The sequence below is a fragment of the Flavobacterium sp. FG68 genome (assembly GCF_057808895.1).
Window position 1 is genome coordinate 57,672 of the sequence record NZ_JBMDIY010000019.1, and the last position, 47,887, is coordinate 105,558.

General features: G+C 32.7%; 39 protein-coding genes (1 of these 39 running past the window's edge). 15 read left to right on the forward strand and 24 right to left on the reverse strand.

Annotated elements, in window-relative coordinates:
• On the reverse strand, positions 1-265 hold the 5' end (the start) of the coding sequence (locus tag ACODSB_RS13555; RefSeq protein WP_488937440.1) for a PDZ domain-containing protein. The gene continues 1,061 nt to the left of window position 1, outside the view; the window shows 265 of its 1,326 coding nt (coding positions 1-265); the start codon lies at positions 263-265; the stop codon falls past the left edge of the window.
• 122 nt (positions 266-387) lie between these two features.
• Between ACODSB_RS13555 and ACODSB_RS13560 the strand changes: the two genes are divergently transcribed.
• The 5 genes from ACODSB_RS13560 to lgt all read left to right on the forward strand — a co-directional run bounded on the left by ACODSB_RS13560 (position 388) and on the right by lgt (position 5,331).
• Entirely contained in the window at positions 388-1,584 is a 1,197-nt protein-coding gene (locus ACODSB_RS13560; RefSeq protein WP_488937441.1) for a pyridoxal phosphate-dependent aminotransferase, read from the forward strand.
• 205 nt (positions 1,585-1,789) lie between these two features.
• Entirely contained in the window at positions 1,790-2,461 is a 672-nt protein-coding gene (gene folE / locus ACODSB_RS13565) for a GTP cyclohydrolase I FolE (protein ID WP_091495932.1), read from the forward strand.
• A gap of 130 nt (positions 2,462-2,591) precedes the next feature.
• Positions 2,592-4,070, forward strand: coding sequence for a cysteine--tRNA ligase (gene cysS, locus ACODSB_RS13570; protein WP_488937442.1), 1,479 nt, complete (start codon positions 2,592-2,594; stop codon positions 4,068-4,070).
• A 21-nt stretch (positions 4,071-4,091) separates the two neighbouring features.
• Positions 4,092-4,331 carry a membrane protein insertion efficiency factor YidD gene (yidD, locus tag ACODSB_RS13575; RefSeq protein ID WP_291149357.1) on the forward strand — a complete coding sequence of 80 codons (240 nt, stop codon included), beginning with the start codon at positions 4,092-4,094 and terminating at the stop codon, positions 4,329-4,331.
• Positions 4,332-4,398: 67 nt separating this feature from the next.
• A complete protein-coding gene (lgt, locus tag ACODSB_RS13580; protein WP_232681300.1) occupies positions 4,399-5,331 on the forward strand; it encodes a prolipoprotein diacylglyceryl transferase in 933 nt (310 codons plus the stop codon).
• Positions 5,332-5,391: 60 nt separating this feature from the next.
• On the opposite strand, the gene ACODSB_RS13585 is transcribed toward lgt, so the two are convergent.
• From ACODSB_RS13585 to ACODSB_RS13635, 11 genes are all read right to left on the reverse strand, one after another.
• A complete protein-coding gene (locus ACODSB_RS13585; RefSeq protein WP_488937443.1) occupies positions 5,392-6,012 on the reverse strand; it encodes an acyloxyacyl hydrolase in 621 nt (206 codons plus the stop codon).
• A 125-nt stretch (positions 6,013-6,137) separates the two neighbouring features.
• Positions 6,138-9,128 (reverse strand): protein translocase subunit SecDF, encoded by a 2,991-nt coding sequence (gene secDF, locus ACODSB_RS13590; protein ID WP_488937444.1) that lies wholly within the window; start codon positions 9,126-9,128, stop codon positions 6,138-6,140.
• 227 nt (positions 9,129-9,355) lie between these two features.
• Positions 9,356-10,291, reverse strand: a complete 936-nt coding sequence (gene mdh, locus ACODSB_RS13595) for a malate dehydrogenase (protein ID WP_488937445.1) — start codon at positions 10,289-10,291, stop codon at positions 9,356-9,358.
• A 108-nt stretch (positions 10,292-10,399) separates the two neighbouring features.
• On the reverse strand, positions 10,400-12,340 hold the full coding sequence (gene gyrB / locus ACODSB_RS13600; RefSeq protein WP_053470984.1) for a DNA topoisomerase (ATP-hydrolyzing) subunit B: 1,941 nt from the start codon (positions 12,338-12,340) through the stop codon (positions 10,400-10,402).
• A gap of 295 nt (positions 12,341-12,635) precedes the next feature.
• Positions 12,636-15,371: a M16 family metallopeptidase gene (locus tag ACODSB_RS13605; RefSeq protein WP_488937446.1), complete on the reverse strand. Its 2,736-nt coding sequence runs from the start codon at positions 15,369-15,371 to the stop codon at positions 12,636-12,638.
• Positions 15,372-15,588: 217 nt separating this feature from the next.
• Positions 15,589-17,205 carry an asparagine synthase B gene (asnB, locus tag ACODSB_RS13610; RefSeq protein WP_488937447.1) on the reverse strand — a complete coding sequence of 539 codons (1,617 nt, stop codon included), beginning with the start codon at positions 17,203-17,205 and terminating at the stop codon, positions 15,589-15,591.
• A gap of 312 nt (positions 17,206-17,517) precedes the next feature.
• Complete coding sequence (gene asnB, locus ACODSB_RS13615; RefSeq protein WP_309841610.1) at positions 17,518-19,194, reverse strand: asparagine synthase B; 1,677 nt, start codon at positions 19,192-19,194, stop codon at positions 17,518-17,520.
• Positions 19,195-20,115: 921 nt separating this feature from the next.
• A complete protein-coding gene (locus tag ACODSB_RS13620; protein ID WP_488937448.1) occupies positions 20,116-20,565 on the reverse strand; it encodes a hypothetical protein in 450 nt (149 codons plus the stop codon).
• A 179-nt stretch (positions 20,566-20,744) separates the two neighbouring features.
• Complete coding sequence (locus tag ACODSB_RS13625; protein ID WP_488937449.1) at positions 20,745-22,499, reverse strand: TonB-dependent receptor; 1,755 nt, start codon at positions 22,497-22,499, stop codon at positions 20,745-20,747.
• 139 nt (positions 22,500-22,638) lie between these two features.
• Positions 22,639-23,502, reverse strand: coding sequence for a PhzF family phenazine biosynthesis protein (locus tag ACODSB_RS13630; protein WP_488937450.1), 864 nt, complete (start codon positions 23,500-23,502; stop codon positions 22,639-22,641).
• 107 nt (positions 23,503-23,609) lie between these two features.
• Positions 23,610-26,627: a tetratricopeptide repeat protein gene (locus tag ACODSB_RS13635; RefSeq protein ID WP_488937451.1), complete on the reverse strand. Its 3,018-nt coding sequence runs from the start codon at positions 26,625-26,627 to the stop codon at positions 23,610-23,612.
• A gap of 309 nt (positions 26,628-26,936) precedes the next feature.
• On the opposite strand from ACODSB_RS13635, the gene ACODSB_RS13640 reads away from it, so the two are divergent.
• Positions 26,937-27,620 (forward strand): cell division ATP-binding protein FtsE, encoded by a 684-nt coding sequence (locus ACODSB_RS13640; protein ID WP_053471180.1) that lies wholly within the window; start codon positions 26,937-26,939, stop codon positions 27,618-27,620.
• 3 nt (positions 27,621-27,623) lie between these two features.
• Here the strand turns inward: ACODSB_RS13640 and ACODSB_RS13645 are convergent, their stop codons facing one another.
• A complete protein-coding gene (locus ACODSB_RS13645; RefSeq protein ID WP_488937452.1) occupies positions 27,624-28,460 on the reverse strand; it encodes a class I SAM-dependent methyltransferase in 837 nt (278 codons plus the stop codon).
• A gap of 63 nt (positions 28,461-28,523) precedes the next feature.
• Here ACODSB_RS13645 and ACODSB_RS13650 point away from each other — a divergent pair, with 63 nt between their 5' ends.
• A complete protein-coding gene (locus ACODSB_RS13650; RefSeq protein ID WP_488937453.1) occupies positions 28,524-29,411 on the forward strand; it encodes a glycosyltransferase family 2 protein in 888 nt (295 codons plus the stop codon).
• On the opposite strand, the gene ACODSB_RS13655 is transcribed toward ACODSB_RS13650, so the two are convergent.
• The 3 genes from ACODSB_RS13655 to ACODSB_RS13665 are packed head-to-tail and all read right to left on the reverse strand — an operon-like array spanning position 29,408 to position 31,984.
• Positions 29,408-30,481: a glycosyltransferase family 4 protein gene (locus tag ACODSB_RS13655; RefSeq protein ID WP_488937454.1), complete on the reverse strand. Its 1,074-nt coding sequence runs from the start codon at positions 30,479-30,481 to the stop codon at positions 29,408-29,410. The genes ACODSB_RS13650 and ACODSB_RS13655 overlap by 4 nt on opposite strands.
• Positions 30,478-30,882, reverse strand: coding sequence for a sugar 3,4-ketoisomerase (locus tag ACODSB_RS13660; RefSeq protein WP_488937455.1), 405 nt, complete (start codon positions 30,880-30,882; stop codon positions 30,478-30,480). Before ACODSB_RS13660 ends, ACODSB_RS13655 begins: the two co-directional genes overlap by 4 nt.
• A 4-nt stretch (positions 30,883-30,886) precedes the next feature.
• Positions 30,887-31,984 carry a glycosyltransferase gene (locus ACODSB_RS13665; RefSeq protein WP_488937456.1) on the reverse strand — a complete coding sequence of 366 codons (1,098 nt, stop codon included), beginning with the start codon at positions 31,982-31,984 and terminating at the stop codon, positions 30,887-30,889.
• 216 nt (positions 31,985-32,200) lie between these two features.
• Between ACODSB_RS13665 and ACODSB_RS13670 the strand changes: the two genes are divergently transcribed.
• Complete coding sequence (locus ACODSB_RS13670; RefSeq protein ID WP_488937457.1) at positions 32,201-33,100, forward strand: glycosyltransferase family 2 protein; 900 nt, start codon at positions 32,201-32,203, stop codon at positions 33,098-33,100.
• A 159-nt stretch (positions 33,101-33,259) separates the two neighbouring features.
• Here the strand turns inward: ACODSB_RS13670 and ACODSB_RS13675 are convergent, their stop codons facing one another.
• The 8 genes from ACODSB_RS13675 to ACODSB_RS13710 all read right to left on the reverse strand — a co-directional run bounded on the left by ACODSB_RS13675 (position 33,260) and on the right by ACODSB_RS13710 (position 40,083).
• Complete coding sequence (locus ACODSB_RS13675) at positions 33,260-34,006, reverse strand: acyltransferase (RefSeq protein ID WP_488937458.1); 747 nt, start codon at positions 34,004-34,006, stop codon at positions 33,260-33,262.
• A complete protein-coding gene (locus tag ACODSB_RS13680; RefSeq protein WP_488937459.1) occupies positions 33,993-35,501 on the reverse strand; it encodes an oligosaccharide flippase family protein in 1,509 nt (502 codons plus the stop codon). The genes ACODSB_RS13675 and ACODSB_RS13680 overlap by 14 nt, the downstream gene beginning before the upstream one ends.
• Positions 35,502-35,504: 3 nt before the next feature.
• Positions 35,505-36,644, reverse strand: a complete 1,140-nt coding sequence (locus ACODSB_RS13685; RefSeq protein WP_488937460.1) for a DegT/DnrJ/EryC1/StrS family aminotransferase — start codon at positions 36,642-36,644, stop codon at positions 35,505-35,507.
• Positions 36,641-37,591: a FemAB family protein gene (locus ACODSB_RS13690; protein WP_488937461.1), complete on the reverse strand. Its 951-nt coding sequence runs from the start codon at positions 37,589-37,591 to the stop codon at positions 36,641-36,643. Before ACODSB_RS13690 ends, ACODSB_RS13685 begins: the two co-directional genes overlap by 4 nt.
• A 122-nt stretch (positions 37,592-37,713) precedes the next feature.
• The gene (locus ACODSB_RS13695; RefSeq protein ID WP_053471006.1) at positions 37,714-38,316 is read right to left on the reverse strand and encodes a trimeric intracellular cation channel family protein; all 603 of its coding nucleotides are present in this window, start codon (positions 38,314-38,316) and stop codon (positions 37,714-37,716) included.
• 68 nt (positions 38,317-38,384) lie between these two features.
• Positions 38,385-38,858 (reverse strand): hypothetical protein, encoded by a 474-nt coding sequence (locus ACODSB_RS13700; protein WP_488937462.1) that lies wholly within the window; start codon positions 38,856-38,858, stop codon positions 38,385-38,387.
• Positions 38,859-39,049: 191 nt separating this feature from the next.
• Positions 39,050-39,229 carry a hypothetical protein gene (locus ACODSB_RS13705; protein WP_488937463.1) on the reverse strand — a complete coding sequence of 60 codons (180 nt, stop codon included), beginning with the start codon at positions 39,227-39,229 and terminating at the stop codon, positions 39,050-39,052.
• A 110-nt stretch (positions 39,230-39,339) separates the two neighbouring features.
• The gene (locus ACODSB_RS13710) at positions 39,340-40,083 is read right to left on the reverse strand and encodes an RDD family protein (protein WP_488937464.1); all 744 of its coding nucleotides are present in this window, start codon (positions 40,081-40,083) and stop codon (positions 39,340-39,342) included.
• 20 nt (positions 40,084-40,103) lie between these two features.
• Between ACODSB_RS13710 and ACODSB_RS13715 the strand changes: the two genes are divergently transcribed.
• From ACODSB_RS13715 to ACODSB_RS13745, 7 genes are all read left to right on the forward strand, one after another.
• A complete protein-coding gene (locus tag ACODSB_RS13715) occupies positions 40,104-41,084 on the forward strand; it encodes a stage II sporulation protein M (RefSeq protein WP_488937465.1) in 981 nt (326 codons plus the stop codon).
• A gap of 11 nt (positions 41,085-41,095) precedes the next feature.
• Positions 41,096-41,863: a DUF4129 domain-containing protein gene (locus ACODSB_RS13720; protein ID WP_488937466.1), complete on the forward strand. Its 768-nt coding sequence runs from the start codon at positions 41,096-41,098 to the stop codon at positions 41,861-41,863.
• The gene (locus tag ACODSB_RS13725) at positions 41,863-43,068 is read left to right on the forward strand and encodes a DUF4350 domain-containing protein (RefSeq protein WP_488937467.1); all 1,206 of its coding nucleotides are present in this window, start codon (positions 41,863-41,865) and stop codon (positions 43,066-43,068) included. Before ACODSB_RS13720 ends, ACODSB_RS13725 begins: the two co-directional genes overlap by 1 nt.
• A gap of 124 nt (positions 43,069-43,192) precedes the next feature.
• Positions 43,193-44,206 (forward strand): AAA family ATPase, encoded by a 1,014-nt coding sequence (locus ACODSB_RS13730; protein ID WP_488937468.1) that lies wholly within the window; start codon positions 43,193-43,195, stop codon positions 44,204-44,206.
• Between the two features lie 134 nt (positions 44,207-44,340).
• The gene (locus ACODSB_RS13735) at positions 44,341-45,672 is read left to right on the forward strand and encodes a DUF58 domain-containing protein (RefSeq protein WP_488937469.1); all 1,332 of its coding nucleotides are present in this window, start codon (positions 44,341-44,343) and stop codon (positions 45,670-45,672) included.
• A 104-nt stretch (positions 45,673-45,776) separates the two neighbouring features.
• Entirely contained in the window at positions 45,777-46,862 is a 1,086-nt protein-coding gene (locus ACODSB_RS13740; RefSeq protein ID WP_488937470.1) for a phosphoglyceromutase, read from the forward strand.
• Between the two features lie 187 nt (positions 46,863-47,049).
• Positions 47,050-47,838, forward strand: a complete 789-nt coding sequence (locus ACODSB_RS13745; RefSeq protein WP_053471016.1) for a TrmH family RNA methyltransferase — start codon at positions 47,050-47,052, stop codon at positions 47,836-47,838.
• Positions 47,839-47,887 lie beyond the last annotated feature (49 nt).

Here is a 47,887-nt window from a genome sequence, read left to right on the forward strand (position 1 = left end):
ATCCTCTAAGTCTGATTTTTTCAACGTTATTAAATTTAACCTCCTGCATTTCATCCATACTAAATAAAATAGTTTCTTCGACGCCGGAATCTAATAAGAAATTCAATTCGATTCCGTTTACTTTAATTGGAATAAAAATGAGGTTATTTATCAATTTAAAAGGGATTACAGCCTTTTTTTTATTATTTTGGATAATAAAACTATCCTGAGATTTTACACAAAAAGGTAACAATAACCCAAAAAACAACACAATATATTTTTTCATTGACAATATTTTATTATAAAATTAGTAAATATATTTATTATTGTTAGATTTTTATAAGTCTATGCATTGTTTACGTTAAATTCGAAAAAAAAATGCATTTTTGCACTTCAATAAAAAATCTCATGCCAACAATTTCAAGCAAAGGCAGAAACATGCCCGAATCACCGATACGCAAGCTTGCTCCTTATGCAGATTTAGCAAAGCAAAAAGGACACAAAGTGTATCACTTAAACATTGGTCAACCGGATATCAAGACACCCGAAGTGGCCATCGAGGCGGTAAAAAATATTGATTTAAGTATTATAGAATACAGTCCGTCAGCCGGATATGAAAGCTACAGAAAAAAATTAGCAAAATTTTACCAACGCCAAAATGTAAATGTTAACTCAGAAGACATCATTGTTACAACTGGTGGCTCTGAAGCCCTTTTATTTGCACTGGCCACAATTACAGACCCTGGAGATGAAATCATTATTCCAGAGCCTTTTTATGCTAATTATCACGCGTTTGCCTCTTCTACAAGTGCAACCGTAATTCCTCTTGTTTCGACTATCGAAATGGCATTTGCTTTGCCAAGTATTGAAGAAGTCGAAAAGTTGATTACACCAAAAACAAAAGCAATTTTAATTTGTAATCCGGGTAATCCAACCGGATATTTATATTCAGAAGCTGAAATTAAACAATTAGCAGGTTTAATTAAAAAATACGACTTATACTTAATTGCTGACGAAGTATATCGTGAGTTTTTGTATGATGGAGATGATGTACACTATTCAGTTATGAATTTAGAAGATGTACAACAAAACGTAATCATGGTCGATTCAGTTTCAAAACGCTACAGTATGTGCGGAGCAAGAATTGGATGCTTGATTACTAAAAACAAGGAAGTACTGGCAACAGTAATGAAATTTGCTCAGGCGCGTTTAAGCCCGCCAACAATTGAGCAGATTGCATGTGAAGCTGCAATTGACACGCCTCAAAGTTATTTTGATGAAGTAATTGGAGAATATAAAGAACGTCGAGATACTTTAATTTCAGAATTAAATAAAATTGAAGGTGTAGTTGTAACTAAACCAAAAGGAGCCTTTTACTGTATTGCTGAGTTACCTATTGCAGATTCTGATGATTTTGCTCAATGGCTTTTAGAAAGTTACGACTTAAATGGCGAAACAGTAATGATTGCTCCTGCAAAAGGATTTTATTCAACTCCTGGAATGGGATTGAATCAGGTTCGAATTGCGTATGTTTTAAACAAAAAAGACTTAATTACTGCTGTAAATATCTTAAAAGAAGCACTTTTGGTATACAACAGCAAATAAAAAGCAAACCAAACTTAAACTTTCAAAAGACAATAGCCATTTGTGTTATTGTCTTTTGTCTTTTAAAGAAGTCATACAATTAGACCAATTTTAAATTATATCCAAAAAGGATCAATTAAATAGTAAAAACCATAGAAAAGGTTTCCTATTTATTAATTATCTTTACCGCCTTAAAAAGATATACCCATTATAATAGTAGTTTTTAATGATAAATAACGAAGATTTTTTAGACGAAATAGGTGACAGTCATTTCAGCAGTAATGCAAAAAACCCTCTAAGAGCGGACGCATTTGACATAACTGATGAAGAAAAAATAGAAAAAATTAAAAAAGATGTTGAAAACATTCTGCAAACGCTGGGAATGGATTTGACAGACGACAGCATAAAAGGTACTCCAAACCGAGTAGCCAAAATGTTTGTAAAAGAGATTTTTGGTGGTTTAAACCCTGCAAAACAGCCAAAAGCTTCAACTTTTGACAATAATTACAAATACGGTGAAATGTTAGTAGAAAAAAACATTACTGTTTATTCTACTTGCGAACACCATTTACTGCCAATTATAGGGCGTGCTCACGTTGCTTATATTTCAAGTGGAAGAGTTATTGGTTTATCAAAAATGAACCGTATTGTTGAATATTATGCTAAAAGACCTCAGGTTCAGGAGCGTTTAACAATGCAGATTGTTCAGGAACTTCAAAAAGCTTTAGGAACGGAAGATGTTGCGTGCGTTATTGATGCGAAACACCTTTGTGTGAACTCAAGAGGAATTAAAGATATTGAAAGCAGTACAGTAACTTCTGAATTTGGCGGAAAATTCAAAGATCCTCAAACAAAAAGAGAGTTTCTTGACTATATTAAATTAGATACTCAGTTCTAATTTTTTACGATATTTCTATTATATTTATGGTCTAGCCCTTATGGAAGCGGTATTTTTATGGTCTTGTCATTACGAGATAAAAGATACAGCGGACTGCAGGAATAGCTCCTAAAAAAATCATTAAAAAATTATGCCACTATATAGCAGTCAGCCACTAAAAATATACAATTCACTTTCGGGTGAAAAAGAAAATTTCAAACCAATCCATGAAGGAAATGTTGGAATGTATGTTTGCGGACCAACGGTTTATAGCAATGTGCATTTAGGAAACGTAAGGACTTTTATGTCTTTTGACGTGATTTTCAGGTATTTTTTACATCTGGATTACAAAGTTCGTTATGTTCGTAATATTACCGATGTTGGTCATATTGTAGATGATGTTGATGAAGGTGAGGATAAAATTGCTAAAAAAGCACGTTTAGAACAGTTAGAACCAATGGAAGTTGTTCAGCGATATACTGTTGACTTTCATGATATTCTAAAAGCCTTCAACTTTTTACCTCCAAGTATTGAGCCAACTGCAACCGGACATATTATTGAGCAAATCGAAATCATTAAAAAAATCATTGATACCGGGATTGGTTATGTTGCCAACGGATCTGTTTATTTTGATGTTGTAAAATACAACGAAACTAATAATTACGGAGTTTTAAGCGGCAGAAATATTGAAGATATGCTTGCCAACACCCGTGATCTTGATGGACAGTCGGACAAAAGAAATCCGCAGGATTTCGCACTTTGGAAAAAAGCCGAACCAGAACATATCATGAGATGGCCTTCTCCTTGGAGCGATGGTTTCCCGGGCTGGCACTTAGAATGTACTGCAATGAGCACTAAATATTTAGGAAATCATTTCGACATTCACGGAGGCGGAATGGATTTAAAATTTCCACACCACGAATGTGAAATCGCTCAAAATGAAGCTTGCACAGGACAATCGCCGGTAAATTACTGGATGCACGCCAACATGCTTACGCTTAACGGAAAGAAAATGGCAAAATCTACCGGAAATAATATTTTACCGGGAGAGATTCTAAGCGGGGATAATACTATTTTAAGCAAAGCTTTTTCTGCTTCAGTAACTAGATTTTTTATGCTGCAAGCGCATTACAGAAGTATTTTAGATTTCTCTGATGATGCCATTACAGCAGCTGAAAAAGGATATAAAAGATTAATAGAAGCTCTTGATGCATTGCCAACAATAACAGCCGGTTCTTCAAGTTCTGTTGATTTTTCTGCATGGAAACAAGCTTGTTATGATGCAATGAACGACGATTTTAACACGCCAATTTTAATTGCGCAGTTATTTGAAGGTGTTCGTTACATCAATTTATTAAAAGAAGGAAAAGAAACTATTTCTGCTGAAGATCTAAAATTATTTTCGACAGCTATTAATGCTTTTGTTTTCGATGTTTTAGGCTTAAGCGATGAGAAAGCTGCTGACAGCAATAATGACAAATTAGAAGGTGTTGTAAACATGCTTATCGGAATGAGAAATCAAGCGAGAGCAGATAAAAATTTCGCTCTTTCAGATCAAATTCGTGATCAGTTAATTGCTTTAGGAATTCAGCTAAAAGACGGTAAAGAAGGAACTAGTTTTTCTATATAAAACTGAAAATTCTAATAAATCATGAAAGTCATTACACCATTTGTTTTGTTAGTACGCTTTTACCAAACTGCGATTTCACCTTTTACACCTGCGTCATGCAGGTTTGAACCTACTTGTTCAACGTATATGATTCAGGCATTGCAAATGCACGGATTATTTTACGGAGGATATTTAGGAATGAAACGAATTTTAAGCTGTCATCCTTGGGGAAGAACTGGTTATGATCCCGTTCCTGAGAAGAAATGTTCACATAAACATTAACTTTTTATAAAGACTTGCTCCACATTTAATATTTATTTTTACAACATATAAAAAAACATTACACTATATGACACAGCCTTTAAACATCGTTTGGAATCCTTCAGAAGGAATAGATTTAGGATTTTTTATGATTCGTTATTACAGTTTAATGTTCGTAATCGCTTTTGGTTTAGGATGGTTCCTAATGAAAAAGATTTTCGAACGCGAACATGAATCTTTAGACAAATTAGACTCACTATTTGTCTGGACTGTTTTAGCAACGTTAATAGGAGCTCGTTTAGGACATGTTTTCTTTTATGACTGGGAATATTTCAGAAACCATTTACTGGAAATCTTTTTACCATTCAAATTCGAACCAAAATTTGAATTTACAGGTTTTCAAGGTTTAGCTAGTCATGGCGCAGCTATTGCAATCATTTTTGCAATGTATTATTACAGCAAAATGATTTTAAAACGTCCGTTATTATGGATTTTAGATCGAGTTGTAATTCCAGTTGCAAGCGGTGCCATTTTTGTTCGCTTAGGGAATTTTTTCAATTCTGAGATTATTGGACATGAAACTACATCGGCTTTTGGAATCCGTTTTTTACATGATAAATTCAGCAAGGCAGAAGCAGTAAATGCGACTCAAATCGCAAATCCAAAAGAAGCTTATAATGCAATAGCAACAGATCCTAAATTTGCTGATTTATTAGCACAGGTTCCTGCAAAACATCCAACGCAATTATATGAAGCTTTTTGCTACATTTTTGTATTTGCCATTTTATATTTCTTGTATTGGAAAACTAACGCAAGACTTAAATCAGGATACTTATTCGGATTATTTTTAGTTCTTTTATTTGTAGTTCGATTTATCGTTGAATTTGTAAAAGAAAGCCAGGGAGGTATTGAAGAAGAATTAGGTTTATTCTCAACCGGGCAATGGTTAAGTATTCCTTTTATTATAATTGGTCTTTTCTTTATTATTAGAGCGCAAAGAAATCCTTTAGCGACTTCTTAATAATTAAATAAGAGCCTTAAAATATAAAAAGTCCAGTATTTAGAAATACTGGACTTTTTTTTATAGTGGATATGAAATTCCAAATTCTATATTTTTAGTATTGTAACCCGCATTTGTACTACTCAATCCTGCATTAGAAACGTGCCGTAATTCAGGACGAATATCAAATTGGATCTTCTGTACCCTAAAAGAAAAATCAAGCGCTAAAACATCTGCAAAAGCAAAACCTTTAGACATCCTTTCGGTTTCTGTATCCGTAATCATTGGACCCACACTTCCCAAAACATAAAAGGAGCAATTTTTATTGATTGGTTTCCGAATTAAAAAACCAAAATTCAGTACATACTCACGAACATCTTTTAACTGCGTATATCTATCTCTTTTCTCTTGATAATCCGAAGTTTCAGGCTTCACAAAATAGAAATTCAACAATTGATGTTTGGCAAAATTAATTTCGGGCTGAACCAGTATTTCATATTGAAAATGTTTTCTCTCTTTCAATTTATAATATAACTGCGCTTTATAAAAGTGATTTTCAAAAGTGTAATCTTTATTATTAAATTCACTTCCAAAACCATAATTAAAACCAATAGAGAATCGCGAGTTATCGTTATCTTTTTGCGCAGTAATTCTTGATACGCTAAAAAAAAGCAATAAACATAAAAGTAATTTTCTACCCATAAATCATTTTAAAGTTCATTAAATATAATACAAAAAAAAAGATCCAGCTTTCACCGGATCTTTTTTATATAATTTAAGCAATTAATTATGCTTTATTATGCTTTATTATGCTTTATTATGCTTTATTATGCTTTATTATGCTTGTCTTCGATTGTGTGTTTATCAGCAGAAGAAATCGAGTCAACCAATACTGGTGTAGCGATAAATAATGATGAATAAGTACCCACAATAATACCAATTAACATGGCAAAGATAAATCCTCTGATTGATTCTCCACCGAAGATAAACATCGTTAATAATACGATAATCATCATTAATGAAGTATTCAATGTTCTAGATAATGTAGTGTTAATAGAAGCGTTTACGATATCTTCGAAAGTACCTTTACGATTTCCGATGATAAATTCTCTAATTCTATCAAATACAATTACAGTATCGTTCATAGAGTAACCAATTACGGTAAGAATCGCTGCAATAAAGTGCTGATCCATTTCCATGTGGAATGGCATGAATTTATAACATAAAGAGTAAATTCCTAATACGAAGATTACGTCGTGCGCAACAGCTGCAATTGCACCTAATGAATACTGCCATTTACGGAAAGAGATCATTAAGTATAAGAAAATAACTGCCATTGCTCCAAGAACTGCCCAGTATGAGTTTGTTTTGATATCTTCAGAGATAGAAGCTCCAACTTTAGAAGCTTGTAATACTCCAACTTTTTTACCGTCAAAAGAGTTGATGAATTTATCGTAAGTTGTATTTGGGAAATACTTTTGTAATCCTTTGTATAATTTTTGGTTTACTTCTTCATCGATAGCAACACCGTCTTCTTTAATTTTATATTTAGTTGTGATTTTCAATTGATCATCATCACCTAAAATTTTAGCTTCAACCGGAGTTCCGAATTCAGCAGATAATTCATCTGATACTACAGTTGCATCAATCGGTTTTTCAAATTTAACCTGGAAAGTTCTACCTCCAACAAAATCAACACCTTCATCTAATCCGTTAACGAAGAAGATAGAAATTAAACTTACAACAACTACAATTGAAGAGAAGATATAAGTGAATTTTTTGATTTTAATAAAGTCAAAGTGGAAATTAGTAAACCAGTTTTTAGTAATATTTGTAGAGAAAGTTAAATCCCCTTTTCCAGCAATGTTTCTGTCAATGAAAATTCTAGCAATAAAGATAGAAGTAAACAATGAAGTTACGATACCAATAAGTAATGTTAAAGCAAAACCTTTGATTGGTCCTGTTCCAAAGATAAATAAGATCGCTCCAGTTAAAACGTGAGTAACGTTTGCATCAATAATAGAACGCATTGCACCGTGCCATCCGTAAGATGCAGCTACAGCTTCAGATAATGATTTACCTTCACGTAATTCCTCTTTTGCTCTTTCATATATAATAATGTTGGCATCTACCGCAGTACCTAGTGTTAATACGATACCCGCAATACCTGGTAATGTTAATACAAAACCAAAACTTGCCATAATTCCGAATAAGAAAAGTAAGTTCAATAATAAAGCAAGGTTTGCATACCATCCAGCTTTACCATAATAGAATACCATCCAAACACAAACTAATAAGAATCCTAATACAGATGAAATTGTTCCTGCATCAATTGCAGCCTGACCTAAAGATGGTCCAACAACAGTAGATTGAATAATGTCTGCAGAAGCTGGTAATTTACCTGCATTTAATACGTTAGCTAAATCTTTAGTTTCAGCAACATCAAAAGAACCTGTAATTTCAGATCTTCCTCCAGCAATAGGACCACTTGTAACACCTGGTGCAGAATATACGATGTTATCTAATACAATAGCGATATAACCTTTTTGAGAGAAAGCTCTTCCTGTTAATTCTTCCCAAACTTTAGCTCCCTGGCTGTTCATTTGCATAGAAACAGCTGGTTTACCCATTTGGTCAAAAGTATCTTTTGCATCAGTTACAACACCACCACTCATAGCTGGTACGTTATCTCTGTTACCTTTTAAAGCATATAATTCAACTGCTTCAATATCTTTAGCGCTTGCTAAATCTTTTGCTTTAGGATCTTTTACAGTTGTTGGTTTACTCCATACAAATTTTGCATAATGTTGGTCAGCAGCCAATAAAATTCTGATTTCTGGTCTTTTGAAATAAGCATTGATTGTTGCAGTATCTTTTGTAGCGAAGTATCCTAAAACCGGACCGCCGCCTTGAGTAATCATTTTGTCAAATAAAGGATTGTTTCCTTTTTTAGTATCAACTGAATCTTTAGCATCAGTTAATAAAGCATTCAATGAATCTTTAGCAACTGTTTTAGTTTCTACTTTTTTAACTTCAGTTTTCTTTAAAGCTTCGTTAGCAGCAACTAAGAAGTTACCAACTTCTTCAATTTTATAAGTTTCCCAAAACTCTAATTGAGCTTTTCCACCTAATAATTTTTTAATCCTGTCAACATCTTTGGCACCTGGAAGTTCTACTAAGATTCTTCCAGTTTCTCCTAATTTTTGGATGTTTGGTTGTGTTACACCAAATTTGTCGATACGCTCTCTTAATACTTTGTAAGCACTTTCGATAGACTCATCAACTTTTCTTTTGATTACTTTTTGAGCTTGTGCATCTGTCATTTGGAAATCAATTCCACCTTCACCTTGTAAACTTCTGTTTGCAAAGATGTCTGGCGAAGCTAATTTTGTAGTTCCATTTGAGTTTGCTTCAAAAGCTTCGAAAAATTTATTTAAATAGGTCTTATTTCCTTCTAAATTTGCAGTTGCATCAGCTAATGATTTATTAAAAACCGGGTTTTTAGAATTGTTTGCTAATCCTTTTAAAACGTCTTTAACAGAGATTTGAAGAATTACGTTGATTCCTCCTTCTAAGTCAAGACCTTTATTTAATTGTTTGTTTTTTACTTCATTATAAGTGAAGTCAGTAAAACCAAGATTAAACACTTTTTCTTTACCAATAGAATCTAAATATTTTAGCTCTTTATCAGGATTATCTCCTGCAAAAGCTTTAGCCTCACTTTTGACATTATTTGCCACAAAAGTGAAAGATAGTTGGTAAATACTTACCAATGCAAATAGAATTGCGAAAAATTTAATAAGTCCTTTATTCTGCATTATTACTAAAAATTAATTATGTTTTATGTTTGTTTTTGGTTTTAAATCCCCTAAAAATAAGCCCTGACATGAGTTTTTAAAACTAAAAAATCGAGATCACGAATTACTACATTTTTTTTAAATCGAGCAAATATATAATTAACGAAAACATTAACCAATTTATTTATTAATTAATCTCAAAAAAAAGACTGCAAAAGTGCAGCCTTTTTCTTTTTTTCCTGTTTTTATTATACTAAAATCGATTTTAGAGCATCATTCATGCCACGAACTGCATCTGCACTTTTGGCAAATAAAGCATTTTCCTGGTCGTTTAAATGAATATCTACAATTTCTTCGATACCGTTTTTACCAATTATACACGGCACTCCTATACAAATATCATTTTGTCCATACTCTCCTTCTACGAAAACAGAGCATGCAATCATTTTCTTTTGATCGTTTAGGATACTATCTACTAAATAAGCAACAGAAGCTCCCGGAGCATACCATGCAGATGTTCCTAAAAGTCCTGTAAGGGTTGCACCGCCTACCATTGTATCTGCAGCAACTTTTTGAAGTACTTCTTCTGAAAGGAATTGCGAAACCGGAATTCCGTTATAAGATGCTAAACGTGTTAACGGAATCATAGTGGTATCACCGTGACCTCCAATTACCATCGCCGAAATATCATTAGCAGGCTTATCTAAAGCAAGAGAAAGATACGTTCTAAAACGAGAACTATCTAAAGCTCCTCCCATACCTATAATTCTATTTTTTGGTAATCCTGTAGCTTTCAAAGCTAAATAAGTCATAGTATCCATTGGGTTTGAAACTACAACTATTATAGTGTCAGGAGAATATTTTAGTACATTTTCGGCAACTGTTTTTACAATTCCGGCATTTATACCAATTAATTCTTCCCTTGTCATTCCTGGTTTTCTCGGAATTCCTGATGTAATAACCACTATATCACTTCCGGCAGTTTTAGAATAATCGTTGGTTACACCAGATACTTTAGTATTGAACCCAGTATTTGTGGCGCATTGTGTGATATCCAACGCTTTCCCTTCGGCAAAACCTTCTTTAATATCCAACAACACTACTTCACTGGCAATTCCTCTATAAGAAATAACATCTGCACAAGTAGCTCCAACATTTCCTGCTCCTACAATGGTAACTTTCATATTTTATACTTTATCGGTTATTAATTTATTTGTTTGTTTTATAAATGACAATTCGTTTAATCGTTTAAGTAAATTTAAACAATTAAACGAATTGAAAGTTAATTTTTATTAGGCATCGATATTTGCGTAAACTGCATTTTTCTCGATAAATTCTCTACGTGGCGGAACTTCATCTCCCATTAACATAGAAAATACTCTATCTGCCTCTGCAAGACTATCAATAGTAACCTGGCGTAATGTTCTGAAGTTTGGATCCATTGTAGTTTCCCATAATTGCTCCGCGTTCATCTCTCCAAGACCTTTATAACGCTGGATAGCTGCACTTCCTCCCATTCTGTCATTTGCCTGATCACGCTGAACATCATTCCATGCGTATTCTTTTTTGTTTCCTTTTTTAACTAAGTATAAAGGTGGTGCTGCGATATAAACGTGACCTTCTTCAATTAGTTCTTTCATGAAACGGAAGAAGAACGTTAATATTAAGGTAGAAATGTGACTACCATCGACATCGGCATCACACATGATGATTACTTTATGATATCTTAGTTTTTCAAGATTTAAGGCTTTGCTGTCTTCTGCAGTTCCTACAGTAACTCCTAAAGCTGTAAATATGTTTCTAATCTCTTCGTTTTCAAACACTTTATGATGCATCGCTTTCTCGACATTCAAAATCTTACCACGTAATGGTAAAATCGCCTGAAAGTTACGGTCACGCCCTTGTTTTGCTGTTCCACCAGCCGAATCTCCCTCGACAAGGTAAACCTCACATCTTGCAGGATCCTGTTCAGAACAATCTGAAAGTTTTCCTGGCAATCCACCGCCACCCATAACGGTTTTACGCTGTACCATTTCACGTGCTTTTTTCGCTGCGTGACGTGCCTGAGCTGCTAAAATTACTTTTTGAATAATGATTCGGGCATCATTTGGATTTTCCTCCAAATAATTCTCTAACATTTCTCCAACTGCCTGAGATACCGGAGAAACTACTTCTCTGTTTCCAAGTTTAGTTTTTGTTTGTCCTTCGAATTGAGGCTCAGCAACTTTTACCGAAATAATGGCTGTTAATCCTTCACGGAAATCATCTCCCGCAATTTCGAATTTCAATTTATCTAACATTCCAGATGCATCTGCGTATTTTTTAAGGGTTCTTGTTAAACCACTTCTAAAACCTTGTAAATGCGTTCCTCCTTCGTGTGTATTAATATTATTTACGTAAGAGAAAATATTCTCTGTATAACTTGTATTATAAATTAAGGCAACCTCAACCGGAATTTCACCTTTTTCGTGATCCATGCTGATTACGTGAGAGATAATTGGCTCACGGTTTCCATCTAAATAACGAATGTATTCTTTAAGACCTTCGTCTGAATGAAAAACTTCGCTTTTGAATTCGCCTTTTTCATCAACTTCTCTTTTATCTGTAAACGTAATTGTGATTCCTTTGTTTAAGAAAGAAAGCTCACGCATACGTGCTGATAAGGTATCATAAGAGAACTCTGTAGTTTGTGTAAAGATTGTATTATCAGGATAAAAAGTCTGACGTGTACCTCTTTTATCTGTTTCCCCGATTTGTTTTACCGGATATAATGATTTTCCTCTTTCATATTCCTGCTCATAGATTTTTCCATCTCTAAAAACAGTCGATTTCATGTGAACCGAAAGTGCGTTTACTACAGAAACCCCAACACCGTGAAGTCCTCCGGAAACTTTATAAGAATCTTTATCAAATTTACCTCCGGCACCAATTTTAGTCATTACAACCTCAAGTGCAGAAACTCCTTCTTTTTTATGTAAATCAACTGGAATACCACGTCCGTTATCCTCAACTGTAATAGAACCATCTTCATTAATTGCAACACCAATAGTATCACAATGTCCGCCCATCGCCTCATCAATAGAGTTATCAACAACTTCATAAACCAAATGATGCAGTCCTCGAACTCCCACATCTCCAATATACATGGATGGACGCATTCTTACGTGCTCCATTCCTTCTAATGCCTGAATACTATCTGCTGAATAATTGTTCTTCTTGATCTCTTCGCTCATATAATTTATTCTAAAAAATGTATTTACTGTCTAACACGCAAATATATAAAAACGCAAGGTATATACCCATAAAATTCCGACTTAAAGCACTTAAGTTATTAACACAATTGTCTTAAAAACCAAAAAATAAATCTAAAAGGCAAGTTTAAATTCCAATTTTGATAAATTCCAAATTCCAAACTTTACCAGCTGCATAAAAAAAACCGAAATAACATTATAAAATGTATTTCGGTTTTATGAATTCAAATTCCTTTAAGTTGGAATTTGGATTTTCTCAATTTTGGAATTTCCTTTTTTATTGTTTTTTATTAAAATCTCCAGCGTAAACAGAAGTCATTTTATCTAAAGTCAGGTATTTTTTCAATACTTTATTTACTTCATCCACTTTTAAAGCTTTTACTTTAGTTTCAAGCTGATCATAATCATCAAGAGCTATTCCGTATTGCAAATAAGTATTTACTAACTCCATTAAGGTATTGTCTACCCCTAATCTTGTTTTTCTTTCATTTTGCCAGCTCACTAAATTTGATTTTAATTCTTCGGCTGTAAATCCGTCTTTTAAAGCTTTTGCAATTTCCTCTTTTGTAGCTGTTTCAACAGCATTCTTTTTCGTAGGGTTTAAGAAAGCATAATAAGTCCAGGCTGCCGCATCATTGGTAATTGGCACATCAATAAAAGAGCCCGCACCGTAACTAATACCTTCTTTTTCTCTTAATCTCATTGGGATTCTGGCGCTTAAAAAACCACCGCTTCCTAAAATTTCATTTGCCATAACAAATGCCGGATAATCTGGATTTTTTCTATCCATTTTAAAACTGATTCTGCCTAGCGCCACAGCATTTTCTTTATCTGGCGTAATAATATCTTTATCTAATTTTTGTGTTTCAAAATAAGCCGGCTGAGCAAGTTCGTATTTTGATTTAGAATTCCATTTTCCAAATGTATTTTCTAAAATCTCTCCTGTAGTTTTTGCATCTAAATCTCCTACTACACTTCCTATTCCATTATTTCCGCCTAAAAAATTGGTATAGAAATCAACAATTTCAGCTTGTTTAATCTTTTTAAACGCATCAATTTGTTCCTGAATAGTTGGGGTATAAAAAATACTTCCTTTTGGATATTTAGTAGTTATTCTCGAAATTTCTGTAAAAGCAACAGCCTGCGGATCATTTAAACTAGACTCTAAATACGTATTATATTCGCTGATTGTTTTAGTTAATTCATTTTCAGGGAAAGTCGAATTAGATAGTAAATCTGCTAAAATTCCCATTACCTCTTTAAAGTGCTCTTTATAAGTATTAACGCTAACCGATAATGTTTGTCTAGAAAAATTAAAATTAATTGATGATTTCAATTGATCTAATTTATCCTGAATTTGCTCTTTTGTCTGCGTTTTAGTTCCTGTTTTTAGTAATTGAGCCAAAATTCCGGCAATATCACTTTTACCCGTTAAATCTTTTTCATTACTAACCGGAAACTTGAAACTTGCCTGAACTTTTCCGCCTTTAATCTCTTTTTTGATTAATCCGTATTTGATACCATTTGTCAATTTTCCTTCAACAAAATTTTGTTTTAGATTTTTAATGGATGCTTCAAACGGTGCCGCTTCTTTCTCTAAAGCTTTTCCTTTATAATCTTTAGTAAGTGCTAACAATTGTTCATCAGTATATTCATTTGGCTTAACCCTTACCTCATCTTTAGATGGAATAAATACTCCAACTGTTCTATTATTAGCTCTAAAATATTTCTCAGCAACTCTTTGAATATCTTCTTTTGTTAATTTCTCAACAGCATCTCTGTATAAATAACCAAGTCTGTAATCGCCTGCGCCAATAATTTCGGTTAGGTTAATAGCATACGAAATAGTATTGTTTTTTACTGATTCTATTTGCTTGATAATTTTCGCTTTTGCTCTGCTTACATCCTGATCTGTGTATTTTGTAGTAGTTATTTTATCGAGCTCGCTTCTTACAATATCTTTTGTTGCATATACATCTTTATCATTAGGAACTGCAACTCCAAAATAGATAAAACTTGCGTCTCTTACCGATGGCTGCCAAAAATAAACATTGGATGCTTTTTGTGTTTCGACTAATGCTTTATATAAATAACCTGATGGATCTGCAGTTAAGATTTCTCCTAAAGCATCAATTGCTGCATAATCTTTATCAGCATAAGATACCGTATGATACAAAGCGCCAACATTTTTGCTGTCACCGGCTCTTTTAAGCTCTACATATTTTTCGCCATCCTGAGCTGGCTCTATAGTATAGGTTTTATCTAAAACTCTTTTTGGTCTTGGAATTGCTCCAAAATACTGTCCAACATATTGCAATGCTTTTTGTTCATCAAATTTACCTGCAATTATCAAGGTTGAATTATCTGGCTGATAGTATTTTTCATAAAAAACGCGAAGTGTATTTGCTTTTACCCTTTCAATATCTTCTTTACTACCAATGGTGCTGTTTCCGTAATTATGCCACACGTAAGCCGAAGAAAGAATTCTCTCCTGCAAAACACCGTCAGGATTATTTTCTCCAATTTCAAACTCATTTCTAACTACAGAAAATTCTTTATCCAAATCAGTTTGTAAAATGGTAGAGTTAATCATTCTGTCAGCCTCCATTTCGATACTCCATTTCAGGTTTTCATCGCTTGACGGAAATATTTCATAATAGTTGGTTCTGTCCAACCAAGTGGTTCCATTGGCATTTCCGCCTTTGTCTGAGAGCATCTTTTTAATATCCCCTAAATTCTTAGTACTTTTAAAAAGCATGTGCTCTAATAAATGCGCCATTCCTTTTTCTCCATAACCTTCATTTCTGGAACCAACATTGTAAACAATATTGACTACCATATTACTTTGAGAAGCATCTGGAATTAAAAGAACTTTTAATCCATTATTTAAAGAATATTCTTTGACACCTTCGACATTTGTGATATACTTGGGTGCCTCCGTTTTTTGTGCGTAAACTGAGTCCAATGAAACTAATGAGCAGCATAAAATTCCACTTAGTAATAAGTTCTTCATAAATTGTGTTTAAGGGTTATTTAATTGTTCGTGGTAACCAAATATAGTATTTTTCTGAAATACGTTTTATTCTTATTAACTTACTTTTAGCAATTTACGGGAAACCACAAAAAAAAGCCGAAACTACATCATGAATGCATTTCGGCTTTTTATATTTTAGTTCCAAATTGAAATTCAGAATTTGGAATTTGGATTTTTTTTATTGAAATTTTCTATATTAAACAGCAACTCCAGATTTTACACTTTCAAAATTTCCCTGTAAGTGGGCTGCATTTGCTCTTCCGCTTGGATCAAGGTTTTCCTGCCATTTCGGAATCCATTTACGAACGGTTTGCGCTGCACTAACCTGTGGATAGTATTTGTGAAAAATAGATCTGTAATAATAGGCTTCTTTTGTTGTTGGTGTATTATACGGAAACTCTGCACTTGCACCCGCCAATTGCTCGTCTGTAACCTGCGTAGCACAATATTCGATTAATTCATCAACCCAGTTATATCCAACTCCATCAGAAAATTGTTCTTTTTGTCTCCATAAAACTTCTTTTGGTAAATATGGATCATTTGGAGTATCAAAAGCTTTTCTTAAAATGTATTTTTCAATTCCTTCATACGTTTTAGGCTGTTTTTCTTCGGTTTTAATTCGAATGGTAACATCTAAAAAATCTGTATCTAAAAATGGAATTCTGGCTTCGATTCCGTTTGCCATTGTAGTTTTATCAACACGCAGTAAATCAGCCGTAAATAACTTCTGAACTCTTTCTATAGTTTCATCCTGAAATTCTTCTGCAGAAGGCGCATTTCTAAAATACAAATGGCCGCCGAAAATTTCATCGGCACCTTCGCCCGAAAGAATCACTTTTACTCCTTTATCAATTATTGCTTTTGATAACAAATACATTGGAACTCCGGAACGAACCGAAATAATATCGTACGTTTCAATATGCGAAATCACTTTTTCTAAAATCGCAACACCTTCTTCAACTGTAAAATGTATTTCATGATGATCTGTTCCTAAAAATTCAGCTGCTTTTCTTGCCGAAACATTATCAGGAGCATCAGCATCTAATCCGATAGAAAAAGAGGGCAATTTTTTACCGCTGTCTTTTAATAATCTGGATGCTATTGATGAAATCAAAGAAGTATCTAAACCTCCAGATAATACAACTCCAACCGGAACTTCGCTCATTAATCGTTTGCGGGTTGCTTCGATTAATGATTCACGAATTAAAGCTAAATCAAGTGACTGAGTCGCATTTTTATGATCTTCGTATTCTGGATGATAATATTTTACAAAACCGCTTTTTGCTGTATAATAATGTCCCGGAGGAAAAGTCGAAAATGATTTACATTGATCTGCAATTGATTTCATTTCAGAAGAAAAATAAATTCTTCCTCTTTCATCTAAACCATAATACAACGGTTTTACACCAATTGGGTCTCTTCCTGCAATATATTTATCTCCGTCGATTATTACGAAAGCAAAATCTCCGTCTAGTTTATTACAAAAATCATATCCAAATTCTTCGTACAAATGCACAATTACTTCTGAGTCAGAATTTGTTCTAAAAGTATGATCTTTTAAAACGGTATTTTTTAATTCCTGATAATTATAAATTTCCCCGTCATGAACCATCCAGGCTTTATCTGTTCCCTGAATAGGCTGTTTCCCCGATTTTAAATCGATAATAGAAAGACTTTCATGACAAAGTATACTGCCATTTTCCATAATGTGCAAATCGCTTTCATCAGGACCGCGATGCGACATTCTTTCAGAAAGTGCTTTTACAAGCTGCGGGTCTTTTCCTTTACCAATAACGGCCAATAATCCAGACATACTATTCTATTTTTTATTTTTATTCTTCTGTTTCAAACTTAAAATAAGCCGAACATTAAAAAATCATTAAAATTTCCTGTTGAAAGCAAAACTAAATATTATTTTTTGCTTTCTTACATTTTCAGTATTAAAATCTTAGGTATTTAACTTTTTTGGGGAATGCCAAATATAAAAAAAGTAAGTTAAATAATTGCCGAAATATTTTTATAAAGAACTGAAATATAGAATTTAACAATTTTAGACAAGAAAGACGTTCTTAAAATAAGAACGTCTTTCTGCAATATATATACTAATTCTAATAATTAAACGTGTTTATGCTTTTACATAGGCATCATCGTGAACGCTTGCCACAGCTCTACCAGAAGGATCGTTCATGTTTTTGAATGCTTCATCCCACTCTAAAGCGATTTTTGTACTACAAGCTACACTTGCTTCCTGAGGAACGCATAATGCTGCTGCATCGCTTGGGAAATGTTCTGTAAAGATTGAACGATAGTAATATTCTTCTTTTGAAGTTGGGGTTTGTAACGGGAATTTAAATCTCGCGTTTGCCAATTGTTCGTCTGAAACTTCTCTTCCTACTACTTCTTTCAAAGTATCAATCCAGCTGTATCCTACTCCATCAGAAAATTGTTCTTTTTGTCTCCATGCAACACTTTCAGGAAGCATATCTTCAAAAGCTTTACGAACAACCCATTTTTCCATTGGATGTTCTTTGTTGATCATTTTATCTTGCGGGTTGATGCGCATTGCAACATCCATAAATTCTTTATCTAAGAAAGGAACACGTCCTTCAATTCCCCACGCTGCCAAACTTTTGTTTGCACGTAAACAATCATACATATGAAGTTTACTTAATTTACGAACGTTTTCTTCGTGAAATTCTCTAGCGTTTGGCGCTTTGTGGAAATATAAATATCCTCCAAATAACTCATCTGCACCTTCTCCAGAAAGTACCATTTTGATTCCCATTGATTTGATCACTCTCGCCATTAACCACATTGGAGTTGAAGCTCTTACTGTAGTTACATCATACGTTTCTAAGTTGTAAATTACATCACGAACAGCATCTAAACCTTCTTGGATTGTAAATTTAATTTCGTGGTGAATAGTTCCAATATGATCTGCTACTTTTCTTGCTGCTGCTAAATCAGGCGAACCTTCTAAACCAACTGAGAAAGAGTGCAATTGCGGATACCAGGCATCTGTAGTATCATCTGATTCAATACGTTTTTGCGCAAATTTTTTGGCTACAGCCGAAGTTATAGAAGAATCTAAACCTCCAGAAAGTAAAACTCCGTAAGGAACATCACTCATCAATTGTCTGTGAACTGCAGCTTCAAGCGCTTTTTTGATTTCAGGAATACTAGTTTCGTTGTCTTTAACCGCATCATAATCAACCCAGTCTCTTTTGTACCATTGTACAAATTCGCCGTCTTTGCTTGATAAATAATGTCCCGGAGGGAATAATTCGATTTTTGTACAATATCCTTCTAAAGCTTTTAACTCAGAAGCTACATAGAAAGTTCCGTGTTGATCCCAACCAATGTATAATGGAATAATTCCCATATGGTCACGAGCAACAAAATATTCATCTTTATCAACGTCATAAATTGCAAAACCAAAGATTCCGTTTAATTCATCAACAAAACTTACTCCTTTTTCTCTGTATAATGCTAAGATAACTTCGCAGTCACTTTCTGTTTGAAAGTTATATTTTCCTTCGAATTGTTTACGTAAATCTCTGTGATTGTAAATTTCACCATTTGCAGCCAAAACCAATTTTTTATCTTCTGTAAATAAAGGTTGTTTTCCTGAAGCTGGATCTACAATTGCCAAACGCTCATGAGAAAGAATCGCTTTATCATTGCTGTAAATTCCGCTCCAGTCTGGTCCGCGGTGACGAATGATTTTAGACATTTCTAATACTTGAGGTCTTAACGCTTCGGCTTTTTGCTTTAGATCAAAGGCACATACAATTCCGCACATAATTTTATATTTTTAACTTTTAAATTTTATTTTGATAGGGCAAAGATGCGGTATTGGTTATAATTGAAAAACATAAATATTAATTTTAATTACAATTTAAAACCATAATATAGTTTTTACATATAAAATGTAAAATTTTAGCATTAAAAAAAGACCTAAACTTATAATTTTCAATTTTGAAGGCAAAACGCGAGTAAAATATAAGGTTTCGGAGAAATTATTGAATTAAATTTTGTGATATTTAAATATCCATGAAAGATTCACAAAGAGAACAGAAAAAGCTGTTCAAAAATTATTCTATGTTCAATCTTGTATTAGATATTAACATACTGTTTGTCATTCCGAGGAACGAGGAATCGCACTAGAAACTCCACAAAGATTGGCTTTACGGAGTTACTCGGAATGACAAAAAACATAGCCAATGGTTTCAACCATTGGAACGCAATATTGGCACGTCTCCTATTGTTTCCTGCGGTTGAAACCGCAGGCTATGTTTGAAAATAAAATCTCCAATCTTTGTCGAGTTTCTAGTGCGATTCCTCGTTCCTCGGAATAACATACTATGCGATTTTGCCTTTGTCAAAGTTTTAAACTTTGACAAAGGTATTATTCATATTTAGTCCCTACGGGACAATTTTATTGGGGTTACTTATGTTTCTACCGATATTTAATCTCTACGAGATAAACTTACGAGTTATGCTCCTTTAGGAGCTAAATATCGGTAGAAAATAAAATATTTAAAATGGTAAAATTGTCCTGTAAGGACTAAACCTAAATATTTAAATCTCAAAAAATATCTCGTTGGGACTAACCTCAAAAGAAGAAATCACAAAAAACATATCTCGTAGAGATTAAATATCGGTAGAAAAAAATACACGCAAGATAAAATTGTCCCGTAGGGACTACACCCAAACGAATAAATTACAAAACACTTTCAATAGTATAATGTGTCTTATTAATCTCAAACTGAAACCCAGCCTTATTTCCCATTAAATGATTTCCTAAAGGCGATTGCGGAGAAAGCGCAATAACATTAATTCCGTCAATTGCAATTTTAGGAAGCGCAACACTTACATATAAATAAATTCCATTTGCTTTTACCAAACTGCCGGAAATAATATTTTCTGTATTTTTAGAAGAATCAATCTTATCTAAAATTGTTTTTTGAGCAATAGATTCTTTTAGTTTATTGGTTAGTTTTTCCTGTTCGATATGCATCATTGATAAAGCGGTTTCATGCTTATCGCCCGCCGAACCTTTGGCATCATTTTTAGAATCTTCTGTCAATCCCGAAATCATGTCTTTAAAAACATCTATTCGGTCTTGAACCATTTGTAAATAATGAGAATGTATTTTTTGTTTGAAAGTCATTTTTTTAAAGTCACTGAGGTTCTGAGCTACAAAGGTGCAAAGGTTTTTCTGCTGTCGCAAAAAAATAGCCACGAATTCACGAATTTACTCCAAAAAATTCACGAACTCATGGCTAAAAAAAAGGCACTTTTTATACTTTATATACTCTTTGTCCCTTAATGTCTTTGCATCAAATCTTCTTAAAAATCGAATTTATAATTTCCTCCCACTAAAACCTGAAAGCCCTGAACAGGATAATTCAGCCATCTTTCGTAAGCTTGGTTTCCGATATTATTTAATTTTAAGAAGAAAGTCAAACGCTCATTATATTTATATCCTAAATGCGCATTGGCATCAAAATAACTTTTTAAAGTCGTAATTACAGGATCAGTTCCAAAAGTTAGATTCGTCTGCATGTCTTTACGTTCTCCAACATAAAACACATTTAAACCTGCATACCATTGTTCTGTAATATTTACATCAAGATTTGAGCTTAATTTCATTGAAGGTAAATTCCACGCTTCTAATCCATCTGTTTTATAACTGTTGAAAGTTCCGTTGATTCCAAAAGAAACACTCTTAGAAAAATCAGCTTTTAATTCTCCATAGAAACGGAAAGTTCTAACATCATCATAAATTACACTAAATGAGTTTCCAAAACCATAATTTTGATTCGAAAAATCTTCTGTATAATCATTGCTTTTAAATAACGCTTTATCTTTTTCATTCAAATAAGAACCAGTTACATTATAACTCACATTATTAGCCAGTTTTCCTTTTAAACCTGCAAAAACAGTATATTGATTACTGGTTGGTCTCATATTTAAAGTTGGAGACAAAAACGGATTTTCGGTTACAAAATCAGCATATGAATTTTGATTTAAACTTCCGTTAACTCCGGTATAGAAAATCATTAAATCGCCAACCAATTTGTACGAAGCATTTACTTTTGGATAAATATAAAATTTATTTCCGCTGTTTTCAGAATCCAAAGCATAAAACAAACCAGCTCCTAATTCTAGTGTCCAGTCATTTTCATGAACCACAAAACTTGGTTCAATTCCGAAATTTGTCAAACTGTATTTTAACGGTTCAACATTATCCCAAGCATAATTATGTTCAAAAGAACCGCTAACATGATCTACAATAATATTAGTATTAATTGCCTGATCCATAACATCAACTTTAAAAGTCGGTTTTAGATAAAAACGATTTTCTGAAGAAGAAAAACTATCCGAAAAGTTCGTAAATCTTGTTGAAATTTTGCTAAAAATACCTTCCGTAAATTCGGCATTTCCGCCAACAGAAATCGTGTTATAAGAATGATTCGGATTAATTCCTCTAATTAAATCTTCCTGTGTTCCCGGCGGCAAAGTCATACCAAAATCAGCCGGTAAACCATACCAGTTATATACTTGATTTTGATAACCTAAATCAACGCCCCAAGATACATCACGATCTTTTACACCGTAACCAATATTTAAACCTGTATCGTAAAATTCATCATTAAGGTTTACATCTTTAATTCCGCCCTGAGAAGAATGATGACGAAGCATTCCGGCTAAATAATCATTGTTTCCTAAATCCTGAGTTACGAATAATTCAGCATTTAGCGTTCCGTAATTTCCAACTCCAAGTGTTGCAAAATTATTAAACAATCTCTCTTTTTTAGATTTATCCACAGCTTGTGCATTTCCTTTTGACGGCGTAAAAGTAGAAGCCACAGGAACAGACAAAATACTATATTTAATAGTTTCTTTTGGCTGATTTCCAGCATCGTCCAGCGAAGGCGTTTCTTTCACTTTAAAAGCGTCAGATATTGTTGGCGAATAAGGTTTTACTACGTTTACCGTTTCAGTTCCAATGCTTTCATTCTTCTTAACCTGCGAAAACGAAAGCTGGCAGACCAATAACACTAGTAAAACGATAATTTTATTTCGGCACTTAATTTTCATATTTATTTCTTTTAAGAGTATAGAGAAAAGAGTATAGAAAATAGACTTACACTATTTCTTAATTCTTAACCTCAATCTCTTTGTTCAGTTTCTAAATTCTAAAATCTATATTCTTTGTTCTTTATTCTATTTTCTCGACCTAAGCTTCCCACTTTCCTTTTGCAACAAATTGAGCTTTTCCTCCAATATTAATATCAAACTGATTCTCGTTTAATTTTCCTTTGAAAAAAATCTGAGATGGGCGTCCGATGTAATCTCCCTGATAATTCGTTAATTCAAATTCAGGCTTATGGTATTTTAGCAGAAAAGCCTCCAAACATGTACTTGCACTTCCTGTTGCAGCATCTTCTACCAATTGATTGTGTTCAATACACAACATTCGGCTGAATAGTTTTGAACCTTCCAGATAATAAAAATACAAGCCTCTATGGTCGGTTTTACAATGGTTTTTCATCCATTGATCTGCTTTATCTTTATCTAAAACTAAATTTTCCAACGCTCTTTTACTGCTTAATCCAACCATTACAAACGCGCTTCCGGTTGTAACTTCCTGAATTGGAAATTGATTTTCAAAATCTTCTTTTTTCAGATTACTGAATAATGTAAAATCTTCTTTAGAGAAAATATCCCAAAATTTTGGCTGTGCTGCTTTTAGCCAGATCAAATCTTCAGATTGCTGAATTTGAATAGGTCCAATCGGAACATTCAGTGTTATACTTTCAGGCGAATTATCAAATATTTTATTGATCAAAACCCACGAAGTTCCAATTATCGGATGTCCTGCAAACTGCATTTCATGAGCCGGTGTAAATATTCTTATTTCTGCTTTATTATTTTCTCTGTCCAGTTTGGTTATAAATGTGCTTTCTGCGAAATTAATCTCGCGCGCCATTTGCTGCATTTCTTCTGAACTTAAATTCTCAGCTTCTAAAAAAACTGCCAATTGATTTCCGGCATATTTTTTATCAGCAAAAACATCAACTATGTAAAAAGGTAAACTCATTATTCTTATTTCTTTTTTGAGAAAATAGAAGAAAGAATAAAGAGAATAGACTTCAAATCTTTGCTTTAATCTATTTTCTATGCTCTATATTCTATACTCTTTTATTCTTATTTATTAATCGACGAATTCGTTTTAGACTCTTCTAACTTAATTGTACTCAACTCTTTTTTCGCTTCTTCAACAACATCCGGATAATCTGTAAAGTTGTTGATTACGTTATCTAAAATGTATGTTGCCTGATAGCTGTCTTTTAATCCGTAGAAGTTTTTCGCCATTAAAACCAAACCTTTTGCTCCGTAATATTTGTAAGCAGAATAGCTTTTTGCCAGTTTTTGAACCGCAGTATTCGACGCCTCAAATTTCCCTTCTTTGGTTTTAAAGTAAGCATCATAATATAGTGCTTCTGCCGCCAATTCTCCTTTTGAAGTTGTAGACAATTTTGCATACGCTGCTTTCGCTTTGTCTTCATCTCCGGTTTGAATTGCCGCGCGCGCTACAATAATCTGTGCATCGGCTTTTACGTTGGCATCGGCTTTTGGATTTGCTAAAACTTTATCTGCAGCAATAACCGAATTGTCATAATCTTTTTTGTCATAATAACATTTCATCAGGTTAGCCTGTGCAAAGTTTTTGTTCTGCGGATAATCGGCTTCACTTTCTAAACGAACTAAAACCGGAATCGCTTTATCACAATCTTTCGCTTTTAAATAAATCTGAGCCAGTCGGTTTAACGCTTGTTCTGTAAATTCGTTTCTTGGCTGGTCAATTACATATTGATAATTCTGAGTTGATTTTGTTTCAGAACCTTCCGCATAATATAATTGCGCTAAATTGAAATTAGCTTCTAAAGCATGCAATCCCGAAGGAAATTTGCTCACATAACCTGCAAATCCTGTAATCGCTGCTTTACTGTTGTTTTGACTGTATTGCTTGTTAGCTGCGTCGTAAGTATCGTTATCTAATTCCGCATCTGTAACCGAAACGAAATCTAAAGTTCTAACCCAGGTTGCGTATTCATCCACTTTTCCTGAATCAACATAAATTAATCTTGCTGTCGAAACGGCTTCAAGTGCTTCCGGCGTTTTTGAGAATTCGGCCGCCACTTTTTTGAATTTTGCCAATGCTTGTTCATCACGATCTGAATTGTAATAAATCAAACCTTGTTTCAAAATAGATTTTGAAGTAAAAGACCCGTTTTTGTATTCAGAAATCAACTGATCGTAGGTTTTAATCGCCAAATCATTCTTTTTATCCGCCACATATGTATTTCCTAATTCGAATAAAGCATCATCGCGATATTCTGATTTTTTATACATTTTTAGGAAGTTATTCAGTTCGTTGATTTTCTGATCATTTTTAGACATAAAACCATACGAAAGTGCTTTTTGAAATTGAGCATAATCAGCATCAACGCTTTTTGCATCCATTGCTTTTCCGTAAGCTTCGTTTGCCTGTGCATATTTAGAATTCACAAAACGAGAATCTCCTAAACGTAAATACGAATCATTTAAACGTACTTTATCCGAAGGAGAATTATCGATCTGCGCCTGAAACGAGTTCGCCGCCTGATCGTATTCTTTCAGCTTAAAATAAGTATAACCAATATTATAATTGATGTTTTTATATTCGTCTGTAGATTTTGCGGCAGCAAGTCCGGCAAATTGTTTGTATGTCAATAATGCATTCTGAAAATCATCTGAAACATATTCTGTTTCTGCTTTCCAGAAAGTTGCACGAGCCGTAAATTCAGGTGTTTTTTGTTCGCTTATCGCACTTTTAAACATTTTTCCGGCTTCCGTATAATTCGATTCGTTGAACAATTCAACTCCTCTGTAAAAAAGCACTTTTTGATACGCCGCTTTGTTTTCGGCACTTCTGTTTTTTTCTAATAAAGCCAAAGCCTCTTTATAATTTTTAGTCGAAATATAAGAGTCAACTAAAAGTTTTTCCACTTCTGCCCTGCTTGAATTGTTTGGATATTTTTTTAAGAAATCAAGTAAAATTCCCGGAACGGTTTGATAAGCGTTTCCAATATCATAACTCACTTTTGCATAATTCAATGCTGCATCTTCCTGAATTTGTGCATTGAAATCCATTTCTGAAGCATTTTTAAATGCGTTCAAAGCTTCCTGTTTTTTACCCGTATTTAAATAACTCAAACCTAAATGATAATAAGCATTTTGAGCTACGAAATCTTTTCCTTCAATAATTTTATTGAATTGAGAAATGGCTTTTTCGTAATTTTTCTGTTCATAATACGCATAACCCAATTGGTAGAAATCGGTATTATTCCATTTTCCTTTTTTACCCGCATATTGCTCTAAATACGGAATCGCTTTTTCGTATTGTTTTAAGTTGAAATAACTTTCCCCAATAATTTTGTTCAGTTCCGATTTTTCCATTTCATTTGATTTCGCCATTGCTTTTTGGCCCAAATCAATTGCTTTTTGGAAATTTCCAAGTTTAAAATTCATATCAGCCTGATAATACGAAAGCTTTTCTTTGTATTTTTCTTCGCCCGAAACCTCATCAAAATATTTTGTTGCTTCTTTATAATCGTCGCCTTCATAGGCCATAAATCCTAAATAATATTTGGCTTGCGAACCAAATTCTGGAGAGTTCACGACTTTATTAAAATACGTTGTAGCTTCTTTTTTCTTTTTAGCAGTAAAATAGCTGTATCCTTTCTGGAAATTAAATTTATCCGATTCTGATTTGCTCATGTAACCTTCATCAACTTTGTCAAACCATTGCAAAGCTTTTGGATAATTTCCTTGTTCGAAGAAATATTGTGCCACTTCAATATATGCCTGATTTTGTTTGGTGCTTGTTGGATAATCCTCTACGAATTTTTCCATCAAAGCATCGGCATTGGGCTGATTGGTTCTAATGGCGCAATTGGCGATATAATAAGCGCAGTCTGATTTTACTTCTTCTGTTTGTGCCGTATTATTTTTTACATACTCAAAAATATGTTGTGCCGAAGCGTATTGTTTGTCGTTATATAAAGCCTGTGCTTTGTCAAAATCCTTTAAATCGTAAGCATAAATAGCTGATTTTTGTGCCGAAACTAAGGTCGAAGTAAGGATAATTTGGAATAAAAAGAACCAGGAAAGTCTATGCATTTTAGTTATATTTAGTATTCAAATTTATCATTTTATACCGTTTATAACGAAACGTTTCTTGAATTTATTATGAACAAACATGGAATAACAAACATTTTAGAGGCATTATAAAAAATTAAAATGAATCCTATAAGTTATATAAGTAATTATAAGCTAGTACCTTTTAACAGATTAACTAAAATGAACTTATATAACTTACATGGTTTAAATTTTCATTCCTTTTTCTACAAATTTTCTTAAGAAATGATTGAAATTTATTTTGAATACATACGTTATCTTATTACTTTTACCATTCAAATCAATTTTATTATGTCAGAAACCGTACTATCTCTTAAAGAAGTCACTATATATCAAGAAGGAAGAAAAATTTTATCTCATATTAACTTAGATGTTCAGCATGGTGAATTCATCTACATCATTGGGAAAACAGGTTCCGGAAAAAGCAGCTTTTTAAAAACTTTGTACGCAGATTTACCTTTAACAGAAGGTGAAGCTCATATTGTTGACTTTGATTTGGCAACTTTAAAAGAAAAAGATATTCCGTATTTAAGACGTAAAATCGGGATTGTTTTCCAAGACTTTAAATTGCTTCCAGACCGTTCTGTTCAGGACAATATGCTTTTTGTTCTTAAAGCAACCGGATGGACTGAAAAAGAGGCGATGGAATACAAAATCGACGAAGTTTTAGATAAAGTAGGAATGAAAGATTTCCTTAACAAAATGCCTCACCAGCTTTCTGGCGGTGAACAGCAGCGTGTTGCAATTGCAAGAGCTTTACTTAACGATCCTGAATTTATCCTTGCCGATGAACCTACAGGAAATCTTGATCCGCAGACAAGTTCTGAGGTTTTAGAAGTATTAAAAAACATTAACGCACTTGGTAAAACCGTTATCATGGCGACTCATGATTATGCTTTGTTGATGAAATTCCCTTCTAAAACATTAAAATGTGAAGACGAAAGAATCTTCGAAGTGGTTCAAAGAAGCGTATAAATCTTAAACTTTTTTTAGAATTAAAATATCCTGATAATCAAACAAGTCATTAACTGCTCTGTTTGACCAGGTTACGTATATCTTATTTTCTAATTTTAACTGACTTATTTTAATCATTTCAAAAAGTAATTCTTCTTTAAAAGCAATATTAGCAGACGGAACTTTTTCATTCATTAATCTGTAATTTTCTTTTTGAAAAGGAAAACAGAATCCCTTATTTTCTTTTGAAATGTAATCTTCATTTTGATCGTCATACAAAAAGAAAGTTGAAAGACATTTTCCATCAGGCTTTAAAACTCTGTAAATTTCATTTAAATAGTTTTGAATTTCCTTTGGCTGCATATGAGTAAAAACCGAGAACAGAAAAACGGTATCAAATGAATTATCTTCATAAGGAAATTTAAAATTCTCTGCCTTTTGATTGGTTAGATTGTATAAGTCATTGTTTAAAGAAATGTGCTGAAAATTAAAATTAGAGAAATCTTTGCTGATGTTTTTTTGACACCAGTCAATTCCTTTTTTCACCACATCAAAACCTTCGTATTTTCCTTTTGTTGACAAATACTGCGTTAAGGGTACGGCAGCGCGGCCAATTCCGCAGCCAACATCTAATACAGAATGATCAGGATGAAGCGATGAGTATTCTTTTAAAAGTTCTAAATGATGTTTTCCTTGTGACAAAAAATCACCGGAACCAATAAAAATGTCTCCTTTTTTAGGCTCATATTTGTTTTTCTTTTTATTTAAAGAATTCCAAAAATCAGCAGGAAAATAATAAATCTTACGAACCAGAAATCTTGACTTTGGAGAAATCGCATAATAAAGAGACCTTAAATTCATTTTTGATTTATTATTTTAATAAAAAACATTTCCTTTACAAATATATTTTAAAAAAGAGAATAAATGCTTTCTATTTTAATTCCGGTTTATAATTACAATGTGTTTTCGCTTGTAGAAGAACTTGCTGAACAATGCCGTTTTATTGGAATTAATTTTGAAATTCTGTGTCAGGATGATGCTTCAAATTCTGTACTGAATAAAGAAAATGAGCGAATAAATGCTCTACAGCATTGTTCTTTTGTTTCTTTAGAAAAAAACATAGGATTAAGTTCTAACAGAAATCTTTTGGCATCAAAAGCACAATATGAAAACCTTCTTTTTATTGATGGCGATTCTATCGTGATTAATCCCAATTACATACAAAATTATTTAGATAATATACAGGATTCTGATATTGTTTATGGCGGCCGAATTCATCCTGAAAACATTTATTCAGACAAACAAAAATTACGCTGGAAATACGGGCGTTTAATTGAAGACAAAACGGTTTCTCAAAGAAATACTGCTTTGTATAAAACACTGATGTTCAATAATACATTAATTAAAAAGGATTGTTTTATAAAGATAAAATTTGATTCTAATTTAATTAAATACGGACATGAAGACACGTTATTTGCTTATCAGGTAAGTCAATCTGATTTTAAGGTAAAACATATTGAAAATGCGATTCAGCATGGCGATATTGACGAGAATCTTATTTATATATCTAAAGTAAAAAACAGTTTAGAAAACCTGCTTATTCTTGATCGCAAAAAACAAATTGATTCTGATTTTTTAAAAATACTCAAGGCATATCATTTGTTGAAACGTTTTAAACTACGTTATACGGCAGGGTTATTCTTCAAGACATTTAATACACTAATTTTAAAACAGCTAAACTCTAAAAGCCCTTCTTTAACGTTGCTTAATATTTACAAATTAACGTATTTGTGCAGTATAAAAACAAATTAGAAATTCTCTAATAAAGTTTTCCATTGTTTCATGACAAGATCAAGCTGATATTCTTTCATTTTTTCTTTTGATGCCACGCCAAATTTTATTCTCAATTCTTCGTTTTCAATTAAAAAAGAAAGTTTTTCAGCAAACAATTCTAAATCTCCATCCGGGATTAAAAAGCCATTTTCATTATCTGTAATAATCGATCTCGGCCCCGAAGGACAATCATAAGAAACACTTGGTAAACCTAAAGACATTGCTTCTATCAAAACCATTGGAAATGCTTCAAATCGCGAAGTCATAACTAAAATAGAAGATTCAAGGTATTTCTCTTCTATATTTTTTACAAAACTAAAAATATTTATTGTGGAAGTTAATCCTAAATCAATGACAATATTGTTTAAAGAATCCACTTCATCTGTATAAATATCTAAAGTCCATTCTGGATGTTTTTGGGTTACTTTTTCCCAGATTAGCAGCATTCTGTCTAAAGCTTTTTCATACGAATTTCTTGCAACAGCAATAATCCGTTTGTTTTTTAAAGATGCAGTATTTTCGGTTTTAATCCAGGAAGGATTCGGAATTATTACGGCGTTATTAATATGCCAATTTTTTAGATTTTCGGGAGATAAAGCGACTACTTTAGTATATTTTCTGGCACCAAAATCTTTGAATCGATATTTTAATTTTGAAAAGATATTTGGTTTTAATGATTGTCCTTCAATAAATTTAGAAGAATGAATTTCTAAAACAATTGGGATTTTCGTTTTAACAATTAAGGGCAAAATAAAAGCTTTCAAACCATTATCGGCAACAAGAATTACATCTGGTTTTATTGCTGCTATTTTTTGATTTAACTGCTTTTTGTACGTGTTTAGAAAATGAAAAACATTTCCCTCCAAAATCATATTATGAAAGAAAATTTTAGAATTGAAATCGTAAAAAGGTGAATTTTCGTCTTCGTTTTGTGACAGAATATGAACTTCGTAACCAAAGTGTTCAATAAAATAATTGGCTTTAATGGACAAAACTCTGGCAACTCCTCCCGCATTTTTTATATTGGGAACAATGTAAAGCAGTTTCATTTTTTAGAATTCAAGAAAGTTTCATAATCCCGAATATAATCTGCTTCTTCAAAAACATCTGAAGCCAAAACCAGGCAAACTGCGCCCGAAGAAAAGTTTTCTAATTCTCTCCAAATTCCTTTTGGGAGATACAATCCAACATTGGGTTTGTTAAGTAAATAACTTTTTTTGTCTTTTCCGTCATTTACCGTTACTTCAAAACTTCCGCTTAAAGCGATCAAAACTTCATGCTGTTCAATATGCGAATGTCCGCCGCGAAAAGCACTGCTTGGAACATCAAAAAGATAATAAACACGCTTGAATTCAAAAGGCAGAACTCCGTTTTGAATAAAGGCCAAATTTCCGCTCAAGTCTTCAACAACCGGAATTTTAAGTAATGAAATATCTTGAATTGTTGTCATATTTTTAGTGTTCCTCAAGCAAATTTAACCATTGCTGACCAATTTTTTCTAATAAAAAAGGTTCAATACTTTTTAATGCATTTTTTTTACAATGCTGGTATAAACTTTCATCAACCGTAAATAAATTCATTGTTTCTGTTAATTTGTCCCAATTTTGATTCTCGACTAAAATACCGTTTTCAAAAGATGTAATCATATCTCTTGGCCCGAAATCACAATCAAAAGATACAACTGGAGTTTCGCAGGCTAAGGCTTCTAAAATCACATTTGGAAAACCTTCATTTTTACTGCATAAAACTAAAAATTTAGCTTTTTGTACATATTTAAACGGATTATTTTGATAGCCTAAAAGGTGAACAAACTGGGAAATATTATTTGCTGCAATTACTTTTTTGAGTTTTGTTTCGTTGCCATTTCCTATAATTACCAAATGAATTTGTTTTTGGGGTAAATGAGATTTGCTGTAACTTAAAATCAGTTTGTCAAATTGTTTAATTTCATTTTCATATTGGCCAATTGCGATTATAAAATCAAATTCCATTTCAATTTTTTCATCCTGCTTTTCTTTAATTTCTTTAAGATTCACCGGATTATGAATCGTAATTACATTTTGAAGTTTATGTGTACTTTCAATCAGCGTTTTCATTTCGTCTGTAATCGCCACATTAGCATAACAATAATTGTACATTAATCGTGTCAGCCATGAATTTTTGGGCATATAATGATCGATTAAAAAACTGTGAACAGTAAAAATAGTTTTGCTATTGTATATAAATCGGGCTAAAATAAGTTCCTGCAGTATTTTGGTACGAAAGCGGAAATCTATAATAAAATCAAACTGATTTTGGTTTAAATAATCACTTAAAATCTTTAACCTTTTGACTTTATTAAAAAATCCGTTGCTTTTATTTTTAAGCAATCCTAAGTTTACCAATTTTCCGGAATAGGGAAAACTCACTTCATCCAAAACAATAAGTATATCAACTTCAAATCCTTGGTTTTCAAAAAAAACAGACAAATTAGCCATTACTTTATCGCTTCCGCCTCCGCTTAAACGATAACCAATAATAGCAATTTTCTTTTTTTTGTGAGATGATATCATTCTTGATTTCTTATTTTCGTATCAAATATATCTTTTTTAACACATAGAAACATAAAAAGTGAGTCCAATGTTTGCGGGATATTTTTTAAGTCTTTTTTTCTTCAGCAACGAAAAATTGCTCGCAAAGACGCAAAGACGCTAAGTTTTATAAAAAACAAAACTTAAAAATAAAAATCTTTGCGAGATTAAAAAAAAAGTAAATACTCTAAAAACAATATGTACAATAATCCATTAGTAACTATTATATGCCTGTGCTATAACCATGAAAAATTTGTTTTGCAGAGTTTATTATCTGCTCTAAATCAGGATTATGCTTTTATTGAATTGATAATTGTTGATGATTTTAGTACTGATAATTCACGAGAAGTTATAAAAAACTGGATTGCAGCTTATCCTGAAATTCAATTTATTGAAAATGAAACTAATTTAGGAAGCACAAAATCCTTTAATAAAGCCCTAAAACTTGCTAAAGGTGAATATATTATTGATCTGGCATGCGATGATATTTTATTGCCAAATTGTGTTTCATTACAATTAAAAGCTTTCGAAAAAAACAGGTTTGAAAATCTTGGGATTGTTTACGGAAATGCTGAACTAATTAATGAAAAAGGCGATTCCTATTTTTATTTTTTCCCAGTTGATGAATCCAAAAAAACAATCGAAAAAAGAGAAACCGGAGACATTTATTTGAGTGTACTTTCGGGTGGAAATAGTATTTGCTCTGTTTCATCAATGGTTAAAAAATCGGTTTTTGATGATTTACAGGGTTATGATGAAAATCTGGCTTATGAAGATTTAGATTTATGGATTCGAGCTTCACGTAAATATGATTTTGATTATATCGATGAAATTTTAATTAAAAAACGAATTACAACAACATCTTTAGGAACTCATTTTCATATCAAAAACGATTCTCGATCCCGAAAAATCAATTATTCTACTTATTTGATTATCAAAAAAGCGATTCAATTAAACAGAACAAAACAAGAGCATAAAGCTATTTTAAAACGAATCCATTTTGAAATGTTTTTAAACTTTAAAACATCTAATTATAAGCTGCTGTCAAAATATATTCTTCTTGAAATAAAACAACGGTTTCGTATATTATTTAAATGATAAAACGATGTCTGGAATAGAACGCGGATTTTACAGATTCGCTAAAGCGAAGACGCGGATTGACACGGATTTTATTTTTTAAACAGATAATAAAAAATCCGTTTTAATCCGCGTCTTTACGAAGTAAATCCGTAAAATCCGCGTACCATAAACGCATTTTTAAATTGTCAAAAAATCATCCAGTTGTTGTTTTTCTCCGCTCCAATCGCGTGAAATATTACTTCGGATTAATTTAGCGGGAACGCCCCCAATTAAAATATTTTCGCCAAGCGAAGTATAATCTTTGGTACACAAACTATTTGATGCAACGGTGCAGAAATCTGGTGTTTGAGTTCCTTTTAAAACAGAGACCCTATTACTCATAAAATTATAATTCCCAATAGTAATTGGAGCTGATTTTTTAAGTTTTTCTCCGGTTTGAGTATCAATTAAATCATGGAAATTGGTGTCAATAATCTGTGATTCAGAACCAAAACGGGCATATTCTCCCAAAACTATTTTTTCGGTACAGATTATTTTTCCGCTGGAAGCAAGAGAAGCCATATTTCCGAGTTCGCAAACAGCATTTTCTCCAACGAAAACAAAACAATCTTTGCCAAATTGGAATTTTCCTTTAAAAATTAATTTCCCTAAAATATTGATTTCAGCAATTCCTTTATGAACGGTATTCAATTCATAAGGCTGACCAAAACCAATCATTCCTTTTTGGATTTTTCCGTCTAATTGAATTTCACCATAAATAGAAGTAAATTTTACTTTCCCGTAAAAGAAAACGGGTAGTTCTTTAGCGATTGCAAAAGGAAATTTCTTAAAGTTAAAATACAGCGTTTTGATCCAGTTTACTTTCCAGTAAAACTTTAGTCTATGATAAAATGATCTGCATTTTCTATAACTATTCTGAATCATTATTCTCTTTTTTTCGCTGAACAAATGACGTAAATATTTCGCTTAAATTCATCTTTTTATCAATATGATACAAACTAAAACCGAAAGATATCAAAATCATAGCCGATAATAATCCATATTTTAAAAGCGATGTTTCGATAAATCGCAATAAAAATGAAGCCGTGCAAATCACCAAACAAACCAAGTAAATTTGATAAAATTCTGTTTCAAAATAAAAATTATATCTTTTTTTAGTAATGATTTTTAAACCGATAAAATGACATAAAAAATAAAGGCAGAAACTAAAACCTAAACCTTCTAATCCGTAAAAATAATAACCTAAAACATTCATTACTAAAGACAAAACATTAAAACCAACGGCAGTTTTTATAAACATTTTAGAATCGCCTTTTGCAATTAAAATAAATCCCATTGCCCAGGAAACGGCGCGAAAAATCATTCCTAAAATCCCAATGCAGATCATGGGTAAAATAGCTTCAAACTTTAAGGTATAAAGCAGCTTAACGATAATTGGACTGAAAGCAAGAAACAAAACAATAATAGGCGTTATAATCAAAACCGAAATAAAAGCCTGCTGTTGTACGCTAACTCTAACTTTATCATTATCATAGTTTATAGAAGCCAATTTCGGGAAATAATCGGTACTCATAACCGTAAAAATAATTCCCACATAAGAGTTTAATAACGTAAATCCGGCGTTGTAAAATCCTACTTGTTCCAAACCTCCCGTTTTTCCAATATAAATTTGAATTAGATAAGCCGTCAAAAGCGTTAAAACACTACTTATGGTGAGCATAAAACCTAATTTTACAATTGATTTTCCTTCGGTTACAAAGACTTCTTTTGTAATTTCTCCTTTCTTGCTTTCTACCCGTACTTTAGTTGAATAATAAAACGAAAAAATCAATGAAGTTACGGATGCCAATAAAATAGTTGGAATTATAGCATCGATTTTAAAATAAATATAGAGCGGAATTGAAAACAATAATCCGAATAAATTTCCATAAAAATTGGCTTTCGCCAAAAACTTCAAATGTCTTAAACCTTGCAAAACAGCCAATTGTCCAGAAGATAATTGTTTGAATAAAATAGTAAGCGAAAGAAATACAAACGAATACGTTTGGCTGGAATCTCCAAAAGTCAGAATACTCAAAGCTTTTGAGAAAATTAAAGTCAGAACCATTCCTAATATTCCGGTAAAAAAAATAATTCTTTTTACAATCCGAATCGTTATCGAAACCATTCGAATATCGTCTTTATTGAAATTTTCTGAAATACTTTTGACAGCGCTGGTTTCGATTCCTAAACCCGAAACGCTGCTTAAAACACTCAACGTAGAATTTAGCAAAGCAATAATTCCCATTCCGGCTGGACCTATAAAAACGGCAATTAATTTGGTACGGATTATTGAAATTAAAATCGAAAAAAACTGAACGCCACCAAAAAGTGAAGTTGTTTTTAAAATCTGTTGATATGATTTTTTGCTATCAGTCACGAATTAATACTGATTTAGAATTTCGATAATATAATTTACTTCCGTTTCTGTCAAAACGGGACTCATTGGCAGACTCAAAACTTCATTGTGAATCTTTTCTGTAATAGGAAATGATAAGTTGTTCCAGTCTTTAAATGCGTTTTGTTTATGCGGCGGAACCGGATAATGAATGACGGTTTGAATATTATTTTCGGTCAAATATTGCTGTAAATGCTCTCTGTTTTTAGTTCTTATAACAAATAAATGAAAAACATGATTATTCGAAGAATCCCAAAACGGCAATTTAATTTTATCATTTTTAATTTCTGCTAAATAACGTTTTGCAACTGTTCTTCGCTTTTCATTATCAGCATCTAAATTGGGTAGTTTTTCGTTTAAAAATGCAGCTTGCAATTCATCTAATCTTGAATTTACGCCAATATATTCGTTATAATATTTTTTCTCAGAACCGTAATTGCGAAGCGAAAATAGCACTTTTGCTAATTCAGGATCGTTCGTGGTAATTGCGCCGCCGTCGCCAAGACAGCCTAAGTTTTTTCCTGGGTAAAAGCTGTGTGCCGACGCTCCTAAATGCTCTTCGACTTCGCTCAGAGTGACATCTTTATAATTTGGAATTTGGGTTTTAGAATTTTGGAATTTTGAAACTCCGTGTGATTGTGCCGCATCTTCTACAACAATAAGATTATGTTCTTCTGCAATCTCGTTTATTTTATCCATTTCGGCTAATTGTCCGTAAAGATGAACAGCTAAAATGGCTTTTGTTTTTGAGGTAATTTTTTCGGGAATTAAATCCGGATTGATGTTGTAGGTTTCTAATTTCGGTTCAACTAAAACCGGAATTAAATCGGCTTGTAAAATGGCTAGAATACTGGCAATATAAGTATTGGCAGGAACAATAACTTCATCGCCTTTTTTGAGTTTTCCCAGTTCAATATACCCTTTAAAAATCAAAACCAAAGCATCAAAACCGTTGCCTACTCCAATGCAATATTTGGTTTGGCAATATTCGGCAAAAGCTTTTTCGAAGTTTTCAGTTTCTTTTCCTAAAATGTACCAGCCATTGTCTAAAACCAATTTCAGTTTCTCCTGAAAAGCGGTTTCATAAGGTTCATTAATTTTTTTTAGATCTAGAAACGGTATCATTTTATATCCAATTTATAAAAATCCTGATTGTAAACTGCACAGCCTAATTCTTCTTTCTGCTTTAAAAGACCAGAATGATAACCGGATTCATTTTGTTCATTTACAATTCCCATATCAAAAAAATGTTTTCCTTTTCGTTTGTATCGGTGGATCAAATTAATGAATAAAAAATCTAACGCCCGTGTTTCTTCTCCTTTTTTAGAAGTGGCGCCATATTGTGATTTTACTACATTTTGGGTTTCAAAAATGGTTATTCCGGCAATAATTTCATCATTTTGATAAACTGAAAATTGTTTGATGTTTTTGGGGAATCGTTCTTTTAAAAGTGCTATTTCTTCTTTTGAATGAACGGGTTTTTCATTAAACTTTTCTAATAATCTCGGTTCTAAAACTTCATTCCAAAACGGTTTAAAATCTTCTTCTTCAATAATATCCAAATCAAGATTTTCAATTCTTCTAAAATGTTTTAATTTACTTTTTGAAATTTTTAGAGGTGAATTTAAATTGGCTGCCAAATTCATTTCTTTTCGTTCTAAAACTGCTCCTCTTTTAAATAAAAAAAAGTCAAGTTCCTGATTTCCTTCCGGAAAATAAAAAACGGGAATGGGTTTGTAATAAAAAGTTACAATCGCGTTTTCTTTCAAAAATAATAAAACCGAATCCAGAATTGATTCCGTTTTTTCGGCATTTAATTTAGACGAAAAAACCAAACCTCCATAAGTAAGTCCCTGATGTGAATAAATGCAGTTTTCTTTTTTATTGGCTGGCAGAATGGCTTTTAGTTTTTCTTCTTCAAAAATTAAAAGGGAAAAATCTTCAAACCGATCTTTATGATATTCCATAAAATCACGATGAAATAAAAACGTTGCATTTTTGGCCTGAACAATAAAGTCATTCCATAATTTGTAATCGTTTTGATCGTATTTTTTTACGGTGTATTTATTCATTTTTGGTGTTTGTTCTTTTGCCACGAATTTCACGAATTTTCACGAATAAAAGCCGCTTAATGAAATTTAATACAAAAGAAATTAGTGAAAATTAGTGTAATTCGTGGCAAACAAAAAAATCTTTATTTATGTTCAAAAGCCGGCAGATACCATTTATATTTTACCGCTAATAAACGAACTGAAATTATTACAACAGAAGTCACAAGGTACAAAACATCATCTTCTAAATTTAATTTCTTAAGTCCAAAGAATACGATACCGCCAAAAATACAGATTGTTGCATAGATTTCTCTTCTAAAAATCGTTGGAATTTCGGTACACAAAATATCCCGAATTACACCGCCAAAACAAGCTGTCATGGTTCCTAAAGCCACACAAATTACAGGATGAAGCCCTGTTAAAATTCCTCTTTCAAGACCAATTAAGGTAAAAACCCCTAAACCAATGGTATCAAAAAGAAACAGCGAAGTTCTCAGTTTGTCAAACTTTTTTCTGAAGATAATAGCCAGAAAAAAACCTAAAATAATAACATAAACATATTGAAGATTCATCATCCAGCCCACTGGAGTTCTTCCAATTAAAACATCACGAAGCGTTCCGCCGCCTACAGCGGTAACAAATGCAATGATAAAAACCCCAAACGGATCGAGTCTTTTATGCATCGCAGTTAATGCTCCCGACATTGCAAATGCCATTGTGCCAATAATATCTAATAAGTGAAACATGCTTTAAGGTGCAAAAATTTAAAGGTGCAGAGATACAAAGATTAAATTAATTGCAGCTCCTCAATTTGTTATTTTTTTGTATAAATAGGGCTTCTTTTTAATAAATAGGTAATCGAATCCATCCAGCTGTCTTTTATTGCCAAAAACGGTTTACGAGTTTGCGAATATATTTTTGAAGCATTTTTATACATGTCAAAATAAACCGTGTAATAGTAGTAAACCTGTGTGCTTGCGGTTGTTGTCGAAACATCGTTGGTTTTAACCTTCTTATTATTGTCGCTTACTTTTGCGTCTCCGCTGCTGTAAGTTGTCGCCGTTGTTCCTGAATTTATGGTATAGGAAACTTTTGCTGCTACAATATTATCGACTCCAAGAATTTTTTCAAGATCTTCAATTGGTGTTTCATCAATATTGTTGTGATCAATTCCCGCTTTGTGCAGTAAACTATTTGTAGTTCTTAAATCCTGAACCGTCAGCGGAAAAATATTCGATGATTTATCAATCAGTTTATTGTAAAGATCATTTTGGGCAAATTTTGCCATATCTTCTGAGCTTTCCTGTGTATCTGAATTTAAATACGGAACCGGAAGTACTGCAATTGTATTGGGTTTTACCTCTGCTGCAGCAATAACTGCCGAATTAGAAGAAGAGTTATTTCCCTGACTTACATCAAAAGTCTGCGAACGCCCGCTTGCAAAATCGATTCTGGCTATTTGAGAAACATCAAGAGATATTACCAGCGTTTCTCCGGGTAAAGAATATTCAACTGTTTTATCAGATATTTGCTAATTGTACCTTCAATAATCTGATAATCTCTTTTAATAATTTTATCTAATTTTTTTCCGCCTTGAGCAAAACTAAAAACGGATACAAAAAACAGTAATAATACGGCAGTTAATTTTTTAATCATCATATCATTTAGAATTTAATTTATAATCAGATTTTCCACGTCTGATAAATTTATAAAATTTAAACGGATAATTAACACTAAGAAACACAATGAATTAACTCTTTATCAATTCATTACATATGCTGCGTATAGAAATTGTAATCTTTTAAAATTACCCTGATAAAATCGTTATTATTTCCTGATTGATTTTTGATTCCGGTTACGCCTTCAATTTTTGCAACCAGTTTATAGATAATTTCGTGATCATTTTTAGCCAGCGCACTTTGATATGTTTCCTTAATAATTCGCATATCATTATCAGATAATTTAATTACCAAAGGATAAGTTGGCACATAAGCCTCGCCAATATCTTCCAGAATGGTATGGCTGATATTAATTTTGTTCTTTAAAGTAATTACGGCTGTTCCGGCTGCCATATCTCCTAATCGCTGTGATTTTTTACTTGAAGCCACAGCAATTAAACCAATTATTCCGTTGAATAAACTAAAATCAATAATCCTAAAAAACCAGCGAATTAGGTAATCGCCAAAACTTGCCTGATAACCATCTATTTTTACGACTTTTATTTTTACCAGTTTTTTCCCAAAGGACTGTCCTTCAAAAATACTTTCTAAAGTTATCGAGTAAATAATCAGTGGAAAAAACAACACCAAAAATATAGCTCCTCTGGACCAGGAATCTAAATTTGTCATGAGCCTATCGATGTCGATCCAGTAAAAAAACACCCAAATAATGAAGAATATATACGAAATTTTAATGCCTGCGTCAATGAAATAAGCACCTAATCGCTCGCCTACAGAGGCAGCGACAAAATTTATTTTGACATTTTGTGTTGTGTTAATAGATAATTCTGACATATTTTATATTTTAGCCCTCAATGAGAGAAGTTGCCTTTATAAAACAAAATAAAGAAAAATGGCTGGAATTTGAGCTAGCTATTTTCGGTAAAGCTAAGAAAAATCCTGACGAATTAGCTAATTTGTACATTCAATTAATGAATGATCTTTCCTATGCTCAAACTTATTACCCTAAAAGTAAGACAGTTATCTATTTAAATCATTTGGCTTCACAGATTTATCAAAAGATTTATAAAACGAAGCGAACGGAGAAAAACAGAATTGTAGAGTTTTTTAAAATAGAAGTGCCGCTTTTGCTTTTTGAATACAAAAGATATCTTTTATACGCTTTTGTACTCTTTTTTGCCACCGTTGCAATGGGAGTTGTTTCTGCACGCTACGATCCAAATTTCGTTCGGTTGATATTAGGCGACGATTATGTCAATATGACTTTAGAAAATATCAAGAAAGGAAATCCAATGGCCGTTTATGGCTCTGGTTCTAACTGGGGAAGCTTTGTAGGCATTACAATGAATAATCTTTATGTTGGCGCAAAATGTTATATGTATGGAATTTTTGCGGGAATTGGAACGTTTTTGGTAGCAATGAACAATGGTATCATGCTTGGCTCCTTTCAATATTTCTTTTACGAGCAAAATGTTTTCTGGAAAAGTGTACGCGGTATCTGGATTCATGGCGCAATGGAAATTTTTGGTATTGTAATTGAAACTGCTGCCGGATTTATTTTGGGTGCCTCTATCTTGTTCCCTAAAACCTATTCAAGAATTAATTCTTTTAAAATTGGTTTTAAAAACAGTTTTAAAATATTTTTAAGCACTTTCCCTTTTACCATTGGCGCAGGTTTTCTTGAAGGATTTATTACAAGATATTCTATCGATATGCCCAACTGGTTAAGCAGTTTTATAATATTATTTACTTTAGGAATAATTTCATTTTATTACTTGGTTTACCCTACTATTGTTTACAAAAAAGTGTATAAATTATCAGCCAAAACGAATTAATTAAACCAGTAATGAATAAAATTTTATTTATTTTATCTTTTTTCCTTTTCTGCAGTGTTTCGAATGCGCAGGATTCTTTGGTGACGGAAGATCCTCCAAAAATTGCTGCGATAAAATACACTGAAAAAGATATTCAAATTGATTCAGACTCAATTGAAGGCAGGACTTTTTCAAAAAATTACCAGAAAAAATATACCGATCCAGATTTTGTTTACGAACATAAAGCTCCGGAAAAAAGCCTTTGGGATCGTTTTAAAGACTGGCTTGCAAGTATCTTTAGAAGTCTGTTTTCGTTTAGTACAACCGAAGCTTCTTTAAACTTTGTAGGTATATTGATCAGGGTTATTTTGACGTTAGGAGTTATTTTGATGATTTATTTAATCGTTAAAGCAATTATTAATAAAGAAGGACAATGGATTTTTGGCAAAAATTCTAACAAAAGAACCGTTTATTATTCTGATATCGAGAAAAACATTCACCTTTTAGATTTCGAAAAACTGATCAAAGAAAGTCTAGAATCAGGCGAAAAACGTGCGGCAATTCGATACTATTATCTTTGGCTTTTAAAAATAATGGCCCAGAATAATTATATCGAATGGGATATCGAAAAAACAAATTCAGATTATTTATATGAGCTTCAAAGACCTGCTCATAGAGAAGAATTTACATATTTGTCATATCTCTACAATTACATTTGGTATGGTGAATTTGAAATTGATGAAACCACTTTCAACAAGGCACAGAGTAGATTTAAGAATGCAATAAAAACCTTTAGTTAATGAATAAGAATATAAAAATATACATTTCTGTTCTGGTTTTTATTTTTATCTTAATTCTGGTTTCAGATTACGACAAACCAAAACCTATCGACTGGCGTCCAACCTACTCTGTCAATGACAAAATCCCTTTTGGGTTATATGTTTTTGATAAAGAAATTGGCGGTATTTTAAAAAAGCAAAAAATCCAAAGAATTTCAACTGTAACGCCTTATGAATTTTTAGATTCAAAATACGATGAAGATTCATTAGTCGAAACTTATTCTGTAAAAGGAACTTTTGTTAATATTTCTGTACAGAATAATATTGACGATCAGTCAATGAAAGAAATTATGTATTTCGTTTCACACGGAAATAATGCTTTTTTAAGTATGGCAAATTTCCCAAAACCTTTATTGGATAGTTTGAAGTTTGAATATACTTCAAATTTCCGTCCCACAGATAGTTCATTAGTCTGGATGGCAAATAAAAAACTGAGTCGAAAAGCATACAAATCAACAGGCGATATTGCCGATTATTTTTCTAAGATTGACACTTTAAACACCATTATTTTAGGTTATCAGGGAAATCCAAAAAAGAAGAAAAACATCAATTTTATAAAAGTTCCTTATAAAAACGGAAATTTCTTTCTGCACATACATCCCGTTGCTTTTACAAATTATAATCTGCTCAAAAAGGATCGTTATCAATATGCTGAAAATGTGCTTTCGTATATTCCAAAAGGAGATGTTTTTTGGTACACAAAATTGCAGACAGATGAAAATATTTCCGGGTCGCCGCTTCGGTATATATATAGTCAGCCGGCCTTAGCATGGGCTTTCTATTTATTCCTGATTGGCATGTTGATTTTTATGATATTTAATGCCAAAAGAAAACAGAGAATTGTTCCTATTTTGCAGCCATTATCCAATTTGACAATTGATTTTACCAAAACAATTGGTAATTTGTACTATCAGGAAGGCGATCACAAGAATATAATTGATAAAAAAATCATTTATTTCTTAGAAAGAATCAGAACCGAATATTTAATCGATACCACAAAACTGGACGACGAGTTTGTCAAAAAACTGCATCATAAAACAGGTAAAGACGAAAAAGATATTCAGGAACTCGTATTTTTAATTAACGAACACCGAAATAGTTATCATGACAGTATTGAACAGGATTTAATCCGAATTAATAATGCAATCGAAAAAATTATACATTAAATAAAATACTTGCAGCAGAGTTAAGATTGATATATTTAGAAAAATCATTTTAATTCTTTTATCCCGATAGCTATCGGGAGTGGCAAAAAAAATAAAATAAAACGAATTAAAAAACACACCAAACATGGACGATATTAATACACCAGAAACAGAAATCACAAATGAAAATGTGAATTTTGAAACCAGAATAAATTTAGCTCCTCTTTTAGAGCATGTAAACGCCATTAAAAAAGAAATCGAAACCGTAATTGTGGGACAGCATAAAATGGTTGACCAGCTTTTGGTTGCGATTTTATCAAACGGTCACGTTTTACTGGAAGGTGTTCCCGGAGTTGCCAAAACTATTACAGCAAAGTTATTAGCAAAAACATTAAATATTGATTTTAGCCGAATTCAGTTTACACCGGATTTAATGCCATCTGATATTTTAGGAACATCTATTTTCAATTTAAAAAGTTCAGAATTTGAATTTAAAAAAGGGCCAATTTTCTCTAATTTAATTTTAATTGACGAGATCAACCGTGCGCCGGCAAAAACTCAAGCTGCACTTTTTGAAGTTATGGAAGAACGCCAAATTACAATTGACGGTTCCGGATATAAATTAGAAACTCCATTTTTGGTAATCGCAACGCAAAACCCAATTGAGCAGGAAGGAACTTACCGTTTGCCGGAAGCACAATTAGACCGTTTCTTATTCAAAATCACAATCGATTATCCAAAATTAAACGAAGAAATCCTGATTATTCAGAGAGAGCATTTATTGCAGGATCACGGAAAATTAGAAGCTATTCAAACACTGCTTTCTTCTGCAGAAATAAACCAATATCAGGCTTTAGTTAAACAAATTAGAGTAGAACAAAACCTATTGGAATATATCGCAAGAATCGTAGTAAACACACGTGAAAATGCCCTTTTATATTTAGGAGCTTCGCCTCGTGCATCGATTGCTATTTTGAACGCTTCAAAAGGTTTCGCTGCTATTCGCGGACGTGATTTCGTTACTCCGGAAGATATTAAAGAAGCTGCAATTCCAGTTTTACAGCACCGTGTTATCGTTGCTCCGGAACGTGAAATGGAAGGAATTACAAGTTCTGAAATTATCAAACAAATTATCGAAACTGTAGAGATTCCTAGGTAATTCTCTGTTCCTGCGAGGTTTTCAAAACCTCGTAGGTATTAATTATATAATTTATTCTAAGCCAAAAACACCTACAAGGTTTTAAAAACCTTGCAGGAGAACTTGAAACTTAAAACCTGAAACTATAAAAAACAGTGAAGTTTATAAAAAGTCTATATCTCAATAATTTCTTCTTCTATGTGCTTTTGGGCATTATAGCATTATTTGTCTGCGCTTTTATTTTTCCGAATTTGTACAACGCAGTTTGGTTTATTGTTTTGGTTTTGATCACTTTTTTAGGTTTGGATATTTTAATATTATATCTGGCCAAAACAGGAATTGAAGCCGAGAGAATTACACCCGAAAAGCTTTCAAATGGAGATTTAAACCCAATAAACATCAAAATCAGGAATCATTATACTTTTCCAATTTTGGTCAGGATAATTGATGAAATTCCGTTTCAATTTCAGGTTCGTAATTTTAAAATTGCAAAAAAAGTAAAAGCATCCGAAGAAAAAGAAATTGGATATGATCTTCGTCCAACCGAACGCGGCGAATATCATTTTGGTTATTTAAACATTTACGTTTCTTCGCCATTAAGATTGATTTCAAGAAGATTTTCTTTTGCAAAAGATCAAATGGTGCCGACTTATCCGTCTTATATTCAATTAAGAAAATACGATTTAATAGCATTTTCGAATAATTTGTATCAATACGGAATCAAGAAAATCCGCCGAATTGGTCATACCATGGAATTTGAACAAATTAAAGAATATGTTCAGGGCGATGATCTTCGAACTTTAAACTGGAAAGCTACAGCAAAGAAAAATGCTTTGATGGTGAATCAGTTTCAGGACGAAAAATCGCAATCTGTTTATTTGGCAATTGATAAAGGACGCGTTATGCAAATGCCTTTTGACGGTTTAAGTTTACTGGATTATGCAATAAATTCAACGTTAGTTTTATCAAATGTAATTTTGAAAAAACAAGATAAAGCCGGAATTTTTGCCTTTTCTAAAAAAGTAGAAAACAGAGTTTTTGCAGAAAGAAGAGGTTCGCAGATGCAAAAAATCCTTGAAACTTTATACAACATCAAAACCGACTTTTTTGAAAGCGATTACAGCCGATTGTATGTTGATATCAAGAAAAACATCAACCAAAGAAGTTTGATTATTCTGTATACAAATTTCGAAACCATGGACGGTTTACATCGCCAACTTCCCTATTTAAAAGGAATTGCGAAAAGCCATTTACTAGTTGTTGTCTTTTTTCAGAATACGGAATTAAACGCTATCATCAATAAAAAAACCGATACTATTCAGGAAGTTTACGATAAAGTAATTGCCGAAAAATTCATGTTTGAAAAACGTCTTATCGCAAACGAATTGAAGAAATACGGAATACATTCGGTTTTAACGCAGCCTGAGAATTTGACTTTGGATGCTATTAATAAGTATTTGGAGATTAAAGCGAGAGGGATTTTGTAGTTTTTGTGCTCTGTTAATTAATGGTTATATTTAAAAATATGAATTAAGTTGATTTGAATTATTGATTAGTTTTGGATATCAAATAACTTCTAAATCATTAAAAAATGAAAAAAGCAATCCTAATTGTATTCATTTTAACCAGCCTATTTTGTTCTGCACAAAAAACAGAAAACATTATTATCATTACTACTGATGGTTTTAGATGGCAGGAAGTTTTTAAAGGATTAGATCCGGCGATTGCCAATGATAAAAAATTCAATCAGGGAGACAGTACTTATATTTATAAAAAATACTCTGCTACAGATTTTGCAGGATCACGTCAAAAAATCATGCCTTTTTTCTGGACAGAAATTGCTTCGAAAGGACAAATTTATGGAAATCGCGACCTTGGAAGTAAAGTAGATGTTTCAAATCCGTATTGGTTTAGTTATCCTGGCTATAGCGAAATCATGACCGGAAATGTTGACGTTCAGATAAATTCTAACGGTTACAAACCTAATCCAAACGTAAATGTTCTGGAATTTCTAAATAAACAATCTAAACTAAAAGGAAAAGTTGCTGCTTTTGGTGCGTGGGACGCTTTTGACCGAATTTTAAATGAGGAAAGAAGTGGTTTTCCTGTAATTTCTGCTTTTGATAATGTAGGCGGAAATAAACCTACGGCATCTCAAAAACTATTAAACGAAATGCGAAATAATTCGTTCAAACCTTTTCATGAAGATGAATGCCTTGATGTTTTTACGCATTATGAGGCAATGGACGAACTTAAAACCAAGAAACCAAAAGTGCTGTATATCTCTTACGGTGAAACCGACGAATGGGCGCATCATGGTCATTACAGATCGTATCTTGACGCCGTAAATCAGGTAGATAAATGGATTAAAGAAATCTGGGATTTTGTACAAAATGATCCACAGTACAAAAACAAGACAACTATATTTATAACCGTTGATCACGGCCGCGGCGACAAAATAAAATCACAATGGACAGATCACGGAGCTGATATTGAAGGTGCATCACAAATTTGGTTTGCAGCAATGGGACCAGAAATTGCCCCAAAAGGTGAAATCAAAACAGATTCACAATTGTACCAAAAACAATTCGCCCAGACTTTCGCCAAAATCATGGGATACAATTTCACCACAGATCATCCTATTGAAACTGAAGTTAAAGAACTTTTTGACAAATAGTTTTTTTCGCCACAAATTACACGAATTTTCACGAATTATAATTGAACATAATCAAAAGAAATTAGTGAAAATTCGTGTAATTCGTGGCAAAAACCATAACAACTCAAAAGCTACAAGGTTTTAAAAACCTTGCAGGAAGAAAAAATCTCAGTACCTTAGCGCCTTAGAATCTTAGTCGCTCAAAAAAATGAAACAAATAACTTCAGTTCAAAATCCGTTTATAAAATCGCTTGCTTTATTACAGGAAAAAGCAAAAGCCAGAAAACAAACCGGAACATTTTTAATTGAAGGACAACGCGAAATTTCATTAGCCATAAAAGGCGGTTACGAAATTGAAACCGTTTTATTTTTACCCGATTTAGTTACTGAAAACCAGATCAATAAATTAGTTTCGTCATCGGTACAATTAATCGAAATCAACAAAGAAGTTTACCAAAAACTAGCTTATCGCGATACAACCGAAGGTATTTTGGCTGTAGCCAAAACCAAATCCTTAAAATTATCTGATTTAAAATTATCTGATAATCCATTAATTTTAGTGGCCGAATCTCTGGAAAAACCCGGAAATGTGGGTGCTGTTTTACGTACCGCAGATGCCGCAAATCTTGATGCCGTTTTAATTGCAGATCCAAAAAGCGATTTATACAACCCGAATATTGTACGCTCCAGCGTTGGCTGTTTATTTACCAACCAAATCGCAACCGGAACAACCGAAGAAATCATTGCTTTTTTAAAAGAAAAAAAGATCAGTTTTTATTCGGCTACTTTGCAAAATTCAACTTCCTATCATACCCAAAACTTCACTACTCCAACCGCTTTGGTTGTTGGCACAGAAGCGACCGGCTTAACGCAAAAATGGCGTGACGAAGCAACACAAAATATCATTATCCCAATGCAAGGCGAAATCGACAGCATGAATGTTTCTGTCGCTGCAGCTATTTTAATTTTTGAAGCAAAAAGACAAAGAGGGTTTTAGATTTTAGATTTTAGATTTTAGATTTTAGATTTTAGATTTTAGATTTTAG

What these genes read in the sequence shown, in the direction of transcription:
- ACODSB_RS13560 (WP_488937441.1), top strand. Translation starts at nt 388, where the DNA reads ATGCCAACAATTTCAAGCAAAGGCAGAAACATGCCCGAATCACCGATA.
- folE (WP_091495932.1), top strand. Translation starts at nt 1,790, where the DNA reads ATGATAAATAACGAAGATTTTTTAGACGAAATAGGTGACAGTCATTTC.
- cysS (WP_488937442.1), top strand. Translation starts at nt 2,592, where the DNA reads ATGCCACTATATAGCAGTCAGCCACTAAAAATATACAATTCACTTTCG.
- yidD (WP_291149357.1), top strand. Translation starts at nt 4,092, where the DNA reads ATGAAAGTCATTACACCATTTGTTTTGTTAGTACGCTTTTACCAAACT.
- lgt (WP_232681300.1), top strand. Translation starts at nt 4,399, where the DNA reads ATGACACAGCCTTTAAACATCGTTTGGAATCCTTCAGAAGGAATAGAT.
- ACODSB_RS13585 (WP_488937443.1), bottom strand. Translation starts at nt 6,012, where the DNA reads ATGGGTAGAAAATTACTTTTATGTTTATTGCTTTTTTTTAGCGTATCA.
- secDF (WP_488937444.1), bottom strand. Translation starts at nt 9,128, where the DNA reads ATGCAGAATAAAGGACTTATTAAATTTTTCGCAATTCTATTTGCATTG.
- mdh (WP_488937445.1), bottom strand. Translation starts at nt 10,291, where the DNA reads ATGAAAGTTACCATTGTAGGAGCAGGAAATGTTGGAGCTACTTGTGCA.
- gyrB (WP_053470984.1), bottom strand. Translation starts at nt 12,340, where the DNA reads ATGAGCGAAGAGATCAAGAAGAACAATTATTCAGCAGATAGTATTCAG.
- ACODSB_RS13605 (WP_488937446.1), bottom strand. Translation starts at nt 15,371, where the DNA reads ATGAAGAACTTATTACTAAGTGGAATTTTATGCTGCTCATTAGTTTCA.
- asnB (WP_488937447.1), bottom strand. Translation starts at nt 17,205, where the DNA reads ATGTCTGGATTATTGGCCGTTATTGGTAAAGGAAAAGACCCGCAGCTT.
- asnB (WP_309841610.1), bottom strand. Translation starts at nt 19,194, where the DNA reads ATGTGCGGAATTGTATGTGCCTTTGATCTAAAGCAAAAAGCCGAAGCG.
- ACODSB_RS13620 (WP_488937448.1), bottom strand. Translation starts at nt 20,565, where the DNA reads ATGACTTTCAAACAAAAAATACATTCTCATTATTTACAAATGGTTCAA.
- ACODSB_RS13625 (WP_488937449.1), bottom strand. Translation starts at nt 22,499, where the DNA reads ATGAAAATTAAGTGCCGAAATAAAATTATCGTTTTACTAGTGTTATTG.
- ACODSB_RS13630 (WP_488937450.1), bottom strand. Translation starts at nt 23,502, where the DNA reads ATGAGTTTACCTTTTTACATAGTTGATGTTTTTGCTGATAAAAAATAT.
- ACODSB_RS13635 (WP_488937451.1), bottom strand. Translation starts at nt 26,627, where the DNA reads ATGCATAGACTTTCCTGGTTCTTTTTATTCCAAATTATCCTTACTTCG.
- ACODSB_RS13640 (WP_053471180.1), top strand. Translation starts at nt 26,937, where the DNA reads ATGTCAGAAACCGTACTATCTCTTAAAGAAGTCACTATATATCAAGAA.
- ACODSB_RS13645 (WP_488937452.1), bottom strand. Translation starts at nt 28,460, where the DNA reads ATGAATTTAAGGTCTCTTTATTATGCGATTTCTCCAAAGTCAAGATTT.
- ACODSB_RS13650 (WP_488937453.1), top strand. Translation starts at nt 28,524, where the DNA reads ATGCTTTCTATTTTAATTCCGGTTTATAATTACAATGTGTTTTCGCTT.
- ACODSB_RS13655 (WP_488937454.1), bottom strand. Translation starts at nt 30,481, where the DNA reads ATGAAACTGCTTTACATTGTTCCCAATATAAAAAATGCGGGAGGAGTT.
- ACODSB_RS13660 (WP_488937455.1), bottom strand. Translation starts at nt 30,882, where the DNA reads ATGACAACAATTCAAGATATTTCATTACTTAAAATTCCGGTTGTTGAA.
- ACODSB_RS13665 (WP_488937456.1), bottom strand. Translation starts at nt 31,984, where the DNA reads ATGATATCATCTCACAAAAAAAAGAAAATTGCTATTATTGGTTATCGT.
- ACODSB_RS13670 (WP_488937457.1), top strand. Translation starts at nt 32,201, where the DNA reads ATGTACAATAATCCATTAGTAACTATTATATGCCTGTGCTATAACCAT.
- ACODSB_RS13675 (WP_488937458.1), bottom strand. Translation starts at nt 34,006, where the DNA reads ATGATTCAGAATAGTTATAGAAAATGCAGATCATTTTATCATAGACTA.
- ACODSB_RS13685 (WP_488937460.1), bottom strand. Translation starts at nt 36,644, where the DNA reads ATGATACCGTTTCTAGATCTAAAAAAAATTAATGAACCTTATGAAACC.
- ACODSB_RS13690 (WP_488937461.1), bottom strand. Translation starts at nt 37,591, where the DNA reads ATGAATAAATACACCGTAAAAAAATACGATCAAAACGATTACAAATTA.
- ACODSB_RS13695 (WP_053471006.1), bottom strand. Translation starts at nt 38,316, where the DNA reads ATGTTTCACTTATTAGATATTATTGGCACAATGGCATTTGCAATGTCG.
- ACODSB_RS13700 (WP_488937462.1), bottom strand. Translation starts at nt 38,858, where the DNA reads ATGGCAAAATTTGCCCAAAATGATCTTTACAATAAACTGATTGATAAA.
- ACODSB_RS13705 (WP_488937463.1), bottom strand. Translation starts at nt 39,229, where the DNA reads ATGATGATTAAAAAATTAACTGCCGTATTATTACTGTTTTTTGTATCC.
- ACODSB_RS13710 (WP_488937464.1), bottom strand. Translation starts at nt 40,083, where the DNA reads ATGTCAGAATTATCTATTAACACAACACAAAATGTCAAAATAAATTTT.
- ACODSB_RS13715 (WP_488937465.1), top strand. Translation starts at nt 40,104, where the DNA reads ATGAGAGAAGTTGCCTTTATAAAACAAAATAAAGAAAAATGGCTGGAA.
- ACODSB_RS13720 (WP_488937466.1), top strand. Translation starts at nt 41,096, where the DNA reads ATGAATAAAATTTTATTTATTTTATCTTTTTTCCTTTTCTGCAGTGTT.
- ACODSB_RS13725 (WP_488937467.1), top strand. Translation starts at nt 41,863, where the DNA reads ATGAATAAGAATATAAAAATATACATTTCTGTTCTGGTTTTTATTTTT.
- ACODSB_RS13730 (WP_488937468.1), top strand. Translation starts at nt 43,193, where the DNA reads ATGGACGATATTAATACACCAGAAACAGAAATCACAAATGAAAATGTG.
- ACODSB_RS13740 (WP_488937470.1), top strand. Translation starts at nt 45,777, where the DNA reads ATGAAAAAAGCAATCCTAATTGTATTCATTTTAACCAGCCTATTTTGT.
- ACODSB_RS13745 (WP_053471016.1), top strand. Translation starts at nt 47,050, where the DNA reads ATGAAACAAATAACTTCAGTTCAAAATCCGTTTATAAAATCGCTTGCT.